58 protein-coding genes, 1 tRNA gene, 1 other RNA gene, 2 pseudogenes and 1 riboswitch (1 of these 63 cut by a window edge) are annotated in these 56,974 nt (G+C 45.3%); of the genes and pseudogenes, 28 read left to right on the plus strand and 34 right to left on the minus strand.

Annotated elements, in window-relative coordinates:
- The first annotated feature begins 58 nt into the window (after window positions 1-58).
- From argH to KIH43_RS01845, 3 genes are read left to right on the plus strand one after another with little or no spacing between them, the layout of a single operon-like run.
- On the plus strand, window positions 59-1,477 hold the full coding sequence (gene argH, locus KIH43_RS01835) for an argininosuccinate lyase (protein ID WP_297717107.1): 1,419 nt from the start codon (window positions 59-61) through the stop codon (window positions 1,475-1,477).
- A 5-nt stretch (window positions 1,478-1,482) separates the two neighbouring features.
- On the plus strand, window positions 1,483-2,034 hold the full coding sequence (locus tag KIH43_RS01840) for a TRAP transporter small permease subunit (protein WP_296968231.1): 552 nt from the start codon (window positions 1,483-1,485) through the stop codon (window positions 2,032-2,034).
- Window positions 2,031-3,560 carry a TRAP transporter large permease subunit gene (locus KIH43_RS01845; protein ID WP_297717110.1) on the plus strand — a complete coding sequence of 510 codons (1,530 nt, stop codon included), beginning with the start codon at window positions 2,031-2,033 and terminating at the stop codon, window positions 3,558-3,560. The genes KIH43_RS01840 and KIH43_RS01845 overlap by 4 nt, the downstream gene beginning before the upstream one ends.
- 45 nt (window positions 3,561-3,605) lie before the next feature.
- Here KIH43_RS01845 and panD read toward each other — a convergent pair whose 3' ends face one another.
- From panD to KIH43_RS01870, 5 genes are read right to left on the minus strand one after another with little or no spacing between them, the layout of a single operon-like run.
- Entirely contained in the window at window positions 3,606-3,971 is a 366-nt protein-coding gene (panD, locus tag KIH43_RS01850; RefSeq protein ID WP_297717113.1) for an aspartate 1-decarboxylase, read from the minus strand.
- 15 nt (window positions 3,972-3,986) lie between these two features.
- Complete coding sequence (locus KIH43_RS01855; RefSeq protein WP_296968226.1) at window positions 3,987-6,254, minus strand: arginine/lysine/ornithine decarboxylase; 2,268 nt, start codon at window positions 6,252-6,254, stop codon at window positions 3,987-3,989.
- On the minus strand, window positions 6,251-7,150 hold the full coding sequence (locus tag KIH43_RS01860) for an ion channel (protein ID WP_297717117.1): 900 nt from the start codon (window positions 7,148-7,150) through the stop codon (window positions 6,251-6,253). Before KIH43_RS01860 ends, KIH43_RS01855 begins: the two co-directional genes overlap by 4 nt.
- A 29-nt stretch (window positions 7,151-7,179) precedes the next feature.
- Complete coding sequence (gene dcd, locus KIH43_RS01865) at window positions 7,180-7,746, minus strand: dCTP deaminase (RefSeq protein WP_068948880.1); 567 nt, start codon at window positions 7,744-7,746, stop codon at window positions 7,180-7,182.
- 39 nt (window positions 7,747-7,785) lie between these two features.
- Complete coding sequence (locus tag KIH43_RS01870) at window positions 7,786-8,628, minus strand: formate dehydrogenase accessory sulfurtransferase FdhD (protein ID WP_297717253.1); 843 nt, start codon at window positions 8,626-8,628, stop codon at window positions 7,786-7,788.
- 152 nt (window positions 8,629-8,780) lie between these two features.
- On the opposite strand from KIH43_RS01870, the gene metG reads away from it, so the two are divergent.
- The 4 genes from metG to panC all read left to right on the plus strand — a co-directional run bounded on the left by metG (window position 8,781) and on the right by panC (window position 12,472).
- Window positions 8,781-10,451, plus strand: coding sequence for a methionine--tRNA ligase (metG, locus tag KIH43_RS01875; RefSeq protein WP_366069213.1), 1,671 nt, complete (start codon window positions 8,781-8,783; stop codon window positions 10,449-10,451).
- 104 nt (window positions 10,452-10,555) lie between these two features.
- Window positions 10,556-10,744 (plus strand): DUF3460 family protein, encoded by a 189-nt coding sequence (locus KIH43_RS01880; protein WP_296968218.1) that lies wholly within the window; start codon window positions 10,556-10,558, stop codon window positions 10,742-10,744.
- 40 nt (window positions 10,745-10,784) lie between these two features.
- On the plus strand, window positions 10,785-11,624 hold the full coding sequence (locus tag KIH43_RS01885) for a ScpA family protein (RefSeq protein ID WP_296968268.1): 840 nt from the start codon (window positions 10,785-10,787) through the stop codon (window positions 11,622-11,624).
- Window positions 11,621-12,472 carry a pantoate--beta-alanine ligase gene (panC, locus tag KIH43_RS01890; RefSeq protein WP_297717121.1) on the plus strand — a complete coding sequence of 284 codons (852 nt, stop codon included), beginning with the start codon at window positions 11,621-11,623 and terminating at the stop codon, window positions 12,470-12,472. The genes KIH43_RS01885 and panC overlap by 4 nt, the downstream gene beginning before the upstream one ends.
- Window positions 12,473-12,484: 12 nt before the next feature.
- Here the strand turns inward: panC and KIH43_RS01895 are convergent, their stop codons facing one another.
- From KIH43_RS01895 to KIH43_RS01940, 10 genes are all read right to left on the minus strand, one after another.
- A complete protein-coding gene (locus KIH43_RS01895) occupies window positions 12,485-12,688 on the minus strand; it encodes a hypothetical protein (protein ID WP_297717124.1) in 204 nt (67 codons plus the stop codon).
- A 31-nt stretch (window positions 12,689-12,719) separates the two neighbouring features.
- Complete coding sequence (locus tag KIH43_RS01900) at window positions 12,720-13,652, minus strand: methionyl-tRNA formyltransferase (protein ID WP_297717126.1); 933 nt, start codon at window positions 13,650-13,652, stop codon at window positions 12,720-12,722.
- A 1-nt stretch (window position 13,653) separates the two neighbouring features.
- Entirely contained in the window at window positions 13,654-14,901 is a 1,248-nt protein-coding gene (gene frc / locus KIH43_RS01905) for a formyl-CoA transferase (protein ID WP_296968210.1), read from the minus strand.
- Window positions 14,902-15,041: 140 nt separating this feature from the next.
- Window positions 15,042-15,470, minus strand: coding sequence for a PAS domain S-box protein (locus tag KIH43_RS01910; protein WP_297717256.1), 429 nt, complete (start codon window positions 15,468-15,470; stop codon window positions 15,042-15,044).
- 70 nt (window positions 15,471-15,540) lie between these two features.
- On the minus strand, window positions 15,541-16,791 hold the full coding sequence (frc, locus tag KIH43_RS01915; protein ID WP_297717130.1) for a formyl-CoA transferase: 1,251 nt from the start codon (window positions 16,789-16,791) through the stop codon (window positions 15,541-15,543).
- A 49-nt stretch (window positions 16,792-16,840) separates the two neighbouring features.
- Window positions 16,841-18,550 (minus strand): oxalyl-CoA decarboxylase, encoded by a 1,710-nt coding sequence (gene oxc / locus KIH43_RS01920; protein WP_297717132.1) that lies wholly within the window; start codon window positions 18,548-18,550, stop codon window positions 16,841-16,843.
- 210 nt (window positions 18,551-18,760) lie between these two features.
- A complete protein-coding gene (locus KIH43_RS01925) occupies window positions 18,761-19,378 on the minus strand; it encodes a Crp/Fnr family transcriptional regulator (RefSeq protein ID WP_296968205.1) in 618 nt (205 codons plus the stop codon).
- A 105-nt stretch (window positions 19,379-19,483) separates the two neighbouring features.
- Window positions 19,484-20,302, minus strand: coding sequence for a DUF5522 domain-containing protein (locus tag KIH43_RS01930; protein ID WP_297717136.1), 819 nt, complete (start codon window positions 20,300-20,302; stop codon window positions 19,484-19,486).
- A 56-nt stretch (window positions 20,303-20,358) separates the two neighbouring features.
- The gene (locus KIH43_RS01935; RefSeq protein ID WP_297717139.1) at window positions 20,359-22,257 is read right to left on the minus strand and encodes a TonB-dependent receptor; all 1,899 of its coding nucleotides are present in this window, start codon (window positions 22,255-22,257) and stop codon (window positions 20,359-20,361) included.
- A 157-nt stretch (window positions 22,258-22,414) separates the two neighbouring features.
- A riboswitch (cobalamin riboswitch) is annotated at window positions 22,415-22,623 on the minus strand.
- 51 nt (window positions 22,624-22,674) lie between these two features.
- On the minus strand, window positions 22,675-23,250 hold the full coding sequence (locus KIH43_RS01940) for a hypothetical protein (RefSeq protein WP_297717142.1): 576 nt from the start codon (window positions 23,248-23,250) through the stop codon (window positions 22,675-22,677).
- Between the two features lie 162 nt (window positions 23,251-23,412).
- Between KIH43_RS01940 and KIH43_RS01945 the strand changes: the two genes are divergently transcribed.
- The 4 genes and pseudogenes from KIH43_RS01945 (at window position 23,413) to KIH43_RS01960 (ending at window position 25,033) form a co-directional block, all read left to right on the plus strand.
- A complete protein-coding gene (locus tag KIH43_RS01945) occupies window positions 23,413-23,700 on the plus strand; it encodes a hypothetical protein (RefSeq protein ID WP_297717145.1) in 288 nt (95 codons plus the stop codon).
- Window positions 23,681-23,911, plus strand: a pseudogene (locus tag KIH43_RS08905) (cell division protein ZapA); the annotation flags it as partial. The gene KIH43_RS01945 and the pseudogene KIH43_RS08905, both read left to right, overlap by 20 nt.
- Before the next feature lie 84 nt (window positions 23,912-23,995).
- Window positions 23,996-24,214: non-coding RNA, 6S RNA (ssrS, locus tag KIH43_RS01955), on the plus strand.
- Complete coding sequence (locus tag KIH43_RS01960; RefSeq protein ID WP_297717151.1) at window positions 24,215-25,033, plus strand: sulfite exporter TauE/SafE family protein; 819 nt, start codon at window positions 24,215-24,217, stop codon at window positions 25,031-25,033.
- 12 nt (window positions 25,034-25,045) lie between these two features.
- On the opposite strand, the gene KIH43_RS01965 is transcribed toward KIH43_RS01960, so the two are convergent.
- The 7 genes from KIH43_RS01965 to KIH43_RS01995 form a co-directional block, all read right to left on the minus strand.
- Window positions 25,046-26,569 (minus strand): malonyl-CoA synthase, encoded by a 1,524-nt coding sequence (locus tag KIH43_RS01965; RefSeq protein WP_297717154.1) that lies wholly within the window; start codon window positions 26,567-26,569, stop codon window positions 25,046-25,048.
- A 46-nt stretch (window positions 26,570-26,615) separates the two neighbouring features.
- Window positions 26,616-27,578 (minus strand): tripartite tricarboxylate transporter substrate binding protein, encoded by a 963-nt coding sequence (locus KIH43_RS01970; RefSeq protein WP_296968264.1) that lies wholly within the window; start codon window positions 27,576-27,578, stop codon window positions 26,616-26,618.
- 180 nt (window positions 27,579-27,758) lie between these two features.
- On the minus strand, window positions 27,759-29,060 hold the full coding sequence (locus KIH43_RS01975; RefSeq protein ID WP_296968190.1) for a malonyl-CoA decarboxylase: 1,302 nt from the start codon (window positions 29,058-29,060) through the stop codon (window positions 27,759-27,761).
- Window positions 29,061-29,180: 120 nt separating this feature from the next.
- Window positions 29,181-30,098 carry a LysR substrate-binding domain-containing protein gene (locus KIH43_RS01980; protein WP_296968188.1) on the minus strand — a complete coding sequence of 306 codons (918 nt, stop codon included), beginning with the start codon at window positions 30,096-30,098 and terminating at the stop codon, window positions 29,181-29,183.
- Window positions 30,099-30,110: 12 nt separating this feature from the next.
- Complete coding sequence (gene lgt / locus KIH43_RS01985) at window positions 30,111-30,902, minus strand: prolipoprotein diacylglyceryl transferase (protein WP_297717158.1); 792 nt, start codon at window positions 30,900-30,902, stop codon at window positions 30,111-30,113.
- Window positions 30,903-30,909: 7 nt separating this feature from the next.
- Window positions 30,910-31,374: a DNA polymerase III subunit chi gene (locus KIH43_RS01990; protein WP_297717161.1), complete on the minus strand. Its 465-nt coding sequence runs from the start codon at window positions 31,372-31,374 to the stop codon at window positions 30,910-30,912.
- Window positions 31,375-31,414: 40 nt separating this feature from the next.
- Entirely contained in the window at window positions 31,415-33,025 is a 1,611-nt protein-coding gene (locus tag KIH43_RS01995; RefSeq protein ID WP_297717164.1) for a leucyl aminopeptidase, read from the minus strand.
- Window positions 33,026-33,191: 166 nt separating this feature from the next.
- On the opposite strand from KIH43_RS01995, the gene lptF reads away from it, so the two are divergent.
- The 3 genes from lptF (at window position 33,192) to KIH43_RS02010 (ending at window position 36,463) form a co-directional block, all read left to right on the plus strand.
- Window positions 33,192-34,307 carry an LPS export ABC transporter permease LptF gene (lptF, locus tag KIH43_RS02000; RefSeq protein ID WP_296968182.1) on the plus strand — a complete coding sequence of 372 codons (1,116 nt, stop codon included), beginning with the start codon at window positions 33,192-33,194 and terminating at the stop codon, window positions 34,305-34,307.
- Window positions 34,304-35,458 carry an LPS export ABC transporter permease LptG gene (lptG, locus tag KIH43_RS02005; protein WP_297717167.1) on the plus strand — a complete coding sequence of 385 codons (1,155 nt, stop codon included), beginning with the start codon at window positions 34,304-34,306 and terminating at the stop codon, window positions 35,456-35,458. The genes lptF and lptG overlap by 4 nt, the downstream gene beginning before the upstream one ends.
- A 63-nt stretch (window positions 35,459-35,521) precedes the next feature.
- Window positions 35,522-36,463: a CysB family HTH-type transcriptional regulator gene (locus tag KIH43_RS02010; protein ID WP_297717170.1), complete on the plus strand. Its 942-nt coding sequence runs from the start codon at window positions 35,522-35,524 to the stop codon at window positions 36,461-36,463.
- A gap of 257 nt (window positions 36,464-36,720) precedes the next feature.
- Here the strand turns inward: KIH43_RS02010 and KIH43_RS02015 are convergent, their stop codons facing one another.
- Genes KIH43_RS02015 through KIH43_RS02025 form a run of 3 tightly spaced genes read right to left on the minus strand, consistent with a single transcriptional unit; the run spans window position 36,721 to window position 39,051 of the window.
- Entirely contained in the window at window positions 36,721-38,082 is a 1,362-nt protein-coding gene (locus KIH43_RS02015; protein ID WP_297717173.1) for an ATP-binding protein, read from the minus strand.
- Window positions 38,072-38,734, minus strand: coding sequence for a response regulator transcription factor (locus KIH43_RS02020; protein ID WP_297717175.1), 663 nt, complete (start codon window positions 38,732-38,734; stop codon window positions 38,072-38,074). The genes KIH43_RS02015 and KIH43_RS02020 overlap by 11 nt, the downstream gene beginning before the upstream one ends.
- A 5-nt stretch (window positions 38,735-38,739) precedes the next feature.
- The gene (locus KIH43_RS02025) at window positions 38,740-39,051 is read right to left on the minus strand and encodes a PepSY domain-containing protein (protein ID WP_297717177.1); all 312 of its coding nucleotides are present in this window, start codon (window positions 39,049-39,051) and stop codon (window positions 38,740-38,742) included.
- A gap of 105 nt (window positions 39,052-39,156) precedes the next feature.
- Here KIH43_RS02025 and KIH43_RS02030 point away from each other — a divergent pair, with 105 nt between their 5' ends.
- The 3 genes from KIH43_RS02030 to KIH43_RS02040 are packed head-to-tail and all read left to right on the plus strand — an operon-like array spanning window position 39,157 to window position 40,605.
- The gene (locus KIH43_RS02030; protein WP_297717180.1) at window positions 39,157-39,558 is read left to right on the plus strand and encodes a DUF1924 domain-containing protein; all 402 of its coding nucleotides are present in this window, start codon (window positions 39,157-39,159) and stop codon (window positions 39,556-39,558) included.
- 10 nt (window positions 39,559-39,568) lie between these two features.
- The gene (locus KIH43_RS02035; RefSeq protein ID WP_297717182.1) at window positions 39,569-40,051 is read left to right on the plus strand and encodes a diheme cytochrome c; all 483 of its coding nucleotides are present in this window, start codon (window positions 39,569-39,571) and stop codon (window positions 40,049-40,051) included.
- 5 nt (window positions 40,052-40,056) lie between these two features.
- Window positions 40,057-40,605 carry a cytochrome b/b6 domain-containing protein gene (locus KIH43_RS02040; protein WP_297717185.1) on the plus strand — a complete coding sequence of 183 codons (549 nt, stop codon included), beginning with the start codon at window positions 40,057-40,059 and terminating at the stop codon, window positions 40,603-40,605.
- A gap of 82 nt (window positions 40,606-40,687) precedes the next feature.
- On the opposite strand, the gene KIH43_RS02045 is transcribed toward KIH43_RS02040, so the two are convergent.
- From KIH43_RS02045 to KIH43_RS02080, 8 genes are all read right to left on the minus strand, one after another.
- On the minus strand, window positions 40,688-41,326 hold the full coding sequence (locus tag KIH43_RS02045) for a hypothetical protein (protein WP_297717188.1): 639 nt from the start codon (window positions 41,324-41,326) through the stop codon (window positions 40,688-40,690).
- Window positions 41,326-41,679: a hypothetical protein gene (locus tag KIH43_RS02050; protein WP_297717192.1), complete on the minus strand. Its 354-nt coding sequence runs from the start codon at window positions 41,677-41,679 to the stop codon at window positions 41,326-41,328. The genes KIH43_RS02045 and KIH43_RS02050 overlap by 1 nt, the downstream gene beginning before the upstream one ends.
- Window positions 41,679-43,400 (minus strand): AAA family ATPase, encoded by a 1,722-nt coding sequence (locus tag KIH43_RS02055; protein WP_297717195.1) that lies wholly within the window; start codon window positions 43,398-43,400, stop codon window positions 41,679-41,681. Before KIH43_RS02055 ends, KIH43_RS02050 begins: the two co-directional genes overlap by 1 nt.
- Before the next feature lie 2 nt (window positions 43,401-43,402).
- Complete coding sequence (locus KIH43_RS02060; RefSeq protein WP_297717198.1) at window positions 43,403-43,672, minus strand: CHC2 zinc finger domain-containing protein; 270 nt, start codon at window positions 43,670-43,672, stop codon at window positions 43,403-43,405.
- A gap of 9 nt (window positions 43,673-43,681) precedes the next feature.
- Entirely contained in the window at window positions 43,682-43,921 is a 240-nt protein-coding gene (locus tag KIH43_RS02065) for a hypothetical protein (protein WP_297717201.1), read from the minus strand.
- A 439-nt stretch (window positions 43,922-44,360) separates the two neighbouring features.
- On the minus strand, window positions 44,361-44,948 hold the full coding sequence (locus KIH43_RS02070; RefSeq protein ID WP_297717203.1) for a hypothetical protein: 588 nt from the start codon (window positions 44,946-44,948) through the stop codon (window positions 44,361-44,363).
- Entirely contained in the window at window positions 44,945-46,186 is a 1,242-nt protein-coding gene (locus KIH43_RS02075; protein WP_297717206.1) for an integrase arm-type DNA-binding domain-containing protein, read from the minus strand. The genes KIH43_RS02070 and KIH43_RS02075 overlap by 4 nt, the downstream gene beginning before the upstream one ends.
- A 186-nt stretch (window positions 46,187-46,372) precedes the next feature.
- Window positions 46,373-46,457: transfer RNA gene (locus tag KIH43_RS02080), tRNA-Leu, on the minus strand.
- 151 nt (window positions 46,458-46,608) lie between these two features.
- Here KIH43_RS02080 and KIH43_RS02085 point away from each other — a divergent pair.
- From KIH43_RS02085 to rng, 8 genes and pseudogenes are all read left to right on the plus strand, one after another.
- The gene (locus KIH43_RS02085) at window positions 46,609-47,328 is read left to right on the plus strand and encodes a YebC/PmpR family DNA-binding transcriptional regulator (RefSeq protein ID WP_296968177.1); all 720 of its coding nucleotides are present in this window, start codon (window positions 46,609-46,611) and stop codon (window positions 47,326-47,328) included.
- A gap of 21 nt (window positions 47,329-47,349) precedes the next feature.
- The gene (gene purD / locus KIH43_RS02090; RefSeq protein ID WP_297717209.1) at window positions 47,350-48,627 is read left to right on the plus strand and encodes a phosphoribosylamine--glycine ligase; all 1,278 of its coding nucleotides are present in this window, start codon (window positions 47,350-47,352) and stop codon (window positions 48,625-48,627) included.
- Between the two features lie 43 nt (window positions 48,628-48,670).
- Entirely contained in the window at window positions 48,671-49,582 is a 912-nt protein-coding gene (gene hemF / locus KIH43_RS02095) for an oxygen-dependent coproporphyrinogen oxidase (protein ID WP_297717259.1), read from the plus strand.
- Between the two features lie 11 nt (window positions 49,583-49,593).
- A complete protein-coding gene (locus KIH43_RS02100) occupies window positions 49,594-50,283 on the plus strand; it encodes an adenylyltransferase/cytidyltransferase family protein (RefSeq protein WP_297717212.1) in 690 nt (229 codons plus the stop codon).
- 46 nt (window positions 50,284-50,329) lie between these two features.
- A pseudogene (gene rsfS, locus KIH43_RS02105) lies at window positions 50,330-50,716 on the plus strand (ribosome silencing factor); the annotation flags it as partial.
- A gap of 28 nt (window positions 50,717-50,744) precedes the next feature.
- Complete coding sequence (rlmH, locus tag KIH43_RS02110) at window positions 50,745-51,188, plus strand: 23S rRNA (pseudouridine(1915)-N(3))-methyltransferase RlmH (protein ID WP_296968171.1); 444 nt, start codon at window positions 50,745-50,747, stop codon at window positions 51,186-51,188.
- A 4-nt stretch (window positions 51,189-51,192) separates the two neighbouring features.
- Window positions 51,193-51,816, plus strand: a complete 624-nt coding sequence (locus tag KIH43_RS02115; protein ID WP_297717215.1) for a Maf family protein — start codon at window positions 51,193-51,195, stop codon at window positions 51,814-51,816.
- The gene (gene rng / locus KIH43_RS02120; protein WP_296968167.1) at window positions 51,813-53,276 is read left to right on the plus strand and encodes a ribonuclease G; all 1,464 of its coding nucleotides are present in this window, start codon (window positions 51,813-51,815) and stop codon (window positions 53,274-53,276) included. The genes KIH43_RS02115 and rng overlap by 4 nt, the downstream gene beginning before the upstream one ends.
- Here the strand turns inward: rng and msbA are convergent.
- A complete protein-coding gene (msbA, locus tag KIH43_RS02125; RefSeq protein ID WP_297717217.1) occupies window positions 53,273-55,036 on the minus strand; it encodes a lipid A export permease/ATP-binding protein MsbA in 1,764 nt (587 codons plus the stop codon). The genes rng and msbA overlap by 4 nt on opposite strands.
- A gap of 10 nt (window positions 55,037-55,046) precedes the next feature.
- Between msbA and KIH43_RS02130 the strand changes: the two genes are divergently transcribed.
- The 3 genes in view from KIH43_RS02130 to KIH43_RS02140 are tightly spaced (at most 11 nt apart) and all read left to right on the plus strand, a layout consistent with a single transcriptional unit that may run on beyond the window.
- Window positions 55,047-55,808: a glycosyltransferase family 2 protein gene (locus KIH43_RS02130; RefSeq protein WP_296968164.1), complete on the plus strand. Its 762-nt coding sequence runs from the start codon at window positions 55,047-55,049 to the stop codon at window positions 55,806-55,808.
- Window positions 55,805-56,584, plus strand: coding sequence for a glycosyltransferase family 2 protein (locus KIH43_RS02135; RefSeq protein WP_297717220.1), 780 nt, complete (start codon window positions 55,805-55,807; stop codon window positions 56,582-56,584). Before KIH43_RS02130 ends, KIH43_RS02135 begins: the two co-directional genes overlap by 4 nt.
- A gap of 11 nt (window positions 56,585-56,595) precedes the next feature.
- On the plus strand, window positions 56,596-56,974 hold the start of the coding sequence (locus tag KIH43_RS02140) for a glycosyltransferase family 9 protein (protein WP_297717223.1). 779 nt of this gene lie beyond the right edge of the window; only the first 379 of its 1,158 coding nucleotides appear in the window; its start codon is at window positions 56,596-56,598; its stop codon lies off the right edge, out of view.

Here is a 56,974-nt window from a genome sequence, read left to right on the forward strand (position 1 = left end):
CAGGGTTTGGGACATAACATTTAAAATAATCAAAGACCTACATCAATATACTGTGTTTATGAGCTCATCCAAAAATTCCTTAGCCAACAAAGCCCAAGCTTGGTCGGCCCGTTTTGCCGAACCTGTTGACGAACTCGTCCAGCGTTATACCGCCTCTATAGGGTTTGATCAACGTTTTGCCCTAGTGGATATCGAGGGCTCTTTAGCCCACGCGCAAATGCTAGCCGCCCAAAAAATCATTAGTGCTCAGGATTTGGCAGATATTCAAAGAGGAATGTCTCAAATTCGTAGTGAAATTGAAGCTGGCCAATTTCAATGGCAACTGGCACTGGAAGACGTTCATCTCAATATAGAAGCGCGTCTTACCGAATTAGTTGGTGATGCAGGCAAGCGTTTGCATACGGGTCGCTCTCGTAACGATCAAGTAGCGACTGACTTACGCCTGTGGTTACGTGGCAGCGTTGATGAGATTGCAGCTACCTTAAACGGATTGCGTTCTGCACTATTAGATCTTGCAGAAAAACATGCTGCGACCATCATGCCTGGTCATACTCATTTGCAGGTTGCACAGCCCATCACCTTTGGTCATCACTTAATGGCCTACTATGAAATGTTTAGTCGTGATGCTAGTCGCTTAGCTGACTTAAGAGCACGCTTTAATCGCCTTCCCCTAGGGGCTGCCGCTCTGGCTGGAACCACCTACCCCATCGATCGCGAACAAGTTGCTAAAACCTTAGGTTTTGATGGCATTTGCAATAACTCACTCGATGCAGTGTCCGATCGCGACTTTGCTATTGAGTTTTGCGCATTCGCTTCCATTCTGATGATGCATATCTCACGCCTGTCTGAAGAGCTCATTCTCTGGCTGAGCCCAAGATTTGGCTTTATTGATTTACCTGATCGCTTTTGCACTGGCAGCTCAATCATGCCGCAAAAGAAGAATCCTGACGTGCCAGAACTTGCTCGTGGCAAAACTGGTCGTGTATATGGGGATCTTATCTCCCTGTTAACACTCATGAAGAGTCAGCCATTGGCATACAACAAAGACAATCAAGAAGATAAAGAGCCTTTGTTTGATGCAGTCGATACGGTGCAAGATACTTTGCGTATTTTTGCTGACATGGTTCCTCACATTGAGGTCAAAGCAGACGTCATGAAAGCAGCTGCTGAAGAGGGTTTTGCTACAGCAACGGATTTGGCTGACTACTTAGTCAAAAAAGGGCTTGCTTTTCGTGATGCCCATGAGGCTGTTGCTCATGCAGTAAAAGCCTGTGTTGGTAGAAACTGCATGCTCACCGACCTCAGTTTGTCCGAATTGCGCTTTGCCTGTGGCTTAGACAATCGCCCCGAAATGATCGGCGAAGATGTCTTCGCATTACTCACCGTGGATGGCTCAGTGCAATCGCGTCAGCACGCTGGTGGCACCGCTCCCTCGCAAGTTCTTGCTGCTATTCAACGGGCTCGCACAGACCTCTAAATCCCATGGGGTTTTGGCTCAAGCTCTCAGGAGGTATTGATTACATCAATCAGCAGCTAGGTAAGGCTGCTAGTCTGATGATTTTGCTTTCCTGCATAGTATCAGCCGTCAATGCATTACTGCGCTATGGATTGGATATTAGCAATAACTGGCCACTGGAATTACAGTGGTATTTGTTCAGCGCAGCAGTCATGCTCGGCGCTTCCTACACACTAAAACGTAATGAGCATGTCCGGGTAGATCTCATCTATTCCCATCTATCCGATCGCGGCAGACTGTGGGTAGATATTTTTGGTCTTGCTTGTTTTTTATTACCAGCATGTTTGCTGTTTACCTGGCTATCTTGGACAACCCTCTTTTATCCCTCATGGTTGGTCATGGAGGGCTCTTTGAACAGCGGTGGATTAGCGCGCTATCCCATTAAATTTGTTGTCCCCTTTGGGTTCTTCATGTTGAGTTTGCAGGGCGTGTCTGAGTTGATTAAACGCATCGGTGCAATCAAAGGACAGATTGCGCTGCCAGCCGAAGACCTTCATTACGAAAAGCCAATGCAATGATTCCATTGGAGTGGATGCCCCCTTTGATGTTTGGCGGCCTAGTTGTCTTCATGCTCATTGGCTTTCCGGTAGCGTTTTCATTAATGGCGGCTGGCCTGTTCTTTGCTCTGATTGCCATAAGCGAAGGCTTTTTTGGAATGGCCTTTTTACAAGCTATTCCACAGCGTATTTTTGGGAGTGTGCTTGCCAACGACTTACTACTAGCCATCCCCTTTTTCACATTTATGGGCGCGATATTAGAGCGCTGTGGTCTTGCTGAAGAAATGCTCGATTCCATGGGTCAGCTTTTTGGGCGCATACGCGGTGGACTAGGTTACTCAGTCATTATTGTGGGTTTTATTTTGGGCGCCATTACAGGCACCGTTGCCGCGCAAGTGATTGCGATGGCGATGATCTCATTACCAGTCATGATGCGCTACGGATACAACATGCGTTATGCCACTGGAGTGCTAGCCGCCTCTGGCACCATTACGCAGTTAGTACCACCATCACTGGTACTCATTGTTCTAGCAGATCAGCTCAAAACACAGAGTGGTAGCGCGGATGTTGGCAGCATGTATTTAGGCGCGTGGGGTCCCTCGCTTTTACAGATTCTGCTGTTTGCCCTGTATACATTTATTCTTTCTCGCCTGCGCCCTGAAGACTTACCTCCAGTCCCCGAGGCGGATTTAACATTGAGAGGATGGGCTCTTTGGAAAAAGTGCCTGATGGGCATCATTCCATCTGCAGTCTTAATCTTTTTAGTGCTGGGCACGATTATGACTGGCATTGCAACACCAACGGAGTCTGGCGCCATGGGAGCTATGGGTGCTTTGTTATTGGCTTGGATTCGACGCGCCAACATCCCTAACCTAAAAGGTTTAGTACAAGAGGCTTATCAAAACACCATGCGCATTACTGCCATGGTGGTATTTATTTTGATTGGCTCAACCTGCTTCTCGGTAGTCTTTCAAGGCGTAGATGGCGGGCATTGGGTTGAAGAATTATTCTCCAACCTACCAGGCGGCTGGATAGGATTTTTAATCGTCGTCAATCTCTTTGTATTCTTTCTGGCATTCTTTTTAGATTTCTTTGAGATTGCATTCATTGTTGTGCCCATGCTTGCGCCTGTTGCCGTCAAACTGCTTTCACCTGTTTTACTCGACTCTATGAATGGCAATCCTCAGGCTGCAGCAAGCGCAGCACTCGTCTGGTTTGGGGTAATGCTTTGCGTGAATATGCAAACCTCATTTATGCATCCCCCGTTTGGGTTTGCATTGTTTTATCTCAGAGGGGTGGCTCCAAAAGAAGTTAAAAGCAGCGACATCTATTGGGGTGCGCTACCTTGGGTGTGCCTCCAACTAGTGATGGTCGCTGTAGTCGTGGCATTTCCTGCGCTAGTAACCACATTCCTTGATAAGCCAGCGGCTGTGATTGATAGTCAAGACTTTAATTTCACGAGCGAAGATCATTCACCGGAATCAGCCAACGGTAAAGTAGATGAAGATGCCCCAGTCACCTTCCAGCTTGATAAGCCGATTAAATAAGATCTGAGAGACTTTTTGAGGCTCTAGTGAAGCCTCAAGGGGGCTTTATTGTATTTTTTTAATTTCTTTTACAGCATTGCCATCACCAACCAAAACAATGGTTGGCACATGCTTTTGTGCTTCGCTATCTGCTACAGATCCGTAAGTACAAATAATTAAATGGTCGCCAACGTGCGCCTTTCGAGCAGCAGCGCCATTTAAGGAAATGATTCCTGAGCCACGAGCCGCTTTAATGATGTAGGTTGAGAATCGCTCGCCATTATTAATGTTGTAGAGTTCAATTTTTTCAAACTCACGCATATTGGCAGCGTCCAAAAGATCTTCATCGATGCCACAGGATCCTTCATAGTGCAAATCCGCTTCAGTCACTGTGGCACGATGAATCTTAGCTAACAACATCACTCTGTTCATAATTTTTCTCTAACCTTATAAAGTGATATCGCGTTCTTGTCTGACGCAATCCACATAATATTCGCTTCTACCATCCACTTCGGTCTTCACAAGACCATGGATGTCCGTCTCAAATCCTGGGAACTTCTCATTAAAGTCTCTTGCAAAGTAGAGGTAATCCACAATCCGCTTATTAAAGCGCTCGCCCGGAATCAACAAGGGAATACCGGGTGGATAAGGTGTTACCAACATCGCTGTAACACGACCATCTAATTGATCGAGTGGTACACGATCAACTTCCTTATGCGCCATCTTCGCCCAAGCTTCGGAAGGCATCATAGCAGGCTCCATATCCGAGGTATACATCTCGGTCGTCATACGAGCAACATCACGGCTCTTATAGAACTCATGAATTTGCTGGCAAATATCCTTAAGACCAACACGTTCATAACGCGGATGCTTTGCAACAAACTCTGGCAACACTTTCCATAACGGGGCATTTTTATCAAAATGATCCTTGAACTGTTGCAACTCCGTTACTAGAGTATTCCAACGACCCTTGGTAATACCAATCGTAAACATAATGAAGAAGGAGTACAGCCCACACTTCTCAACGATCACCCCATGTTCTGCAAGATACTTTGTGACAATACTGGCAGGAATACCCATCGATCCAAAATTACCCTCGATATCTAACCCTGGTGTCACAACCGTTGCCTTAATAGGGTCAAGCATGTTGAATCCTTTGGCAAGCTTGCCAAAATCATGCCAGCTCGCGTTGGGCTCTAATATCCAATCGGAGCGCTCACCAATACCCTCTTCCGCAAGATGATCTGGGCCCCAAACCTTAAACCACCAATCGGCACCGAATTTATCATCCACTTCACGCATCGCGCGACGAAAGTCCATGGCTTCGGCGATCGACTCCTCAACTAAAGTCGTACCGCCTGGAGACTCCATCATTGCTGCAGATACATCACAAGAAGCAATAATCGAGTATTGCGGACTTGTTGAGGTATGCATTAAGTACGCCTCATTAAAACAATCTCGGTCTAGCTTTGTCTCTTCTGCATCTTGTACCAGTACCTGTGATGCTTGGGATAACCCAGCCAATAACTTATGAGTGGACTGGGTAGCAAACATCAAACTCTTCTTGGTGCGCTTGCGATCCGATCCAATGGCATGCATGTCTTTATAAAATGGGTGGAATGCAGCATGTGGTAACCATGCTTCATCAAAGTGCAATGAATCCACTTTGCCATCTAGCATGTCTTTGATCATTTCAACGTTGTACACAATACCGTCATAAGTACTTTGTGTCAGCGTCATGACACGTGGAACAACATTCTTATTTTTAATAAAAGGGTTGGCATCAATTTTCTTCTTGATGTTTTCCCACTCAAACTCTTCTTTTGGAATGGGGCCAATAATGCCAAGGTGATTACGCGTTGGCATGAGGAAAATAGGAATCGCGCCCATCATCGTAATTGAGTGAATAACGGACTTATGGCAGTTGCGATCCACTAAAACCACATCGCCTGGAGCTACTGTGGAGTGCCAGACTATCTTATTAGAGGTAGAGGTGCCATTGGTTACAAAGAACAAGTGATCCGCATTAAAGATGCGGGCTGCATTGCGCTCACTTTGCAGAACAGGTCCCGTATGGTCTAAAAGCTGGCCCAACTCTTCTACCGCATTACAGACGTCTGCACGCAGCATATTTTCACCAAAGAATTGATGAAACATACGACCTACAGGGCTCTTTAAGAATGCTACGCCACCGGAATGTCCAGGACAATGCCAAGAATACGAACCTTCAGAGGCGTAATTGGTGAGCGCCCGGAAAAATGGTGGAGGCAAAGAATCCAAATACACTTTCGCTTCGCGGATGATATGGCGCGCTACAAACTCAGGTGTATCTTCATTCATGTGAATGAAGCCATGCAGTTCACGCAAAATATCATTGGGCATATGGCGCGATGTGCGCGTCTCGCCATATAAGAAAATTGGAATATCTTCGTTGCGCTTACGAACTTCAGTAATAAAGGCCCGCAAATTATTTAATGCAGGCAGGTCATGATCTTCTGAATCTGAAACAAATTCTTCATCATCAATTGACACGATAAAGGTGGAGGCGCGTGAAGCTTGCTGTGCAAAAGAGGTCAGATCGCCATAGCTAGTTAAACCAATAACTTCCATACCCTCATTCTCAATCGCCTCTGCGAGATCGCGAATACCAGAACCCGAAATATTTTCGGAGCGGAAGTCCTCATCAATAATGATGATTGGGAAACGAAATTTCATAAAAACTCCCCTGCTTGCTTATCCGATGCGTTCGGAATCCACTTATCAAAATTGGCCAAATCGATGACTCGACCGCCATTTGGCGCAACTGCGACGATATCGACAAAAGACGCATTTTGCTGCACATCTCTTGGTAAGTAAACATGCCGGGCATAAACCTGGTTTGCCAGGCTTTCGTGGTAACCGGTAAAGGTAATGAGCAAGTGCCATTGTTGCTCTATTGCGGTTTTTCCAAGATATTCGTTCAGGGGGCTAGCCTCATCAACACTGTGCATTGCTGTCCAGGTTAGTGAAAACACTGGGCTTTCTGAGCGATGCAGGGGCAACTCCACTGAGCGACGATAGCGCTCGCCTTCTTTGGTCATACTTTCCGCAATTAACCATAGCCGTAATTGCGCTTCCACAATGTGTGAGCTGCGGTCATTGGCGACCCGAAATTTGAAAGTTTGAACGCCATCATGACTACCCACCACAGCAACCTTGGAAAAGCGAACACCGGCAGTCGGACGCGTAAAGCGTGCAAACGCCAAACCAGTTGTCAAGGCGGAATACACAATGCCAAAGAATGCCTCAAATGTCACGATGGCATTCGCCCAGTGACCCACAGGCGTCATGCGACCATAACCAATAGTGGCCATGGTTTGCACACTAAAGAAGAAAACATCGAGCAAAGAGCCTGGCTGAGCGTGTGTAATTGCACCCTCACCGCAGGCTAAATAAGCTAAAGCAAATAAGAAATTGGTGGCAACGTAAACAAATACCACCAAGAGCAGAAAGCTGGCCCAACTAGTTCCTAACAGCCAGTGATAAAAATTATTCTCTGGACGCGCCATCTCGGTGCGCGAGAGCGTAGCGCGATATTCGTCGAGATTAATCCGTACGGGACGGCGATTCAAAGAAAATTTACGCACTACCGAAAAATGGCTTAGGTTTTAGGCAGGGTTACACCCCGTTGACCCTGATACTTGCCACCACGATCTTTGTATGACGTGCCACACACTTCATCACTTTCAAAAAAGAGTACTTGTGCACAACCTTCGCCAGCGTAGATCTTTGCTGGTAGCGGTGTTGTATTGGAGAACTCTAAAGTGACATAGCCTTCCCACTCTGGCTCAAAAGGCGTGACGTTAACGATGATGCCGCAACGGGCATACGTACTTTTACCAACGCAAACTGTTAAGACACTGCGCGGAATCTTGAAATACTCCACCGTTCTGGCCAAAGCAAATGAGTTTGGCGGAATGATGCAAACATCGCCTTTGAAATCCACAAATGATTGCTCATCGAAATTTTTAGGATCCACAATCGTGCTGTTGATATTCGTAAAGATCTTAAATTCGTCTGCGCAACGAATGTCATAGCCATAACTTGATGTGCCATAACTCACAATTTTGTTGCCGGCGGCGTCTTGGCGAATTTGCCCCGGTTCAAACGGGCTGATCATGCCTTGTTCGCCCATGCGGCGGATCCAGTGGTCAGATTTAATAGTCATGGACGAATTGTAAAACCTTCGCCCCCACTTCCCAGGAATTTATTGGGGTTTTTGGGTAAAAACCACCCGTTCTGGGGCGTTATAGATCTCAAAATGTTTGCCCGAACAGCGGGACAGAATGGTGAGGTTGGTTTTTCGTGCCAACTCCAAACCCATCAAGGTGACTCCGGAGCGGGTCAAGAGGAATGGAATGCCCATCTGCGCCCCCTTGATGACCATTTCAGAGGTAAGGCGCCCCGTCGTGAAAAAGATCAAATCTCTTCCGGATTTATTGGCCAGCCACATCAAGCCTGAGATGGAATCCACCGCGTTATGACGTCCCACATCTTCAATAAAGTGCAGCAAGCGCACCCCGTGATCACCTTCTCGCTCAAATACTGCACAGGCATGCACAGAGCCTGATTTCTTATAAATGGTGTCATGCACTCGGATCGCATCTACCAAACTGATAATGGCGTCTTGTGACAACGTCGGCCCTTCAGGCAAACGTATCTCCGACATTTCTTCCATCAGGCCACCAAACATCGTCCCCTGTCCACAGCCTGTGGTCACAACACGCTTACTTGTGAGCGCATCAATGTCAACGGTACTGCGACGGGTTTTGACGGCGGCGGAATCCGTTTCCCAATCTACTTGGATACTCTCGATATCTTCAGGAGATTGCACGAGACGTTGATTGCGCAGATACCCAAGCACTAAAGCCTCAGGGGCGCTGCCAAGAGTCATCAAGGTCACTACTTCGCGTTTGTCTAGGTAAATCGTCAGGGGGCGCTCACCGGGGATATGGGCCTGCTTAGTCCGACCAGCCTCATCCAGTATGGTTACCTCATGCACCAAGGGCACAGAGGCATTAGACATCTGAATTTTGGGTTTTGTCGTCACAACTGACATCAAGGACCTTTTCAAGGATTTTGTGAAATTTTATCGGGGCTTACAGAGAATTAACTTTAACCGCAGACTAAAATTACTGCTGAAGACCGCATAATTGAGGATTGTGCCTTAATTGACCCCATTTTTAATGAAGACCGCTTTACATGAGTAGCCCACAGCGCCGCCTCCTTGTTACTTCAGCCCTCCCCTATGCCAATGGTCAGATCCATATCGGCCATCTGGTTGAATACATTCAAACAGACATATGGGTGCGCTTTCAACGGATGCGCGGTCATGAAGTGCATTACGTGGGTGCGGATGACACTCATGGCACTCCGATTATGTTGCGCGCTGAAAAAGAGGGGTTAACTCCCAAGGAGTTAATTGCGAATGTATGGAAAGAGCACAAACGCGATTTTGATCACTTTTTGATTTCGTTTGACAACTACTACACTACAGATAGTCCTGAGAATGAACAACTTTCACAAAGTATTTATATCAAACTCCGAGATGCAGGCTTAATTGAAAAACGTGCCATTGAACAAGCTTACGATCCAGTAAAAGAAATGTTCTTGCCAGATCGTTTCATCAAGGGAGAGTGTCCGAAGTGTGGCGCCAAAGATCAATATGGTGATAACTGTGAAAAATGTGGCGCAACATACTCTCCCACCGATCTCAAAAATCCTTTTTCAGTAGTTAGCGGCGCCACCCCCATCAAAAAGATCTCTGATCACTATTTCTTTAAATTGTCAGACCCTCGTTGCGAAGCATTTTTGCGCGAATGGACTCAGGTGAAAACACCTCTCCAGCCTGAAGCGCGCAATAAGATGAAAGAATGGGTTGGCGAGCCTGGCGAAAGCAAACTTGGTGATTGGGATATTTCTCGTGACGCCCCCTACTTTGGCTTTGAAATTCCTGATGCTCCGGGTAAGTACTTCTACGTTTGGTTAGATGCCCCGATTGGCTACTACGCTAGCTTTCTCAATTACTGTCAAGCCAAAGGGCTGGCATTTGATGAATGGGTCAAGCCCGATACCAATACTGAGCAGTACCACTTCATTGGCAAAGATATTTTGTATTTCCATACTTTATTCTGGCCCGCTACCCTGCAGTTTGCAGGTTATCGCACTCCGACAAACGTCTTTGCCCATGGCTTCTTAACGGTTGATGGCGAGAAAATGAGTAAGTCTCGTGGCACATTAATTTCTGCCAACAGCGTCATCGAATGTGGCTTTAACCCAGAATGGTTCCGCTACTATTTCGCCACTAAATTAAATGACAGTATGGAAGATTTAGATTTAAATCTTCAGGATTTCGTTGCACGTGTGAATAGCGATTTATTAGGCAAGTACATCAACATTGCCAGTCGAAGTGCTGGCTTCCTAGTAAAGCGCTTTAATGGCGTAGTTTCGGATGATGCAATGAGCAATACCTTGCTCAAGGACATTGCTTCCAATAGCGAAAAAATTGCCGCACTTTATGAAGGGCGCGAGTACGCTAAAGCATTGCGCTTGATCATGGAACTTGCAGACAAGGTCAATGGGTTTGTTGATGAAAATAAACCATGGGAAATCGCCAAAGATCCTGCCAAAGAGGCTGACCTGCAAAAAGTCTGTAGCGTTACTTTGGAGGCCTTCCGCATGCTCAGCCTGTACCTCAAGCCTGTCATCCCACAAGTGGCTGCTGGTGTGGAAGCGTTTTTATCCCTAGCGCCACTGGGCTGGGAAGATATCCATACCCCACTTTCGAGCAAGAACCCGATTAAGCCTTACAAGCACCTCATGACCAGGGTAGAAGCCCCACAAATTGAGGCTTTGCTAGCGGTCAACTTATAAAAAAAGGGGCTGAAAAGCACCTATAATGGTGGTCGTAGTCCCCAGATAACTTTTGGAATAATTTTTATAAGTTATTGAATTTATTGAGTATTTTAGGAAATACCATGGCAAGATATCAGTCAGAATTCACCCAGTTCTTAAATGAACTCAAAGAAAAGAAGCCACACCTCGAGGCTGACCAACAAGCTGGTCGGGCGCTGTTATGGGACAAAGAGCCTCAAACCGTTGAAGATCAGCGTCGCGCAAAAGCAGCTAAGTTAAAACAACGCGCATACGTTTACTCGAATGACTAACTCAAGCAATTCATCGGGCGTTGAGCCAAGCGCTCAGCCGATGTCGGATTTGCTTGATAGCACTCCATCAGTTACCGATGGGATGTCGGAGGCTTTCGCCAAACTCTATGGCGAACCGCTATTCAAACTCCCAACAGATTTATATATTCCACCAGATGCCTTAGAGGTTTTTCTAGAGGCATTTGAAGGTCCTCTCGATCTTTTGCTGTATTTAATTCGTAAGCAAAACTTCAATGTGCTCGATATTCCGATGGCCCAAGTTACCCAACAGTACTTAAGCTATATCGATCAAATTCGTCACCATAACCTTGAGCTCGCTGCTGAATATCTATTAATGGCGGCCATGTTAATTGAGATTAAATCTCGCATGCTTCTGCCTATGAAGAAGGCTGATAGCGAGGAAGAGGTTGAGGATCCACGTGCAGAATTGGTACGTCGTCTCTTAGAGTACGAGCGCATGAAGTTGGCTGCTCAAGAACTTGATCAAATTCCACAGCAAGGTCGTGATTTCCAAGTAGCACATGGCTTTGTCGATACCACCGTTGCGATTACCTGGCCAGAGGTCAATTTAGAAGATCTCCAAATGGCGTGGCGAGATGTTCTGCATCGCGCCAAATTAAATCAACATCACACCATCACTCGTGAAGAGCTTTCTGTAAGAGACTTTATGACGCGTATTTTGCGGCGCTTACAAAATGCAAAGTTTGTTGAATTTGGTGAATTATTTGAAGATGCCATTAAGTCTGGCAAAGGCATTCCAGTGGTGATTGTGAATTTCATTGCCATGCTCGAGCTCTCGCGTGAAGCTTTAGTAGAAATTACGCAAGCAGAGCCGTACGCACCGATTTACGTACGTCTTGCTTACACCCCTGTCGCATGAAAATCATTAGCGATATTCAAGAGCTGCGCGATCATCTGCGCGGACAAAATCGCGCCTCTTTTGTGCCAACTATGGGCAACCTGCATGAGGGCCATCTCTCACTCATGCGATTGGCAAGACAACACGGTGATCCTGTTGTCGCTAGCATCTTTGTCAATCGTTTGCAGTTTGGACCGAACGAAGACTTCGATAGCTATCCGCGTACCATGCAAGCCGATATAGAAAAGCTAGAGAGAGAAGGCGTCTATATTCTATTTGCACCAACAGAGCGCGACTTATACCCACAACCCCAGGAATATCGTATTGATCCACCCCAGCAACTAGGCGATATTCTGGAGGGCGAATTTCGTCCTGGCTTTTTCAAAGGGGTTTGCACCGTAGTACTCAAACTATTTTCTTGTGTGCAGCCTAAGGTTGCCGTATTTGGCAAAAAGGATTATCAGCAACTGATGATTATTCGCCAGATGGTCAAGCAATTTGCACTCCCAGTAGACATCATTCCTGGTGAAACCATCCGCGCAGAAGATGGTTTAGCCCTATCCTCTCGCAATGGCTACCTCTCTACTGAAGAGCGTGCTGAAGCACCCGAGCTTCAAAAAGCGCTACAAGAAGTGCGCGCTCAAGTACTGCAATTAACTACACGCAGTGCTAGTAGCCTGGCAGAGATCGAAAAATTAGCGATTGCCAAATTAACAGGGCGTGGCTGGAAACCCGATTACATCGCCATTCGGCAGCAAAGTGATTTAGCTCCTGCGACTAATGAAAGTCTTGAGGCTGGCGAACCCCTTGTAATTTTGACTGCAGCAAAGCTAGGCAAAACAAGGTTGATAGATAACCTAGAGATTTAAAACTTCTTGGGATTATTCATCCCAAGGAAACCTCTCTTTAGAGAGTTGCTCCATGATTTCGCGCTTACTCAAGGTGGAATTTTTTCTGCGAGTCTCTTCAGATGGATTGGTTGCGTTAGCTACCGACTCATTTACATCTTTTTGCCCCGCAGCTTCAGAAGGCGAATTAACACTGTTTAAATTACCTGAACTATCCTGGTTAACTTGATTGCTCATCACTATTGAATCAATTAGTCTGGCCAGTGATTTACAGAGCGAAGGACTGCCCTACTTGTAGGTTCAATTCTTTAGCCAACTCGGCACCAGTCACTTTGCCGCTTGCGCCTTTTGCTTTGAGCACTTCAATCTGCCCACCATGACAAGTTACAAAGAATGAATCTAAAGTGATTTGCGTGATTTCACCTGGCTTGCCCTTTACGGCGCCAAATGTACCTGCCACATGCTTATGGCAATCGAAGATTTGCACTTTTTGTTCACCGAATTTGGTCCAGGCACCAGGTGCTGGGTTGCAAGCACGAATCAAGTTATAGATTTGGCTAATATGCGTCGCCCAATGAATCTGCGCAGCATTCGCATCAAACCAACCTTCATAGTTCGCCTGTGACTCATCCTGAATGAGCTCTTGGTGTTTACCCGCCACTACCAGATCTGCTGCCTCTTGTAAGGCTTGAATGCCAATCGGGAAAAGATGATCAAAATAAATTTTTCCTAATGTGTCATTAGGTCCAATCGCTACTTCTTTTTGTAAAATCACTGCACCCTCATCTAAGCCATCAGATGGGCGGAAAATAGTTAAGCCAGTCTTCTCTTCGCCGAGTGCAATCGCCCAGTTAATAGCGCTGGGGCCGCGATACTTAGGCAAAAGTGATGGGTGATATTGAATAGTCCCATGCTTTGGAATTTTGACTAGTTCCTGAGGCACAAATTGCAAAACATAAGCCATGACGCAAATATCGGCTTGGCTATCAATCATCGCTTGTGCCGCCTCTGGGCTTTTTAGAGAAGCAAATTGCAAGGGGGTTAAACCCCTTGCAATAGCCGCTGCTTTCAGCACTTCAGGCTTTGTTGATTTGGGATTATCTGGAGGACAAAACACCGCTACTACTTCATCCCCACGGTCTAAGAATGCTTCTAACGCTGCTTTACCAAAATCAGCGCTCCCTATCAACGCAATCCGCATATTAGATTACCTTGTCGTGACGCAAAGCAATCAATTCGTCAGTGGAATATCCAAGCTCACTGAGAATCTCATCGGTATGCTCACCGAGCAATGGTGAACGCGTCACTTCTGTTGGGCTATCAGACATCTTGATAGGATTGCCAACCGTCAAATATTTGCCACGGATAGGATGATCTACCTCAACCACTGTACCTGTAGCACGCAATGCTGGCTCTTCCGCGATCTCTTTCATGGACAGAATTGGGCCACATGGAATGTCATATTTATTGAGGATATCCATGACTTCGAACTTGGTCTTTGTCATTGTCCATTTTTCGATCTCGCCAAAAATTTCCATGAGATGTGGCAAGCGCGCCATTGGTGATGCGAAACGTACATCCGTAATCCAATCTTCACGGCCAATCACTTTGCAAATCGCTTCCCAAACTGGTGCCTGCACAATCACATACATATAGGCATTAGGATCAGTTTCCCAACCTTTACATTTCACGATCCAGCCTGGCTGACCACCGCCAGAAGCATTGCCTGCGCGGGGTACTGAATCACCAAATTGGCCATTAGGGAACTGCGGATACTCTTGCATTAAGCCGTTCCGCTCAAGACGCTGCTGGTCACGCAACTTCACACGGCACAAGTTCAATACTGCATCTTGCATCGCCGCCAATACTTTCTGACCACGGCCAGAATGGGTGCGCTGATACAGTGCAGTCACAATACCCAATGCCAGGTGCAAACCAGTACCACTATCACCGATTTGTGCACCAGTCACCATGGGAGGGCCATCATCAAAACCAGTAGTTGATGCAGAGCCACCTGCGCATTGCGCTACGTTCTCATACACTTTGCAATCTTCGTATGGGCCAGGGCCAAAACCTTTTACAGAGGCCATGATCATCATGGGATTGAGTTCTTGAATACGCTCCCAAGAAAAACCCATACGATCCAATGCACCAGGTGCAAAGTTTTCTACCAAAACATCGCACTCTTTGATTAAGCGTTCAAGAATTTCTTTACCCTTTTGGGTTTTGGTATTGACAGTAATGGAGCGCTTGTTATGGTTGAGCATCGTGAAATACAAGCTATCGGCATCTGGAATGTCACGTAACTGACCACGTGTTGCATCCCCTTCGCCGGATTTTTCTACCTTGATCACATCCGCTCCAAACCAAGCGAGTAATTGAGTACAAGTTGGTCCCGATTGAACGTGCGTAAAGTCGAGGATTTTAACCCCTTCTAGTGCTTTTGCCATGATTTAAGTCCTAATAAGAATGAAAATTTTGAATTGGTTCGATTTTAACAGCGAGGAATGCTGAAAAATGAGGCATGCCCAATTTTTGGGCACTGGCTTCTGCAAAGCCTTGATTGATCGAGGATAGAAACTAGATGAGGCTAAGTCTGCGGATTTTCAAGGTCAGCCAGTCGCCTTTTTAAGGCCCGCTCTTGCGCAAAACGCTCGGTCTCATCACGAATGACTGCCACCACACCATTGGGTTTTTGGTTGGCATCAAAAAGCATCCCTACCGTAAATGCAATCGACAAAGTACTACCATTCTTATGCTTAGCCGGCACCTTCAGTAAGGAGGTTCCATAGCGGGTCGTTCCGGTTTCCATCGATTTGCTATAACCCTCGCTATGCCGCTGACGTTGCCGCTCGGGAACGATCAGATCCAGAGTGTGGCTTAGCGCCTCTGCTTCAGAATAGCCAAAAATTCGGGTGGCAGCAGGATTCCATAAAACGATTTTTTCTTGCGCATCAGCAACAATGATGGCATCGCCAACACATTCAACAAGTTGCAGCAAATCAACAGAAGTTTTCATAGGATCAGATGATGGAATAAAAAAGGCGCCCACTAGGAGCGCCTTAAAGTCATTACTATAGTTGTCGTTATTAAACTGCTTTGGCAGCGTGTAGCTTGGCAATCTCTTCTTTGCCATAACCAAGATCAGCCAATACTTCATCAGTATGCTCACCCAAAACAGGTGATGGCTTCACTTCAATCTGCAAATCAGAGAACTTGATTGGGCTACCAATTGTTAAGTATTTACCACGCACTTTGTGGTCAACTTCAACAATAGAACCGCTCTTACGCAAGTCTGGTGATTCAGCCAATTCTTTCATTGAGAGAACTGGTGAGCAAGGAATGTCGAACTTACGCAAAATATCTACTGCCTCATACTTAGTCTTATCTTTGAGCCAATCTTCAATTGTGGCGAAGATATCAAAAATCTTGTCTTGACGAGCTTCAGCAGTCATATAAGCTGGATCGGTTGCCCACTCTGGTTTACCCAAAGCCTTGGTAATTGGCTCCCAAGCATGGCCTTGAATTGTGAAATAAATGTAAGCATTTGGATCAGTTTCCCAACCTTTACATTTCAACACCCAACCTGGCTGACCGCCACCACCAGCGTTACCACCACGTGGCACTACATCAGAGAATGAACCGTGAGGATATTGTGGGTACTCTTCCAAGTAACCCACTTTGTCCAAACGTTGTTGGTCGCGCAATTTCACACGGCACAAGTTCAATACAGCGTCTTGCATTGAGCAAGATACTTTTTGGCCTTTGCCGGTTTTTTGACGCTGCATCAATGCAGTCAAGATACCAATTGCTAAATGCATACCAGTATTGGAGTCACCCAACGCAGCAGCAGAAACAGTTGGAGGGCCGTCCCAGAAACCCGTTGTTGAAGCAGCGCCGCCAGCACACTGCGCTACGTTCTCGTATACCTTCAAATCTTCATATGAATGGCCATCGCTAAAGCCTTTTACAGATGCCAAAATCATCTTTGGATTGAGCTCTTGAATACGCTTCCAAGAAAAGCCCATACGATCCAAGGCGCCTGGACCAAAGTTCTCCACCATGACGTCAGAAACCTTGATCATTTTTTCAAGAACTTCTTTTCCTTCTGGAGTCTTAGTATCCAAAGTCAAAGAGCGCTTGTTACCGTTGAGCATAGTGAAGTACAAAGCATCAGCACCAGGAATATCACGCAACTGACTACGTGTTACGTCGCCCGCACCAGGACGCTCAACCTTGATAACGTCTGCGCCATAAAAGCCCAAGAGCTGGGTACATGCAGGGCCTGCTTGTACGTGTGTAAAGTCAATGATACGAATGCCGTCTAGTGGTTTAGTCATATTGGTTTCTCCTTAAGTCTTTCTTTTTTACTTCAAAGTTAATCTTGAATTACTTCTTCGCAGCTGCTGTGGATGGATTTAAGTTTGTTAAACGTCCACTTTCAGTACCTGCAGTCTCATCAATAACAGCATTAATGAGGGCTGGTTTACCGGCAGCAATGGCTTCTGTTAACGCTGCTTCCAATTCTGCTGGAGTAGTCACGTAATAGCCCACTCCACCAAATGCTTCAATCATCTTGTCATAACGTGCGTCTTTTACAAAAACGGTTGGCGCAACATCAGCGCCACCTGTTGGATTGACGTCAGTACCGCGATACACGCCGTTGTTATTAAATATCACAGTAGTAATTGGTAGCTTGTAGCGGCAAACCGTTTCCAGCTCCATGCCACTAAAGCCAAACGCACTATCACCCTCAACCGCTACGGTAGGCAAGCCACTGGTGACAGCAGCACCAATCGCATAGCCCATTCCGATACCCATAATGCCCCAAGTGCCTGAGTCAAAACGCTTGCGTGGCTTATACATATCCACAATAGCGCGGCAGTAATCCAGAGTATTCGCGCCTTCGTTTACTAAATTGACATCTGGATTTTTCTTGATCACATCACGAATCACACGCAATGCGCCATGGAAATTCATAGGGCTTGCTTCTTTGGCCAAAGTCTCGGCCATCTTCGCCATATTCTTTTCTTTTTTCTCATTAACAGCATTAATCCATTCGGCGCTTGGCTTAGGAACAGAAGCAATGCCTTTGAGCAATTCACCTACGCAAGAACCCACATCACCAATCAATGGTGCAGCAATTTGCACGTTGCTATCCACTTCATTGGCCTGAATATCAATTTGAATGAACTTCTTAGGATCTTTGCCCCATGTTTTTCCTTTTCCATGAGCAAGCAACCAGTTCAAACGCGCACCGACCAACATCACTGCATCAGCTTCTGCCAACACAAATGAACGTGCGGCAGATGCAGACTGCGGATGATTATCTGGCAACAAACCTTTTGCCATAGACATAGGCAAGTAAGGAATGCCAGATTTTTCAATCAGATCACGAATTTCTCTATCTGCTTGTGCATAAGCAGCGCCTTTACCCAACAAAATTAATGGGCGCTTAGCATTCTTCAGAACATCTAAGGCACGCGCTACCGCATCAGCGGCAGGGATTTGACGAGGTACAGGATCAATTACCTTAAAGATCGATTTTTTAGCTTCTTCAACAGGCATTGTTTGGCTGAGCAACTGTGCAGGCAAATCGAGATAAACACCGCCTGGGCGACCAGAAACTGCCGCACGAATTGCGCGAGCAAAACCAATCCCAATATCTTCGATGTGATTAATTCTGTATGCCGCTTTGCAATAAGGTTTTGCTGCATTGAGCTGATCCATCTCTTCATAGTCGCCCTGCTGCAAATCCACAATTTCACGTTCGCTTGAACCAGAAATCAAAATCATTGGGAAACAATTCACTGTTGCATTTGCTAACGCAGTCAATCCATTTAAGAAGCCTGGTGCAGATACCGTCATACAGATGCCAGGCTTTTGCGTCATGTAACCCGCGATCGCTGCAGCATTACCTGCATGCTGCTCATGACGAAAGCCAATAAAACGCATGCCCTCGGCTTGAGCAAGACGACACAAGTCGGTAATCGGAATACCAACTAAGCCAAAAATGGTGTTGAGGTCATTTGCTTTTAAAGCATCAATGACCAAATGGAAGCCATCAGTTAATTGAGTGTTTTGGTTTTCTGTTGTCATAAATTTTTATGTGAACTGTTTGTCGCCACCAAATAGGATGGTTATTACAGTTTAGCTTTCGCTAGTGTCTCCATTTGAAGTTATACATTGCTCTACGGGTTTTTGCCCCGCTTAGGCTGAGAAGAATATTAGGCTTGGGGTGGGGGTTCATCATTGACTTCGGTCAATTTCCCCCTAAATTCGCTTACCCCATTAGGCAAGCTGGCTAACTTAGATAAATAGCTCTTTATGCTTAGACTTGAGGCGGCTAAGGGTCTCAGGAGACAGGTTTAGATAGGCAGCGAGCTCCTTCTTGGGAAGCAACTCAAACAAGTCCTCATATTTACGCAAAAACCGCTCCACCCGGCCTGGGGCATCGAGCATATGCAAGGTAATGGTGTGGGCCATGATTTCGCTCATCAGGCGCATCACTTCGAACTCAAAGGCCTCTTTGAGAAGCTTATGCTCATCCAGAAATTCCGCCCACTTCTTCAGAGGCATTCTTGCCACCCTTGCCTTGGTTACTGAGGCAATACTGTAAGGGGCTGCGGTCTTGAGCCGCCAGGCGGCATAGCTGGTTTCGATATCTTTTTCGATAGCAAAGCGCAGAATCATCTCTTTGGCATCTGCACTAGACACGATCCGCTTGAGGATTCCATCAAGGACAAAATACTGCTCCATTTGATGGTCGCCTTGGTGGAGCAGAATTTCTGATTTTTTGAGGTCTGAGATCTCTAAATGCCGCTCTAACTCCGCCATGACTGTTGGATCTAGACTTTGAAGCACACAGTTTTGGCGCAACTGAAGTCGAATCAGGTTTTTTTCGGGGTGCTTATCTAATACGGTCATGAATCCTTCATCCTCAGCCTTATATTGTAGGCTTTTTTGCACCAAAAAAGGGTGCAAAAACGGGCTGACACCAAGGCATTTTTTGCAATGCAACAATGATACTCCTCAGCGGCTTTTTGAGCTGACGAGGGTATGCCCCTCCCCATTTTCAAGCATGCGATCGATGCCAGCCTGATCAAATTTCTCTACTAGCGCTTGGTCATAGGGGGTACCGACTGGCAAAGTGGCATCCCCCAATCTCACCTCTGTCGACAGGGTAATTGAGAGATTGAGTGTTTTTAGATGGGCCCATAGTTTTTGCAAGAGCTCCTCATAAGGCACTCCGAATAGCGGCGTGCTCACTTCATAACCCTGCCAGGTATCTACGCGCCATTGACGAATATCTTGCAAATGCAAATCACCAAAAACCAAACGTGCAATCGGCAAGCCTGTGCTGGAACGAATTTGACTTAAACCCACTTCGATCGCTTGCTTGTAATCCGAGTTTGGGTATAAAGGCACCAGGCACAATGGCACCTTAAAAAGCTCCGCTTGTTTTGCTATGTCCTTAATGTGGATATCCTGAATAGATACCCGATTGGTATAAGCACCAAAGCTCGTGAGCAAAATGACATTTCTTCCCTGCTCTAACAAATGCATTAAGGTCAGAAAACTATCCTTACCTCCAGACCAAAAAAGAACATCTAAAGCGTCTAGTTTTGGCAACCAATTTAGGACAACAGGCTTTTCCATGGGCAAATCCGACCCAGTGTTTCCTGGAACATTAAAACGCCCATAAGGGCAATGTCGACAGGAGTTGCCGCAACATCTTCCCTGTCTTAATAGCGCCTCGCTAGTTAAGACCTGATACCCCGTGGCAGGATCTATATAGGTATCGCGCCCTTGTGTGCAGGCATTACGATGCAGGATTTCAATAGTGGACATTAATCGTATTGAGAAATGAAAAAGCCACCCGTAGGTGGCAGTAGATTCAAACAGAATTACTTCATCGCATAGCGGATGCCAACGAACACATTGGATCCCGGTGGGATGTAGCCGTAATTGAGTTGGTAATTTTTATTAAATATATTGTTCCAGCGTGCAAATAGACTCCAGTCCCTATCAAAGTCATAGCTGCCATAGATATTAGCGATGCCATAACCATTCATCGTGCCGGTATTGCCATAGTCATTGCGCTGCGCCTGGAATGTGCCTTCTACACCAGCAAGCATGGCATTCTTTTTATATTCAACACTCACGTTACCAAATTGTTTGGCTCTTTTGGCAAGAACATAACCTGTTGATTGATCAACAGGATTTTGTTGATCAAATGAACCCTTCAATGTGAAACTACCAATGCGGCTCACGCCACCCAAAGAGGCACCACTAATTTTGGCTGATGCCACATTGCTGGCACAGCCGGTAGAGTACCCAACTGGACAGCCCAAACTTGTGTATTGAATTAAGTTGGTAATGGTGTTGTTGTAGACAACCAAATGAATATCGTAAGGCAGCGTTTCATAGTGAATGCCTGCTTCTGTATTTTGACTCTTCTCTGGCTTCAGGGTTGCCACACCATAATTGGGATAGTACAAATCATAAAAAGACGGCGCCTTAAATCCTGTTCCATAGTTCACATTCACCCTTAACTCTTTGGTGAAAAAGTATCCATAGGATGCGCCACCGGTATTTTGCGATCCATAACCAGTGATGTTGTCATTACGCAAACTGAAATTCGCCAAGTTAGCGCCACGCTTTAATTGATAAGCCGCACCAACTGAATTGGTGTCTTGATCTAAATTGAGCGTATTCGCACCAGTTGCATACATGGACACGGTTCTTCTCTCGGCCAATATTTGCACCAAATCAGGACCGACATTAATGTCGTTTTGCCAGGTATAGATATTTTGCTTGGTATTTGTCAGAGGATTTCCAGCGGGATACCATGCAGCAGGATTCTGACTAGGGTAGATGGCTTGTCCTGAATCATAGGATTGCGCGACCTGTAAATTGCTATTCCAAATATCCGTGATTTGATTTTTTGAATAGAGCGCCAAAGTCGTGACTTCATTAATCTGATTACCAAGTACTTTTCCTGGTCCATACACTGGATATTGATTATTGTTTCTGCTGGCATAAACCTGCGCCCCAACTGACTGACCTTTTGCCCACTCTTGACTAACTTGAGCCGCACCCCCAGTTTTAGTATTGCCAATCGTATTGGTGGTGTTGTAATTACTCTTATAGGGATTATTGGAAGCAATCGTGTTATAGCCTGCGGAATGTTCTGCAGTTGCGCTAACAGAGTAACTAATACTTTGATCGCCCTGGGTTGAGCCAAATAAACTCGCTTGAGAGATGCTGGTGCCATAAGTACCGAAGCCAGTAGAGGCAGTCACTTGGGTAGGTCCGACACCCTTCTTGGTAAATATATTAATCACACCACCAATCGCATCTGAACCATACAAACTACTTTGTGGCCCAAAAATAATTTCTATATGGTCAATCAGTTGGACTGGTATCGCTGACCATGAAGCCCCGCCACTTAATACGGAAGTGGTACGCACCCCATCAATCATCACCAAGGTTTGATTGGAATTAGATCCTCTTAAAAAAACGGTTTGAACACCGCCACCAGATGCCGAGACCTCAACCCCTCTTTGACGTTGCAATAATTGTGTAATCGTCGATTGACCAGCCTCAGCAATTTCTTCTGGGCCAATATAAACATAGTCTGCCAACACATCGTTTGCCAGTGTTGGCGTGCGAGTCGCAGTCACAATGACGGGATCCATTTGCGACCCCTTGCCTGATACTGAAACAGATGAATTACTTTGAGCGTATGTTGCTGTTTGTTGTAACCCAAATCCCAGGCCAACGGCTAACAGCGTTGGGATCATTTTTTTATTGAAAGATTGATGTTGCATTTGGTATACCTAAAGAATGATTCCCTAGCCAAATTCCCTGTTAGCTAGAATCTTTGGAATACGCTCAATGAGTATGCAAATAAAACTTCACCAGATTGTGAAGCACTATCGACATGCAAAGACCCACGTTGCAGATTCCACCTATCAAGGCCGGTATCCGGGCTGAAGAATCTAGGAGCCTGGCCTTCCCATGTCAAAGCGACACAGTGGCGATTCAAACTCTTTGCCCACACTATATGGGCATTCTCTTACCGTTGCGGGGACAGCGCACGTTTGGTTAGTGCTTCCCGTTTAACTCTGATAAAGGCTTATCAGAGCACCTTGATGCCATGATTATAAGGCATCAGGTAGCTGCTACCCGGGCTTGTGCCCAGGGATCGCCAATTTAAATTATTTATTTTTTTGAGAATGCACAGTTTTTTGATAAGCCGCGATCACTACTAGATGGGACACCAAACCAACGATCAAATACGCAAATGTAATCTCGAGTGCAAAGGGGAAATACTGAATCAATCTAGAACCAAATTCAGTAAATGATGCATCTCCGGGAACATTCATTACGTAATAGCTACCACTAGAAATCAATTCACATACAACGATTCCAAAAAACGCTGCCAAAACAAACTTTTTAAATGCTCCAAAGTTCAGAGCGTAGCGCTTAGCAAACCATCTTCCTGCAAACCACATAGAAAGATAAGCTGGTAACAAAAATACATACGCTGCAGTGAAGCACGATTGACCTATTCCCAATCGATTGACGACAAGATAATCAATCAAGAAGGCTTGTGCTAAAAAAAGGATCGCAACAGAAATGCCGGAAAAATAAAAACCCACAGCAAAAAAGATCGCCCAAGAAGCGTCTGGCAAATATGCCAAAGAAGCCATATGATGACCTCGGGTAAGCCACATCATGGCTGACATCGCCAATACAAGATACAAACTATGTTTTTTTGATAATGCAGTCATGAGTCAATGCTCCTGGTTTTTGCCCTAGTTTTCGTAACTAGTCATTTTATCCTGAGTTACCCCCTGCCCAAGCCCAATTGCCCATCCGGGCCAATAGAACCGCCCAATTGACAATATGCTTTGGAGTCGCACAAAGCATTTTCATGGGGCTACAATGGCACTATGAATGAGCTAAACCCTCTTAACTCCGATCATGACGAGGCCTCCTTGGAGGCATTAAATGCTTCGGTCAAACGCATCAGCGAAAAAGTCAATTTGATTCAAGATGCCATTCGCAATTTGCAGCAGAGTCGCTCCCAACTAGAGACCAAGATTGAAGATGCACAAAAACGTGTGCAACGTATTCTTAGTCGCTTACCTGAGCAAGGCGATTCTCGCCAATTAAATCTACTAGGCGAAGCAATTCCACCAACCAATTCAGAGGACGATAGTGAGCCAACAACGCATTGAAGTAACTCTTGCCGGCCAAAAAATCACCTTAGCGACCAGCGCTGAACATGAGCCCCTTTTGCGTGCTGCGTGCGTATTAGTCGATGAACAAATTCAATTGGCTATTGGCGGTGGCAATCGCAGCATAGAGCGTGCAAGCATGATGGCGGCACTCAAGATTGCGGGCGACCTCATCAAACTTCAAAACAATCAAAGTCAACAAAGTTCTGCAGTGAACGTGAATCCAGATCAAGTGGTGCAGCTTCAAGCTGAGATACGCAGACTGGAGGATCAAGTAGATACTTTGATGCAAACCCTTTCCCTGCCTGGTTCGCCAAGGCCAATAGTTCCTTGAACCGATGCGCAAGCATCCGGAACGATCTTTACCTTGTGGGCGTGAGCGTTTCGAAAGTTCACAGTACCAACTCAGACTTGGCTACTCCCTGAACCTCTTAATGCACCCGAAACAAGGTAGCCGTTCCACCTTGAACCTTTGGGTTCAGGATGACGGCCTAGCGGCTAAGGCGGGGAATTCATGTTACTGAGCGATATTTTGATGCTCATGATTTGCGGCAGCATATCAGGATTTCTAGCAGGACTTCTTGGTATTGGCGGCGGCATGATTCTCGTGCCATTCATGATTTTGGTATTTAATCACTTAGGTTTTGATCAAGAAGTGATTGTGCATATGGCTATTGCTACTGGCATGGCCACCATCTTATTTACGACCACTTCAGCAATCTGGGCTCACCACAAACACGGCTCAATCGACTGGAAATTAGTCGCGTCATTAAGTCCTGGTTTAGTTGCAGGCAGCCTCATCGGCGGCAGTGAAATATTTGAGGCTCTCAATACCTCCTGGCTCTCTTTGTTTTTTGCCATCTTTATTGTTTACACCTCCATTCAAATGATCCTCAATAAAAAACCTAGCGCAGGTCGAGAGCTTCCAGGCGCTTTAGGGTTGTTTTCATTTGGCGCCTTTGCAGGCGGCCTCGCCAGCTTAGTAGGGGCAGGAGGCGCCTTTATCACCGTCCCTTTTATGCTCTGGTGTAACGTCAAGCCTCACACAGCAATGGCAACTTCATCAGGCCTTGGTTTTCCTATCGCTGCGGCAGCAACCATCGGCTATATGTATGGCAGCTGGGGCTTGCCAAATCTTCCTGCAGGATCATTGGGATTTGTCTATTTGCCGGCTGTCGCCTGCATTGTTGCGGTTAGCATTTTGACTGCGCCATTAGGAGCGAAGATGGCTCGTAAGCTCAATGTTACTCAACTCAAACGTATTTTTGGTGTGATGCTATTAATGCTTGCGGTCTTCATGTTCAATGAAAGCCGCAAAGCATTTGGTTTTTAATAAGACGTGACTTTAAGCAGCGTACTGCTGACGCAAGATATTTTTTTGCACCTTACCCATAGCATTGCGCGGTAAATCTGCAACGATCTCCACGCGCTTTGGAATCTTAAAGTTAGCAATTTGTGTTTTCAAAGTAGCGATCATGGCATCGGCATTTAGCTTAGCGCCCGCCTTAGGAACCACCACCGCCATCACGGCCTCACCAAAATCAGGATGGGGAATGCCAATCACTGCACTCTCATCAACTCCATCCATATCATCGATAAAACTCTCGATTTCTTTTGGATAAACGTTGTAGCCACCTGAGATGATCAAATCCTTACTACGGCCTACGATACATAGATATTCCTTTGGCGCTTTACCACCATTGGCATCGCCACCCCAACGACCAACATCACCCGTTTTAAACCAGCCATCCTTTGTAAATTCTTCGGCAGTTTTCTCGGGCATACGCCAATATCCCTTAAAGACATTAGGTCCCTTGACTTGTATGTTGCCAATCTCATCAATTCCACATGGCTTATTGCCTTCATTCACCACACGAACCTTTACCCCAGGCAAAGGCAGGCCGACAGATCCACCTATACGTTCACCACGGTAAGGATTGGATACCAGCATTACCGTCTCACTCATACCATAACGCTCTAGGATGGGCTGACCAATTAACTTTTTAAACGAATTAAATGTTTCCGTCAGCAACGGAGCTGATCCAGAAATGAATAGACGCATATTACGCGCCACTTTCTTGTTAAATCCTTTATCTGCCAGTAAACGTACATAGAATGTTGGTACACCCATCATCACAGTGGATTGAGGCATATGCTTAATCAACTGCGCAATATCTAAGCGCGGCAACCAAATCATCTTGCTACCATTGATTAATGCACCATGAGCTGCAACAAATAAACCATGCACATGGAATATGGGTAATGCATGCAAAAGCACATCGCCTTTTACCCAACCCCAGAATTTTTGTAGCACCTGTGCATTGCTGTACAAATTCTTATGCGTCAGCATTGCGCCCTTACTACGTCCAGTAGTACCAGAGGTATACAAAATCGCCGCCAAGTCATCATCTTTGGTAGCAACAGTCTTAAATCGATCACTCAAACCACCCGCTCTTTCGAGCAATGTACCTGTGCGATCCTCATTTAAAGTAAACACATATTTAGTGCCTGCCTTAGAAGCCACTTTTGATACCCACGGCAAATTTTTACCACTACACACCACAACCGCTGGCTCAGCATTTTCAATAAAGTATTGCATTTCGGCTGCTTGATAGGCGGTATTGAGCGGCAAATACACATAACCCGCACGAATCGTAGCTAAATACAGAAACAAGGCCTCGGGAGATTTTTCGACCTGCACAGCAACGCGAGAACCCGCCGGCAATTTGAGGCTTTGCAAAAGATTGGCAATCTTTGCTGTGGCGCGCTCTAAATCCTCCCAGGAATAGTAAAGACCGTCATGCGTCTCTAGAGCGCAGGCTTTTTTATCTTTTGGAAAGCCTTTTTCCAATACTGAATATAGATTCATCAGAAACCCAAATTAAACAATCGATGTGGAAAATAAGATTGGAGTCTTAATCCAATTTTGCGCCCGAGGCTTTTGCTACTGCTGCCCAACGTTTGATGTCAGCAGAAACAAATTTTCCGAAAGCCTCTCCAGAAAGATTGGGGGTGTCCGAACCATTATTAGTCCAAATAGCTTTGAGCTCTGGAGTATTAATTGCCTTTTGCACTTCCACAATCATTTTCTCAACAATTGGCGCAGGGGTGCCCTTAGGCGCAAATAGTCCATACCATGTGGAAACCTCATAACCAACCAAACCCGCTTCTGCTGCAGTTGGGACGTTAGGAAATCCTGGCGCACGTTTTTGAGAAGCAACTGCCAACGCAACAATGGAGCCATTCTTAATTTGCGCAGCAGAAGATCCTAGGCCATCAAACTCAATATCGACCTGTCCCGCAATAAGATCCTGCATGGCAGGGCCTGCACCGCGATAAGGGATATGAGTAATAAATGTCTTGGTCAGCATTTTGAATTGCTCACCAGCTAAATGGTGTGAAGAGCCATTGCCTGCACTGGCGTAATTAAATTTGCCAGGATTCTTCTTAAGTAGCTCGATAAATTCTTTGAGGTCTTTTACTTGTACATTTTTGGGATTTACCACAATCACTTGTGGTGGATTCGCAATCATGGCTACAGGTACGAAACTCTTTTCAATGTCGTAATCTAAATTAGGGTACATAGCAGGAGCGATGGCGTGATGCGCAGCGCCTACAAAAAAGTTGTAGCCATCAGGTGCAGCTTTTGCAGCAATAGAGGCGCCCAATGTTCCGCCAGCACCACCACGGTTATCAATCACAATTTGTTTACCCAACTGTTTAGTCAGCTGTGTCGCCAATGGGCGTGCAAAGGCATCTGTTCCGCCCCCAGCAGGGAAAGGCACCAAAAATGTAATCGGCTTATTTGGCCACTCTTGGGCAATGGCAGCCAAAGGCGCAAAGCAAGCAATTACCAGGGCTTTTTTCAATAAACCCATTGCATCATTAGAAAACTTAATCATGTTGTCTCCTCCACCAGTGTTTTGACTATTGTCAATTTAATTTCATTTTTCATTCTAAATACTTCTCCGGATCTTAGTGCCCAGTTTTTCAGTCATTCTAAAGCGAATACTCTATGAATTCTGCTTTAGACTCTCTCCTCCAAAATTCTGTATTGCTTACTGCATCAATCGACCGACCGACCGTGAATAATCGACTTCCCCACGGGTAAAGCGCTCGTGATTCTCTTCTACCGTGGAAAGATCGTATAAATAGTTCACCATCAACCCCGCAGACTGACGCAGGCCTTTACGCGATAAATCACCAGCCCAATTAATCTGATACAACTTGGCGCCATTGCCAAGATGAAACTTCGCAACGGGATTACCATTTCTTCCAGCTGAACCGAGCGCCAAGTACATACTTGCTAGGCATAGTAAGGCCGATTTTTCTTTTTCTGTTGCAGTATCGGGATGCCAGCCTTCAGCAAGTCGCTCTGCCCATGAACGATTTCCAAGGTTGAGAACGTCCAGCGCTTGTTCACGTGCAGCACGCAACGCGGGTTTTAATTGGATACTCGATTGATCATCGCCAATAACGGCACCAGCAGCAACCCACTCAATAAATCCTGGTATTGGTGAAAGCGTTACAAAAGTTTTGATACTGGGGAATTCGGCATGCAGTTGCTCTGCAACTCGCTTAATTAAAAAGTTCCCCATTGAAACGCCACGCAAACCAGGCTCACAGTTGCTGATCGAATAAAAAGCGGCAACTTTATATTGAGAGGCCTGATGCACCGTCTCCGCTTTCTTATCCACCAGGGGGGCAATCACAGCAGGTATTTCAGGCAGCAGCGCAACCTCTACAAAGATTAGCGGTTCATTAGGAAGCTGTGGGTGGAAAAAGGCAAAGCAGCGGCGATCGGGCTGCAAACGTCTGCGTAAGTCATCCCAGCCATCAATCTCATGCACCGCTTCATGTTGAATTAATTTTTCCAAAACTTCAGCAGGCGATTTCCAATCTACCCGATGCATTTTTAAAAAGCCTGGGTTAAACCAAGAAGACAACAAATGGCGCAAATCAAAATCCACCGCCGTTAATTCCGGCTGCTTTTCAAGTAATTGCAATAAATCACGCCGCATCCCAACTAAGGCAGCGGTGCCATTACTTGCTCGATTTAGGCGACGAAACAATTCTTGTCTTGGTGGCTCAGCAACTCGCTGTAGTTTGATGTAATTGCGAGCACTCGCTTCTGCTGAAAAATTTTGCGCTGCCGTCATGACTGCTGCCGGATCGGGATTGAGCTTTTCAAATAGAAATGTAAAGAACTTGGCGTGTTGATCTTTGCTTAATTTCCGATAGTTATTTGTCACGTCATCGGCCATGCTGACGGCATTGGATTCACCTCTTTCTGATATGAGGCGATTGACCGCACCGGTCACTCGGGAGAAATAACGCGCCTTGGCTAACTTTTCAAGCATCTGGACTTATGGAAACAGTGGGCATAAAAAACATGCTTCAATGTATTACCGACAAATCGCAGAATCAATTAATCTATTGCTATTTTCATTAACTTAAAGTTAATGTTTAAGGGAATATGCTTAGGGTTTTGCGAGGATGGTGCGTTGCAACATGCGGGCTTCAGCCGCTAAGGCCAAGATATTGGGATTGGATTCATTAGCCTGGAGATAGATGAGGCCGATTTTCTGGGTAACCTGGTACTTGGCTTGCAAAGGGGTAAATTCAATTGCATTTCCCATTAATGCCCTCACTCTACCCGGCAATAAAGTCCTGCCCATATCACCCGAGATCATATTCATCAACGAGAAAATATCTCCTACTCGCATCACCACATTCGGGGTAAATCCGGCTAGCTTGAAAGCATCATAAAAACCAGAAGTGGTTGCAAACCCATCTTGCAACGTTAAAAACTTTTCATGTTCATACTCTGATAAATCAATTTCAGCAGCCTTTGGTTTGTTGCCTTTTGAGGAAGCCAAAAATAAATCATCCTCAAATAAAGGCACAATTTCTAATCCATCAATTGAGCTAGTCGCTGGAACAGCAATCACGACTGCATCCACATTTCCCTCGTGAAGCTTTTGCAACAAATCCTCATTTGAACCAAGGTATAAATCAATATCCAAGTTAGGTCTGCGAATCTTAGTGCCCATAATCATTCTTGGAATAATGTTGGCTGTTAAGGAGTACATTGAACCTAAACGAACCTGACCGCTCTCAACACCTGCCTTGGCGCGCGTCTTTTTTAGCAGGCGCTCAACCTCTCCGAGTAAATCAACACATTCCTCAGCTAGGTAGTGCGCTGCTGGGAGCGCTCTTAGCTGGCGGCCATCCTTAATAAAGAGTGGGCACCCTATGCCTGCTTCTAGCGAATGCAATGCTTTGTGAATGCTGACTGAACTTAACTGCAATTCTTCTGCGGTTTTAACCAAACTGCCTGTTCTCACAAAAGAGCAGAGAATTTCCAATTTTTTCAGTGTGACTTCGTGATTAAGCATAGTCGGGCATCTTTATGAATGCGCTTCACCCGTATGGCGACGCATAAGATAGACACCAAATACCAACATGGGAACGCACAGCCATTGCCCCATCGATAAGCCCAATCCTAACAAACCTAAGAATGCATCTGGTTCGCGTGCATACTCGGCCATGAAGCGACATACACCGTATCCAAACAAAAATAATCCAGATACTTGCCCCACCCTGCGCGGCTTGCTCGCATAGATCCATAGAACCATTCCCAAGAGAATGCCTTCACCAAGCAATTGATAAATTTGAGATGGATGACGTGGAATGGTGTCCACTAAGGGAAAGACCATAGCCCATGGAAGATCAGTGGGCCTACCCCACAGCTCGCCATTAATAAAGTTACCTAAACGTCCAAAAGCCAGACCAAAGGGAACTAATGGTGCCACTAGGTCGCTCACTACAAAAAAGGAAGTTTTCTTTTTTTGAGCAAACCACCACAAGGCAACCAATACGCCTAGTAATCCACCATGAAAGGACATCCCGCCCTCCCATATTTTTAAAATACTAAGGGGATGGGCAAGATAGAAGCCTGGCATATAAAACAAGGTGTAGCCTAACCTGCCGCCCAGCACCACACCCAACACTCCGGCAAATAACAAATCCTCAAGATCCTTATAAGTCCAACCCATAGCCTGGTATCGAGGATTGCGAATTCGTAAGCGTCCTAGCAATAAAAATTGCGCAAAGGCCATGAGATACATCAACCCATACCAATGAATCGCGAAAGACCCAATACGTATTGCAGCTGGATCAAACTGGGGATGGATCAACATAAAAAAATTAGCGTTGAGATTGATCAAAGTTATGTAACTCGTGGCCTAAGGCGCGATAGGCTTTATAGCGCTCGCGCCCAGCCAAGCGCTCAGCTTCATTGACGGTAACTACCTCAACAATTCTTGGAAAACGCTCCACCAATCCAGAGACATCCTCGGGCATCTGCATTCCTAAATGAATCATGACATCAGCATGTGGAATAGCATTTAAAGAACTTATGGCAAAGTTTTCTGAGAGTACAACAGGCGTATCTGGAGCAACCTCATCTGTAATAAAGCAATGTGGCAAGAAATCAGTGCTACTAAAAGTCCAAAGCAATTCGTCCAACTTTTTGAGATCCGCTCGATCACCCACAATCACAATATTGCGAACTGGCTGACCCTCAGGAGTGGCGCTCCATATTTTTCGCGTCAGCCGACAGACATACTCGAGTTTGTCGCTTACGTTGCTATGAAAATCAATTCTCGCCATTCAATTCAATACACTTTATTCATTTATTCGATGTACTGACTTACTTTTGCTCAAGCAAGAAGTTCACCAACAACGGCACAGGTCGACCTGTGGCACCTTTAGCTGCACCGCTCTTCCAGGCTGTACCGGCAATATCTAAGTGGGCCCATTTGTACTTTTCAGTAAAGCGTGACAAAAAGCATGCTGCTGTCACGCTACCTGCAGGGCGCCCGCCAATATTGGCAACATCGGCAAAGTTTGATTTCAATTGCTCATGATAAGCAGCATCGAGAGGTAAGCGCCAGACGGTATCCAGTGAATCATGCCCTGCTTTAGTTAAGGCTGTGACAAGATTATCGTCGTCCGAAAACAAGCCACTGTGAACATGACCTAATGCAATGACACATGCACCAGTAAGCGTAGCAATATCAATGACCACCTTAGGTTTGAAGCGCTCAACATACGTGAGCGCATCACACAAAATTAACCGACCTTCCGCATCGGTATTCAGAATCTCAATAGTCTGGCCTGACATGCTCTTGACGATATCGCCAGGGCGAGTTGCTTTGCCAGAAGGCATATTCTCGCAAGTAGGAACAACGCCAATCACATTTTTCTTCAGCTTCATTAATGCTGTTGCATACATTGTGCCGATCACTGAAGCGGCGCCGCACATGTCATATTTCATTTCATCCATAGCCTCACCGGGCTTTAAAGAAATACCGCCCGTATCAAAGGTGATACCCTTGCCAACCAATACAATCGGCGCTTCACCCGCTTTGCCACCTTGATGGCGCATCACAATAAATTGCGGCGGGGTCTCAGAGCCTTTGGCAACTGAAAGAAAAGAGCCCATACCCAATGCTTCTATTTGCTTTAGCCCCAACACCTCAACCTTGAGTTGGGTTTTTTTAGAAAGCCCCTGTGCAGTCTTACCAAGATAAGTCGGCGTACAAACATTAGGCGGCAAATTACCAAGGTCTTTTGCTAAATTCATGCCCTCAACTAGAGCGGCGCCCTCTTCTACAGCTAGCTTGATTTCTTTTGCGCTTGCATCGTTACTTGCAATGATGAGATGCTTAAACGCATCGGCCTTATCTTTCGCCTTAAATTTCATTGATGGTTGACGAACGCCAAAACGATAAGCCTGATCACCGGCATACTGAATCGTTAAACGCACTTCATTTGCAATGCTTTGTGCTGACTTGGTGCCACTAAGACTTGGAGCAAACCAAATCGCATTTTCAATGACGCCTCCACTCAATGTTTTCAAACCACCACGCGCAACCTTTGCGAAGGCGGGCAATCCCTTATCAGAGGAATCATGCTGATCACCCACGTTTAGCAATAACACGCGCTTCGCTTTTATTGCTGTAGCTGACCATGTTGGACCGCTTTTTAAGAGACAAGTGCTTCCTTGTACGCCCTCAAGCTCGCCCAACAACTTGGCGTGAGTAAGCGAGCCACCCAACAGAGCATCTAACTCATGAAGCACGCCCGACTTTGCTTTGGCATTTTTGTTCCCTGCAAAGCTCTCAAAATCCTGTTTTGAGTAGCCCAAAACGAGACAATCTGTACTTTGAGCTAGAAGGCTTTTAAGGCCAGACTTGATGTGCTTGGCGCTCTGCAGGTCGGCTTGAGGGAAGTTCTTGGTGCTAAATTGAATGGTCATAATCTAAAGAGGTGTTTATTAGCGTATTTTTGAGTCGATTCTAGGGTTAAAGATGAAAATTCATGGGTTTTATCCATTATCCTCCGACATGAGATTAACCTATTTTGCGGCACCCAAAGTCCTTCAGACTCCCAGTACACCCTTTATTTGATCAAAATAAGCATCCATGATTTACCAACAAGCTCTGCGCCGTGAACTCAGCTTTACTACAGGCGGAGTGTTCCTGGTCCTAGTGACCATCATGGTGACAACGCTAGTTATTCGCATTTTGGGATACGCCGCTAATGGCGCAGTCAATCCTGAGGACGCTATCGTTCTTATCGCCCTAGCCACACTTGGCTACCTCGCGGTGTTATTAACCGTTTCTTTATTTGTGGCGACCTTGATTGTTTTGGTGCGTTGGTACAAAGACTCTGAAATGATTGTTTGGTTTGCAAGTGGTTTAAGTATTAGTAATTTGATTCGCCCCATCATGCAATTTGCGATACCCCTCATCATCATCATCGCCTTGCTTGCATTATTTGTTTGGCCCTGGGCTAATCGCGAAACAACCTTGATAAGCCAACGCTTTCAACAGCGTGATGATGTCTCTATGGTGAGCGCGGGTCAATTTAAAGAATCTGCGAGAGCGGAGCGCGTCTTCTTTATCGAAGAATTGGACGTTGACAACAGCGAGGTCAAAAATATTTTTGTGGCCGACAATAAGAATGGTCGCTTAAGTATTGCGGTTGCCTCTACTGGATTTATTCAAAACGCTGAGGGTGGCGAGAAATCGATTGTTCTGAATAATGGACGTCGCTACGAAGGGCAGCCAACTCAACCCGATTTCAGAATCTTAGAGTTTGACGAGTACATCACCAAAATTCGTAGCAAGGAGACTTTGGCTCCCGCCCCGCGTGATAGAGAAAAAACCATCACGGAATTGCTAGATGAAAGCAACCCTAAGGCGATGAATCAGAATCGCGCTGAACTTTTATGGCGGGTGGGTTTGCCATTGATGGCTCTAGGTCTGGTATTAATTGCGATCCCGCTGGCCTATGTCAATCCACGTCTAGGAAATTACACCGCCATGTTCTATGCGGTGCTGGTCTACCTCATTTACAGCAACTTACTCAACCTGACGCAGAACTTTGTTTCTCAAGGCAGGCTCAATGTATTTATCGGCGTGTGGCCCATTCACCTTATGGCGCTCCTCATCGCTGCGGTTCTGATTCGGAACCGTATCAACCCATCCATTAAATGGTGGCGTCGGCAATTACCCAGCACGCTCGCTAAAAAATGAAACTGCTCTTTCCATTTATCTATGAGCGGTATTTAGCAAAGCAGATTTATTCCGCCTTTGGATTTATTTTGTTTGCATTAGTGGCGCTCTTTTTATTCTTTGATATTTTGAGCGAGCTAGGCTCAGTTCAGGGGGCTTACACTCTTCCACTCGCTCTTTTACACGTTCTACTCAAAGCACCAAGTCGCATGTCAGAAATTATTCCGATCGCGGCGTTGATCGGCAGTATTTATGTTTTTGCAATGCTCGCTAGTCAATCTGAATTTACGATTTTGCGAATCGCTGGGGTTGATGTAAAACGCGGCCTCTTTGCCCTCACCAAAATATCCCTGCCTTTAGTCGTCCTGACGCTCATCATGAGTGAATGGGCAGGGCCTTATGCTGAAGATAAATCTGAGCAAGTACGCATGAAGGCTTTGGGCTCCACCTACGCCTCTCAATTTAAGACTGGCGTGTGGGTCAAAGATCGCCTAAGAGATGAGGATGGCAAAGGACCTGTTCGTCCTGGCGTACGCTACGTCAACGTGGGTAAGGTGGATAAATCTAATGAAATTCGCAATATCCGCATGTACGAATTTAATGACACATTCAACCTTTTATCCATTCGAACAGCACCTTCAGGACAATTTGATGAAACTGGCATTTGGGTATTAAAAGATGTGACAGAGACTCGCTTCAAAGTCACTCCACAAAAAGATCCACTGAACCCTGTTTTTTCTGCCCAAACCATCACCATTCCCACCTTAACTCTCAAATCGGAAGTGACGCCACAAATTCTGAGCGTGTTATTGATTAGCCCAGAGAAAATGTCGATTGTGAGCTTGGGTCGCTTCATTAATCACTTGCGTGAAAACAAACAAAATGTGCAGCGTCACTCCATCGCTTTTTGGAAAAAGGTGGTGTACCCATTCACCATCTTTGTGATGTTGGCACTAGCCCTACCATTTGCTTATTTAAAAGTTCGCGCAGGTAGCGTAGGTATCAAAGTGTTTGGCGGAATCATGCTTGGTATGAGCTTCCAATTATTCAACTCACTTTTTTCTAATGTTGGGTTACTCAGTGCATGGCCAACCTTGCTTACTGCCCTGATTCCACCACTCCTGTATTTCCTGTTGGCTTTGGCGGCCTTAAGGTGGGTTTCTAAAGCTTAATACCCAAAATTCATATAGAATTTCATTCCTATATCTTTGTAGATATAAAGACTGGAGTTATTCATGAATCTGCATCAGTTTCGCTTTGTGCGAGAAGCCGTCAGACAAGATTTCAACCTCACAACGGCTGCTAAAGCGCTCTTCACTTCTCAACCAGGCGTTTCCAAAGCCATTATTGAGCTTGAGGACGAACTAGGGGTCGAAATCTTTCGACGTCATGGCAAGCGCATACGTTCATTAACCGAGCCCGGGAAACGCATCCTCAGCTCAATTGAGCGCATCTTGGATGAAGTCGAAACGTTAAAGCGAGTAGGCAAGGATTTCGCCAGTCAGGACCAAGGAAATTTTGTCATTGCAACAACCCATACACAAGCACGCTATGCGCTTCCGAAAGTGCTCACTGAATTTACAAAACGTTTTCCCAAGGTGAGGGTCAGCATTCAGCAAGGAAGTCCAGGTCAAATTGCAGAACTACTGAGTCACGATCGCGCTGATATCGCCATTGCTACTGAAGGCATCGCAAATACTCCAGGCGTGCTGGCGCTACCGGGGTATCAGTGGCAGCACGTCATAATGGTTCCACTGAGTCACCCGCTATTAAATCAAGCGACAGTGACACTTGAGGAGATTGCTAAATATCCCATCATTACTTACGACAAAGCATTTGCGGGTCGCAGCAAAATTGATGCAGCCTTTGCCCAGAGAAACATTTCTCCAGACATCATCCTAGAAGCCATTGATGCCGACGTGATCAAGACTTATGTAGAAACCGGTATGGGTATTGGTATTGTTGCTGGGCATGCTTATGATCCCGATCGAGATCGCAATCTCAAAGTGATTCCAGTGGGCCACTTATTTGGTAACAATGTGACACATATTGGCATAAAACAAGGCGCCTATCTAAGATCGTTTGTTTACACTTTTATTGAAATTTTCTCACCAACGCTCACCAAGAAAATTGTTGAACAGGCAATGAGTGAGAAAGCCGAGTCTTACGAGATCTAGATTTTGGAAAGGTTGACTAGATACATATCTAGTCGATGGTGCCTCGGGTCGGACTCACATTAATAATATAAGTCATTGATTTATATGATTATTATTTAAGTAAACAGTATTTATACTCACATATTTATACACAAACTAGACTTCTACCCCATAATTGGGGATACCCCCCCTTTGCCAACTTACTACGCAGAAAATTGGTATCCGAGTTGCTTTAAAACAGGCAACAATTACTTTAAGTCTTTAATCAAAGGGGGCATTCAGACCGATTGAGGTGCTGGCAAGCGAATTGATACCTTCAAACCACCCATGCTTGATTCACTTAATTGCATGTCGCCCTCGTAAATGGCTATCAAGTCATCAACTATTGCCAAACCAAGACCAGACCCTTGGGTCATTTCATCAGCCCTAAACCCACGCTTTAGCACCTTGCTGTAGTCATCAGGAAGAATTCCTTTCCCATCGTCCTCCACGGCAATCCAAATATCTCCGCCAACCACTTTGATTGAAATCAACACACTTGATTTTGCCCACTTACAAGCATTATCAATAAGGTTGCCAACTATCTCCTGCAAGTCTTGTTGGTCACCATTAAAAACTGGAGAAGCATGTTTTTCGGAATAAACATTCAAGGTCAACTTCCTGCCTGCATAAACCTTTTCCATTACACGAACAATTGAGTCCACCACAGGTAAAACTAGGGTTCTGAGTCTTGGATTCTTTGAAGCAGTAGCCGCCCTTGCCTTAGCCAAATTCCAATCAATTTGTTCTTTTGCCTTACAAATCTGCTCATCAACCAAATCTTTAAAAGATTCGCAGGAGATGCTCTTGTCGACTAAAGCATTGGAAATAACAGCAATAGGAGTTTTCATTGCATGAGCCAAATTACCAGCCTGAGTCCTTGCCCTAGAGATAATTTTTTGATTCCTATCTAAGACTGCATTAAATTCATTCACCAATGGATTAAATTCAATTGGAAATTCGCCCTCGATTCTCTCTGCATCCCCGCTATCCAACCTATTCAAGGAATTTTTTAATGAAGTCAAAGGGGAGAGACCCAAAGTAATCTGCAAAAATAGAATGGCTAGTAATACAAAAGCCAAAATCAACAAATACCCTTGGATACTTGTTTGAAATGTGAGAATAGACCGCTTCAACTCATCAGTATCTGTTGCAACTGTAAGTAAAAACTTCTTACTATCGCCCTCAATAGATAGCATTTTGGTTAATGCCAACAGATGCTGGTTATTAAAATCTTCTATGTAATAAAAAGTGTCCGACCTAGAATTAGGGGAGGGATTTACTGTGAGTGTTGAATCCCACAGCGACCGAGACCTAAGCAGTTGCCCATCAGGGTAGTTAATTTGCCAATAGAAGCCGGAGAATGGAGTAGACCATCTCGGCTCATTAGCAGGAGCAGTTAAAGATAACTTGCCTGACTTTGAATCCTCCTTAATAAGGCTGGCAAGTTGATTTAATTGTGATTGAAGAGTGACCTCAAATTGCCTAGTTGCATGCTCTTTGAATAAATTTGATATTAGGATATTTGCAGCAAATAAAGCAGCAGCAATAGCCATTAAGGAGGCTGCACTAATTCTTAGTCGAATGGAATTAAGAATCATGATTCAGTCGATACCCTAGACCCCTTACAGTCTCGATAATCCCATCAGGAATCTTTTTTCTCAATCGCCCAATAAATACTTCAATAGTATTGGAATCAGGGTCTTCATTATATGGATAAATATGCTCCGCCAAAGTTGCCTTATCAACAACTTCGTTTGGATGGTGCATTAAATATGAAAGCAGCCTGAACTCATGACTGGTTAGGCTGACATGGGTGCCATTGATTGTGACCTTGCTGCTTCGAGTATCAAGAACAAGTCCATCAACAGACAACACAGAGGATGAATGTCCAGTAGACCGCCTAATGACACTCCGTAGCCTTGCGAGCAACTCTTCCATATGAAAAGGTTTAGTTAGGTAATCATCAGCACCAGCATCAATTCCAGACACCTTATCACCCCAATTATCCCTAGCGGTAAGAATAATCACAGGCAATTTCTTACCAGCAGTCCGCCACTCTTTCAATACAGATGTTCCATCTAACTTTGGCAATCCCAAATCTAAAATGGCAGCATCAAAAGTCTCCTCTAAGCCCATATGCAAGGCATCTTCTCCATTCTTTGCAATATCAACGGCATAACCCTGCTCACGAAGTGCAGCACTCAATTGCTCGCAAAGTGTTGGCTCATCTTCGACAACTAATATCCGCATAGATGTTAATTCTGAAAGTTTTTTGATTTTTGTTTAAGGACTATTCCAGTCTTTGCATCTACTTCCAACTTAGAAAGAGTTCCATCAGAACCTAACTGCTTAATTTCGTAAATCCAACCGCCTTTCTTTCTCTCTAAATCAACCTCAATAACCTGAGCAGGATATTCCTTGGATATTTTTTGAAGGATTTGCTGGAGTGGCAGCACTTGACCGCTTTCTAAAGCCTTCTTAGCCCTGTCATGGTCGCCCTCAGCAATCGCAGGGGTAGCCAACAAAGTGCACAAAATTAGAACTAAAGACCGATTAATTGAACTCATGTGCCTATTTTAGGACTGCAATTCTGAACGGCAGATGAATATGTCCTTCAGATTCCATAAAGCAGGTTTATTTAATACTCAACCCAAGAACTTTGAAGGGTTTAAATGAAATCAATATATTACCTATTCACCACTACATTTCTAATGGCTATGCTTGGTGAGGCATATGGGGCGGATTCAAATGCTCCAAAGCAATTGCAGTATTGGTCAGATAAGGCTGGTGCCTCAGGCAATATCGAAAGAGGAAAGACATTCTTCACATCAAGCCATGGAAAAGAATGGTCTTGCTCTTCATGCCATGGAAATCCGCCAACCGTACAGGGAAAGCATGCCTCTACTAATAAAGCAATTGACTCACTTGCCCCCTCAGTAAATCCTGATGCATTTACAGACCAAGCAAAGAGCGATAAGTGGTTTAGGAGAAATTGCAACGATGTTTTAGGTCGTGAGTGCCAACCCCAAGAAAAGGCGGATGTCTTGGCTTACCTAATTAACCTAAAGAAGTAACGAAATCCAAATGAAAGACTTAATTACGCCATTCCTACTGACTGTACTCGCCTATCTAGTGATTGGGATTATCAGTCAAACAGCAAATGCTGGAACCAAGAATTTGATGCCCAGCAATTTGCCACCAATCTATAAGCAAGAATGTGGCAGTTGCCATATGTCATACCCCCCTGCATTGCTTCCAAAGGAATCTTGGGCAGAAATGATGAATGGACTCCATAAGCACTATGGCACGGATGCCTCACTCGACAAGCAGGAACTAAATCAAATTAGTTCATGGCTAAACAGTAATGCTGGAACTTACAAGAGAGTTAAAGAAGCCCCGCCAGATAACAGAATCACCAAATCTAGTTGGTTTGAAAAGAAACACCGCAAGGTTAATGCTAGAGAATTCTCAAAGCCATCGGTAAAAAGTGCATCAAACTGCAACTCCTGCCACCGCAATGCAGAGCAAGGCAATTTTGATGATGACGAAGTTTTTATTCCAAAGTGAAGAATATGATGAAATCAAAAAATTTAGTAGGAAAATTTTTAAAACAAATTCTGCATGGAGCCGGAGCAATTTCCTTTGCCGTTGCCTACCTGACTGCTGATAGCGAATCTTTTAGGGTCTTACATGTCTACTGTGGATATGGATTTGGCATTATTTTCATTATTAGGATTCTTGTGGGATTATTTCCTAGTAGTGGAATTTCACTACATACAATATGGAGAAGGGCTACCCTAGCAAAATCTATCTACACAGACATTAAGAACCTAGAAATTAATAGGTTACTAAATTGGCAGAGGTGGTATGGGGCAACTATGGGGCTAATAATTTTCTCAATGTATGCACTTGTTCCCCCCATGATTCTCGCTGGAATTGGCTCTTATGAAGAGTTAGGCGGAAAATTGGCAAGAAAGATTATGGAAAATTCCCACGAGACAGTTGGTGAGATGTATTTGCTCATGGTGACAACTCATCTTTTACTGATTGCAATCCGTTATTTTCTTGGAAAATATAAAGAATTAAGCATTTCAACCACAAAGAAACCTCTAGCCAATTAATCTCTTTTGCCGTCTCAGCAGTCGATTTATCTCAACCATTAGGTCTCGCATCTGACGACTGGTGCCAGATTTAATTGCATTTTTAGATACCCTTGCTTTGCCTTCTGCTGTTTTTGCACCGGTAGACCTTTCCCACGGCTTCCATTTCCGAATCAATCTTCTTTGCTTTGCCTTGCGGTCCGCTGTCCATGTCATAGGCTTGACCTTCCAATAGTTTGTTTTGTGAAATTTGATTTTTTTCTGCCAAGTTATTTACCTGTTGATGCCCTTGTGAAATATTGGCTTGCTTGACGAATGTAGCCTGTCTTGGCTGCTTTAAATCAACTAATGCCTGCAGGGTTGCCCTGCTCTGATTTTGGGCTTTAAAAGCCAAACTCATCAATGCTTGGGTAGGTGGCATATATTCCTGCCTATTAGCCCTTGTCATTAAGGTTGCAAACATCACATTCAGGGCATAAGCCTGTGAATAAAGCATTGCCTCAACATCAGCCAAATTACCCTGCTTCACCTCACCTATAGACCTTTCAAGCATCGCTTGGGTGTATTGCAAGTCAATGAAATCTTTGGATAGTTGTCTTTTATCTGAATCAATGACTTTGGCAGCCAAGAGTGAAGGCTTCAAAAGAAACTCGGTGCTTGCTTCTAGTCTTGTTTGCTCTTGCTTGGCAGAAATCTCAACGGGTCTATTCACATCTTCTTTTATCTTTGATTTATCAGTCATTAGTGAACCCAATCACTAGTTATCATTGCCCCAAACCTGCCCTCTGCCCATGACTTCTTTAGGGCTTTCAGACAATCAAGAGTTTCATTTGGCATTTCAATGAGGTCTTGTTGCCATGCTTGGTAATCCATAGCAGTCCATTTGCACAATGGGGCAAGATACTCATACAAGGCATTGAATTCCCTGTTTTCAAGTTCCAACACCTTGATGATTTGTTCTTTATGTTCAGCAATTGTGAAAGCCCATTTGTTATAGATTTCTTGGGTGCCAACTAATTTGATTTTTCTATTAGGAAGCAGTTTTAAAGTCAAACCTTCTTTTTCTGCCATTGCGATTATTTTTCTAGGGTTCATCAAATTTCCCCCTCAATAATCGGCAATTCACCACAAAGGTTCTCAACTTCTCCAAAGGTTCTCATGTTTTTAGGTTGAGAATCTTTGTAATCATTGAATACCTTTGGCATTTCCCAAACCCAGTAACTGCCCCTGCCAATACCAATCTTTTTGGCTTCAATGCCTAACTTCTTTTTAGCCCTATTCATTGTTGAAATGGAATGACCTGCACCGATACAGTCTTTTTTGACCTCTTGTGCTGGCATTTCACCATCGGACAAAATACTGCTCAAAAATTGCATGCATTCAGCCATGCTTCCGCCATCAGAATCATCTTCAGCATCAACCAGCAGTTCTCTTGCCGAACCCTCTATGGCTTCGCCCCAAAGCACTCTAGATGTTTCAATGCCACCTTCAGTTGTTGCCTGTTCTAGAGAATACTCAAAACCGCCATTGTCAGCACCGATATTGGATTTGGCTCGAAGAAAGATGCGAACATCTTCACCATCATCGCTTTTGCTTTTTGATGCAACCAAAACAACCCTTGCAACAGCACCAAATGCCAGACTTCCTGTAATCCTCTCAATCGGCTCCCTGCCTGATGTGCCTTTTGAAAAATGGGTTATTCCAATGATTGCAAAGCCCATACTTTCCGCCATCTGAATTAATGGGGCTAAATCTTTACGAACTTCTGCATTTTTGTGTGAATCGCCCTTAACTACCGAAACGATTGGGTCAATGATTAAAAGTTTTACATCGCCAACTTTGGATATTGCCTGCTGAAGAATTGGCATGTCGGTGCTGGGATTAAATGGCTGTTCACCATCTTCACCAATAACACCCTGAACAAAATGAACCTTATCAAGATTTGCACCCATAGCCATAAGTCTTGGAGTAAGCGTGTCCGAAATGTCGTCTTCACCAGTCCAAACAACCACATTGCCACTTGGTGACCTTGTGCCGTCAGGAAACCTTCCACCATTGCTAATGCTGCTGGCAAGTGCAAGACTGATTGTTGTTTTACCTGTTCCAGCGACACCGCCAAGCAAGTGAAACTTGCCCCCAGCAACCCAGCCATTCCAAATCCAGTTAATAGGCTGCGGACTCAAATCTGAGGCTTTGAGCAAAACAACTCCATGCTCCACTTTTGGTTCTTTAGGCAACTTAGGTAATGCCAATACATCCTCTTTTGTTGCGGATGGATTCAACTCAATCCAATCCACCACATCGCCCTTAGGAGGTAATTTGAGACCTTCAACATCTATGAGTGCCACATCACAATCAATGCCCTCTAGAATCGTTTTAACCGCCTTTGCATGGACTTTTCCAGCCTCATCGAAGTCAGCCCATATCACTACTGATTTACCCCTTAAAGGCTCAAAATCAGCCCCCTCATGCGATGTTGCCCCTCCGCTTGTAGTTGCTACTAAACCCAATTCAACTAAGGCTTCAACTTTCTTCTCGCCCTCCACCCAAAAGATGATTTCTGCATCTTTAATCAAGGGCAACTGATAAAGCGGTTTCTTGCCATCAAACTTTGGTTCGCCCAAGACGAAATTGCCATCCCTCTCATAAAAAGGTCGAATCAATTTAGATTTATCAGGATGACTTAATCTCATCCTCGAATAGAGCCATTCCCCCTGCACATCGGTGTAATGGTGCAATCCCTGTGGCTTGTAGCCTTGATTAATAAACTGCGAAGCCAATACCCTAGCCTGCTGCTTAATGGTTTCAATGTTCATGACTATCCCCACACACCAAGGGCAATGCAGGCATCCTTAAAACTCATACCAAATCGCTTTTGATGAAATGCAAGAAGGTCACCACCCTTCTCGCCACATGCCAAACATCGAAATGCACCAGTCTCAATCCGTACCCTTAGGCTTGGCTTGGTGTCCCCATGGAATGGACAAATTGCCGACCGCCATTCACCTTGCCCAACGAGCGGAAAACCATTCTGCTCAAAGTATTCAAGAGGATTAGGCAATCTATCTTTATGAAATTTCGTATTCATAATGCCTCCTCAGAATGGACAGTCATTGGAGTCATAGGGCATGCCATCACGCATCCTCGACTGGGCAATGGAATTGGAAATCTCCCCCTCAATTACCTGATGTGCATAAAGCAGTTTTCCAAAAGCACTACATAAACCATCGAATCGCTCTTGGTCACTTTGGATGGATTGCAGCACTTTAAAGAAATTGATTTCTTCCTCAGTTAGGCTGCCATACTTCATTTCTAAGTCTTCCATCAGGTCGGACATAAGGCATAGAGCCTGTCGCCTAAAGTCGTTGATTAGGTCTAGAGGCATCGCTCTGATAATTTCATTTGAGAAATTTTTCATAACCCCTCCGACTTATATTCAAGTGGATTGGCTAGAAATTTATGCAGTTCCTTGTTTTGATAGAAGGTGCAGCGAATCCCCATGCGAATGGGTTTTGGTGCTTTTCCTTCAAGACTTAATCTGCGGAATGTTTCTCGACATACAGGTGAGAATTCTGCAAATTGTGACCATCGGCTACATCCATCATGGGGTAGCACTTTTCGCTTAGGTAATTCAGTTTTGGTAGGCATCGTAAGTTCTCCATTTGTGTTGCTGCACCACAATTGGTGCATGGAGTAACTTTAAAAATGATGCCGTTTAAATACACCCTAACAGGGGTTTTTGACAAACTTCACCACCCTAATTGGGGTGGCATCCGCTACTTTGAACCTTGAAACAAATCATTTGCCTCGGCAAATTTTTTCTCTAAATGAGATTTTGAAAATCCACCAAGTTCTTTAAATTCGGCTTCTAAGAATGCAATGACCTTAGCCTGAGAATCTAAGCCACTCTTATCTATCAAGGTCTCCAATAAGGCACCAATTAACTTCAACTCATTGGACGATTCTCTTGCAGATTTAGCCTTGTCTTCGCCTACTTCGCTGACCCTTTGGTTCATCGCCTTATCAGCAAACTCCTCTAGCCTTTTGGGTAGTTTCCAACCTGTCTTAAGTTTTGCCCATACTGCAAAACCCCTCAAATCAACCTTATCAAAATGCAAATTAAAACCTTCCCCCTCAGAATTTTCATCAATCAGAGTAAATTTCTGCCTAAATTCCTTTTCCTTTCCATCCCAATCAAAAGGATGAAAATGCCATTCCCTGCCGCTATATTCCGTACCCAACATTTCAGGGTCCATATTGCAAACTAAAGCGGCAGCCTCAAAAGAATAAATTTTTGGTCTTAGCAGCCAAAAATCCCAATCGCTATCGCTCAGAGCCATCAAAAAACCATCGCTACTGCTCATGCTGCACCTCTTTTGCTATTGATATTTATTACCTTGGCACCTGCCTTGATTCCATCCAAATAATCTGCCCACTCTTGCATCATCTTGGCTCTTTGGGGAATGTATTCGGCATGGTTGTAGGCACCACTTACCTTATCCCTCTCTAGGTGAGATAGTTGGACTTCAATATGGGCATGTGGGTAGCCAGTCTCATGCAGGATTGTTGAAGCCACACCTCTAAAGCCATGCCCAGTCATTCGCCCTTTGTAGCCCATCCGATATAAAGCAAAAAGAATGGTGTTGTTGCTCATGCTCTTTTTAGGGTTACTTTCATGAGGGAAAACAAAATCTCCACCCCCAGTCAATTTATGCAACTCTTGTAGGATGGCTTTGGATTGTTTTGACAGGGCAACGATATGTGGAGCGGAAGGTCTGCCTTTGACCTTTTTCATCCTCTCGGCAGGGACAATCCAAACATTGCCCTTTAAATCAAACTCATCCCACTTTGCTTCAATTAATTCACTAGTTCTTACGAATGTATAAGACATCAATTTCATTGCTAATTTTGTAATGGCACTTCCATTGTTGGCAACATCGTAAGCATCAATCTTTTTCAGCAATTCAGGCACATCTTTAGGGGCAACCGAACTGCGGTGCTTAACAGGAGGGCTTTCTATGTGGGCATCTGACAGGCTAATGTCATTGGCAGGGTTTCTATCGCACAATCCCTCAACAATCGCATAGCGAAATACCTGCCCTGATGTTGAATAGGCTCTCTTGGCAATATCAATAGCACCTCGCTTAGCCACCTTCTGTGCCATCTTAATTAGCAGAGGTGCGGTAATGGTATGAATTGGCATTGAACCAATTTCAGGGAAGACATTCTGCTCAAGTCTTCTTAGAACCTTGGTTGCATGTTTTTCATCTTTACCAACTGACCATGCTTTGTGCCACCTCAAAGCCACCGACTTGAAGTCATTCCTATTTTGGGTGCTTTCTTGCTTGCGAACAGTAGATGGGTCTTTGCCTTCGTCTAACTGCTTTCTAGCCGTAGCCAACTTTTCTCTAGCCCTTTTCAGAGTAACCTCAGGGTAGGTGCCAAATGACAGCATGTTTGGTTTGCCGCCAAATCTGTAGCGGTATCTCCAACCCAATGAACCTTGTGGATTGCATTGCAACACTAGCCCATGACCATCAGGATAATTTTTGGTCTTTGCTTGGGGCTTTATCCCCTTGATAAATGCATCGGTAAGTTTCAAATTCACCCCAAGTTAAGTGCCTGTGAGTAAAGAATCTTATAGATTGACTGCTACTCACAGTATTACTCACATATTGGGGATGTTACTCACATTTTCAAGGGATGGCTACAGATGCCTAAATCGGCTTTAGAGCCTTTTGTTTTATGTGTCTTTTTGGGAAATAGTTGGCATTGAACAAACCAACTGTGGTGCCTCGGGGCGGACTCGAACCGCCACGCCTTGCGGCACCGGATTTTGAGTCCGGCACGTCTACCAATTCCATCACCGAGGCAGGTGTTTGCAGTGGAAATTCTGCACAAAACAGAGGTTTGCTACAACTAAGACATGAGAGTGTAACAAAATTTCCTTGGCTGCCCCAAGCGCGGGTCTAGAACCCCTTAAAATACTGTCTCATAGCCAAATTATTAAAAGGACTTACCCGTATGGCCGGCCACTCGAAATGGGCCAATATTCAGCACCGCAAAGGTCGTCAAGACGAAAAACGCGGCAAGATTTGGACCAAACTCATTAAAGAAATTACTGTTGCTGCCAAATTAGGCGGTGGCGATTTATCTGCAAATCCACGTCTACGCTTGGCAGTCGATAAGGCTAAAGATGCCAATATGCCCAATGACAACGTACAAAGAGCGATTGCGAGGGGTACAGGTTCGCTTGAAGGAGTCAACTACGAAGAAATTCGTTACGAAGGTTATGGCGTTAATGGTGCTGCCGTGATCGTAGATTGCTTGACCGACAATCGCACCCGCACGGTTGCAGAGGTGCGTCATGCGTTTAATAAAAATGGCGGCAATATGGGAACCGAAGGTTCAGTAGCATTCTTGTTTAAGCATTGCGGTCAGATGCTATTTGCCCCTGGCACTAGCGAAGATCAGCTCATGGAGGTAGCATTAGATGCAGGCGCTGAGGATGTCATCACTCATGATGATGGCTCACTAGAAGTGCTCACACCTGTTCCTGATTTTCCGAAGGTTCAAGATGCCATCGTTAAAGCTGGCCTCAAAGCAGAACTGGCTACAGTGGCGATGCGCCCTGAAACTGAGATTGCCCTAGAGGGTGAGCAAGCAGAGAGCATGCAAAAATTACTCGACGCCCTTGAAAACCTCGATGACGTACAAGAAGTCTATACAAACGCTGCCCTTTAAACCTTTACTCTCTCATTACCTATGAAAATTCTTCTGATTGGATCCGGTGGTCGTGAACATGCCTTAGCTTGGAAGCTAGCGCAATCCCCGCAGGTACAAACTGTCTACGTTGCTCCTGGCAATGGTGGCACTGCTAGCGCAAAACACAGCGGAGCCAGAATTGAAAACTTGCCTATTACAGGACTTCAAGAACTCGCCGACTTTGCAAAAAGAGAAAAGATTCATCTCACCGTAGTGGGCCCTGAGGCGCCACTTGCAGCAGGTATTGTGGATGTGTTCCGTAATAATGGCTTGCGTATTTTTGGACCAACACAATTAGCAGCGCAGCTTGAGTCCTCCAAAGACTTTTCCAAAGCGTTTATGAAACGCCATGGCATCCCTACTGCCGACTATCAAACATTTTCAAATGCACTGCAAGCACACGCCTATATTGATGCCAAGGGTGCGCCGATTGTGATCAAGGCTGATGGCTTAGCAGCAGGCAAAGGTGTAGTGGTCGCAATGAGTCTAGAAGAAGCGCATGCTGCTGTTGACATGATGTTGGCTGACAACAAATTAGGTAATGCTGGTGCTCGGGTTGTCATCGAAGAATTCCTCACAGGTGAAGAAGCCAGTTTTATTGTCCTAGTGGACGGTAAAAATGTATTGGCTTTAGCAACAAGCCAAGATCACAAACGCTTATTAGATGCAGACCAAGGGCCCAACACTGGCGGTATGGGTGCTTACTCACCAGCACCAGTGGTGACCCCTGAAATCCATGCACGTGCATTACGCGAAGTGATTCTTCCTACAGTCAAAGGCATGGAGGCAGATGGCATCCCCTACACCGGTTTCCTCTATGCAGGCCTCATGATTGCTCCAGACGGAAAAATCAAAACCCTCGAATTTAATTGCCGTATGGGAGATCCTGAAACGCAACCTATCATGGCTCGTTTACGCAGCGACCTCGTCAACGCCCTGGATCATGCCGTGGACGGCAAACTCAATGAAGTCGAGCTTGAGTGGGATCGTCGTACTGCACTAGGCGTCGTCTTAGCGGCTCATAACTACCCAGACACCCCGCGCAATGGCGATGTGATCAATGGCATCCCCGCGGATACAGAGAGTCAGATCACTTTCCACGCTGGCACTAAATTGCAAGATGGTAAGGTGGTCACCTCTGGTGGACGTGTACTCTGTGTAGTAGGTCTTGCAGATACTGTGCGCGGCGCTCAACAAAAAGCCTACGATGCGATTAGCAAAATTCATTTTGATGGCATGCAATACCGTCAAGATATTGGATATCGCGCTATCAAATAAATCTCATTATTCATTTACGATCTTGTCCGCACAACCTACTCAAATCAATATCGCCGCTCTCAAAGAGTATTTTTTGGGCTTGCAAGATCGCATTACGAATGCAATGGGCGCCTTAGATGGCAAAGCCTTTATTGCTGATGAATGGCATAAACCGGAAGATAGCAAATTAAAAGGTTATGGTCGCACTTGCATCATCGATGGCGGCAACATATTAGAGAAAGGCGGTGTAGGCTTTTCTCATGTACGCGGTGATCAGATGCCCCCATCCGCCTCGCACCATCGCCCTGAGGTGGCTGGTCGTAGCTTTGAGGCCATGGGCGTCTCTTTAGTTTTTCATCCAAACAATCCCAAAGTTCCTACCACCCATATGAATGTGCGCTGCTTTATCGCACAAGCACCCGACAAAGAGCCAGTATGGTGGTTTGGAGGTGGATTTGACTTAACTCCCTATTATGGAGTTGATGAGGACTGCAAGCACTTTCATCAAACCGCTAAAAATGCTTTAGACCCTTTTGGTAATGAACTCTATCCCCGCTTCAAAAAGTGGTGTGATGAATATTTCTACTTAAAGCATCGCGAAGAACCTAGAGGCATTGGCGGTATTTTCTTTGATGACTTTAATGAGCTCGGATTTGAAAAGAGCTTTGCGATTACTCGTGCAGTCGGCGATGCATTTATACAAGACTACTTGCCCATAGTTGAGCGACGCTATCAAGATACCTTTACCCCTGCTGAAAAATCTTTTCAAGAGTATCGGCGTGGACGTTATGTTGAATACAACCTCATATTCGATCGTGGCACCATTTTTGGCTTGCACTCAGGAGGACGTACAGAGTCTATCCTCATGTCTATGCCACCCGTTGTGCAATGGCGTTACAACTGGCATCCAGAGCCTGGCACACCTGAAGCAAAACTCTATGATCACTACCTCAAGCCACGCGATTGGCTAGCCTGAGTCAAACAGCTTTGAACACACCCCAAAAAATTGGCATTCTGGGCGGAACGTTTGATCCGCCACATATCGGGCATCTCAAATTAGCAACCCACTTTGCCAAAACGCTGAACTTGGATACCTTATTACTCATTCCAAGTGGAGAGCCCTGGCAGAAGGGGGCGCATATTACCTCTGCCAACATTCGCTATCAATTAACTGAAGCTGCTGGCATCGATTTGGCGCGAGCCTTTCTGTATCTCAAAATACCTACCCAGGTTGGTATTGATCGCATCGAGGTAGACCGCGCTGGCCCAAGTTACGCCGTTGATACCGCACAAGCACTACGGGAGCGGTTTGGACCCACTGCCAATTTAATTTGGCTGATGGGGGTCGATTCCTTACTCACTCTACCCAGCTGGCATCGTTGGCAAGAGTTCACTCAATTGATCAATATTGCTGTTGCTAGTCGGCCCAATTACCAGCTCACTGCGCAATTGGATACAGCATTGAGCGCTTATATCACTGGGCACCAGGTACTTGAGGCTAAAGATCTTGAAAAATATCCTTCTGGCCATATATGGATTGATGAACATCTGGCTATCAATTTATCTTCAACCGATCTAAGAAAACACCTGCATTCCTCGGCTAGAGGTTCTATTGACGCAGAGCAAATACCGTCTCATACCCTTGAAATCATCAATAAATTAGGCTTGTACCAATAAGCAAGCTAAGATTAACTCCACACTTATAGAAAATCGTACATACGCCATGGACTTACGTAAATTACAACGCGTCATCATTGATGCCCTAGAGGATGTCAAAGCACAGGACATTCGTGTTTATGACACCTCCAAGCTTAGTGAATTGTTTGATCGCGTCATCATCGCCACAGGTTCTAGCAATCGGCAAACCCGCTCGCTCGCCATGTCGGTAAAAGAAGAGGTCAACGCTAAAGGCGGCGAAGTCATCTCGATCGAAGGATTAGAAACCGGTGAATGGGTGTTAGTGGATTGCGGTGACATTGTGGTGCATATTCTGCAGCCCATGCTTCGCTCCTACTATCAACTCGAGGGTATGTGGGGAGCAAAACCTGTTCGCGTAAAACTGGCGGGCGCCAAAGGCCTAGTCAAGGCCAGTGAATCTGATGAAGATGAGTGACGATTAATTTCATCTTGAAGTACGTATGCGTTTAACCATTGTCTCTGTTGGCCACAAAATGCCAGAATGGGTAGCTACAGCAACCCATGATTACGTCAAGCGCATGCCGGCAGATTGCAGTATCGACATTAAAGAAATTAAACCGGATCTCACGCCTGCCAAAGAGGCAAGCAAAATTTTGGCAGCAATACCCAAAGGCTCACGAGTCATTGCACTTGATGAGCGCGGTAAAGATCAAACCACTCAAAACCTGGCAAACCAATTAGCCCGCTGGCGACAAGAAGGCGATGACATCACTTTCTTGATAGGCGGGGCTGATGGCTTAGACAGTAGCCTTAAAACGGGAGCTCAAGAAATGTGGCGCCTATCTAGTCTCACATTGCCGCATGCTATGGCCAGAGTGTTGCTGGTTGAGCAGCTTTATCGTGCTTGGACGATTTTGCAAGGTCACCCCTACCATCGCGAGTAACACCTTGAGTCCATTCATCTATCTTGCATCACAAAGCCCGCGCCGCCAAGAACTGCTAAAGCAAATTGGGGTTCGCTATGAGATGTTATTACCAGCAGCAAATGAAGATACCGAGAGTATTGAAATCCCCCACTCAAATGAGTCTGCACATACCTATGTTGAGCGTGTCACGAAGGCTAAATGCCAAGTAGCCCTCAAGCGTTGGAAAGAAAATGAGTTGCCTTGGGCTCCCATTCTCTGTGCAGACACTACTGTTAGTCTTCCCGGTCATAGTGAAGGGGAAATTCTGGGCAAACCTACAAATGCAGAAGATGCCGCACGCATTCTGAGCATGCTCAGCGGGAAAGTGCATGAAGTAATTACCGGAGTTGCCGTGATTAGCAAGCCCGAAGAGCCCCCTCTTTTTGCATTACAAGTTTCTGAAGTCAAATTTGCCGCCCTCACCAATGAACAAATTAACACCTACATTGCCAGTGGTGAACCCTTTGGCAAGGCTGGAGCATACGGCATTCAAGGGCTTGCCAGTGCCTTTATTTGCTCCATTAAGGGTAGCTATAGCGGTATCATGGGACTTCCTCTTTATGAAACCGCTCAATTATTAGCTCGTGCTCAATTTCACTGCATATGAATGAAGAAATTTTAATTAACATTACCCCGCAAGAAACACGGGTTGCACTGATTCAGCAAGGGGCTGTTCAAGAGCTACAAATTGAGAGAACTCGTCAACGCGGTATTGTTGGCAATATTTATTTAGCTAAAGTTGTACGTGTTTTGCCGGGCATGCAATCTGCTTTTATTGATGTTGGTCTTGAGCGCACTGCTTTTATGCATGTTGCTGATATCACCCAGAATAATCCGCAAGCGCAAATAGAAAAGCTGCTCTTTGAAGGACAAACTTTACTGGTACAAGTTTTAAAGGACCCATTGGGAACCAAAGGAGCTAGATTAACCACTCAGCTCAGTATTGCCGGTCGCAATTTAGTGTATCTACCGCCGGCTGGCACAGATGCAGCCACTGAGAAATACATTGGCGTCTCACAACGCATTGACCAACCTGAAGAGCGTGAGGCGATTAAATCTCGCCTCGCTGGTTTAATGGCGGATGATGAAAAAGGCGGCATCATCGTACGTACCAGCGCCCAAGACGCATCGGACATTGAACTCATGAACGATATGCGTTATTTGCGGATGACCTGGGAAAGCCTTCGGGAAGCCATGAAACATAAAGCGGCTCCAAGCTTGCTCTACCAGGATTTAAGTCTTGCTGAACGCGTATTACGGGATGTTGCGAGTGAAGACACTACGCAAATCCGAGTTGATTCGGCTGAAAACTTTGAAAAACTCAAAAACTTTGCCAATTTGTATATGCCCAATCTGCTGGGTAAGCTATCACTGCATCGTGGCGAACGCGCCCTCTTTGATTTATTCGATGTGGATGCGGAAATTAACAAAGCCTTGGGGCGCCGCGTTGACTTAAAGTCTGGCGGATATTTAATGATCGACCAGACAGAGTCGATGACCACCATTGATGTTAATACCGGTAGCTATGTTGGTGCACGCAATTTAGATGACACGGTTTTTAAAACAAATCTTGAGGCAGCGCAAGCCATTGCCCGTCAGTTACGCTTACGCAATCTTGGTGGCATCATCATCATTGATTTTATTGACATGATCAGCAAGGATCATCAAGAATCCGTATTAAATGAGCTACGCCGCAACTTAGAGCGCGATCATGCTCGTACTTCAGTGAGTGATTTTTCTTCCCTAGGTTTGGTAGAAATGACTCGTAAACGCACACGCGAGTCTCTTGCCCATATTACCTGCGAGCCTTGCTCTACCTGCCTTGGCAAGGGTGAAATCAAAACTGCACAAACGATTTGCTATGAAATTTTGCGAGAAATTGTGCGCGAACATCGTCAATTTAACCCACGCGAATTTCGTATTGTGGCCGCGCCAGATGTGATTGACCTCTTTCTTGAAGAAGAGAATCAATTCTTGGCGCAGTTGGGTGACTTTATTAGTAAACCTATTACCCTACAAGCAGAGGGAAGTTTTCGCCAAGAGCAATACGATATTGTTCTGAGTTAAGCGTTTGAAAACTGTATGCGGTGCAAGTTAGCATACAGACCATCCAGCTTGAGAAGCTCTTCGTGAGTGCCGTTCTCCACAATCTTGCCATGCTCCAACACCACAATACGATCAGCATGCTCAATCGTTGATAAGCGATGCGCAATAACTAAGGTGGTGCGACCAGCCATCAATCGCTCTAGTGCATCCTGGACTTGGCGCTCTGACTCAGAATCGAGCGCCGAAGTAGCTTCATCCAATATCAATATTGGGGCATTTTTGTATATAGCGCGGGCTATGGCCAGGCGCTGACGTTGGCCGCCCGATAAGCGATTACCGTTATCACCCACAATCGAATCGATTCCATCTGGAAGTTCTCGGAGCAAGCCACCGAGATTAGCTGCTTCTAGGGCCTCGATGACGCGTCCGCGATCAATGCCCTCTTGACCTACCGCACCATAGGCAATGTTTGCAGCAATCGTGTCATTAAACAATATGAGATCCTGACTCACAAAGGCAATTTGTTTGCGCACGTCGGCCAGCACAATATCTTCTAGTGGAAGATCGTCTAAATAAATATGACCACTGGTCGGTTTAAAAAAGCGGGGCAACAAATTGACGAGCGTCGATTTTCCGCCACCAGACGGCCCGACAAATGCAATCACGTCACCAGGTTGAATAGTCAAATTGATATTGCTTAATGCTTCTTGACGCCCTTCCTCTTGCTCGTAAGAGAACCCTACATTTTCAAAACGAATTGCACCCTTAGCCTTATCTAAAGACCTCATATTTTGGCGGCGGTCTTCATCCTCTTCAAAAGGTTGATCCATCAAACCAAAAATCATCTCAGCCGCAGTCAAGCCCCGCTGTAATGGTTGGTTGATATCGGCGAGGTGTTTTAAAGGTGAGATCACCAACATCATGGCAGTGATAAAGGAGGCAAATCCACCAACCGTTGTTCCTTCTGTAGCAGACTGCATCAAGGCAATCACCAACACCACCGACAAGGCCATGGAGGCTATTAACTGGGTGATTGGCTGATTGAGACCGCCAGCAACGGCAGACTTTAAGGCAAATTGGCGTAAACGCTCTGCCTTTTGCGCAAAGCGATGCATCTCATATTCTTGGGCGCCATGCACTTTGACAATCTTGTAACCCGCGGTAGATTCTTCGACGATATAAGCTAAATCACTGGTTAAAGTTTGTTGCTCACGATTTAATACTCGCAGACGCTTATTGATTTTTTTCATAATCAAAGCGATGACTGGAAAAATAATTAGCACTACTAAAGTCAATTTCCAGTTGAGATAAATTAAATATCCAATGAGTCCGATGACGGTCAAAGAGTCACGCACTAAGCTAATGAGTACGCCACCCATAATGGAAAGCACATTGTTGACTTCAAATACAACCGCATTAATTAAATGGGATGCAGAATTCTTTTGGAAAAAAGTAGTACGTGCATGCAACAACGATTGGAACATTTGCTCACGAAGTTTGAGAAGAACTTCGTTAATCACCTTCGTCAACAAATAATTTGACAAAAATTGCGCCAGACTGCGGACAATTGCTAACCCCACCAGAAAAACAGGAACTTGCCAAAGCTTGCTATTGAGCTGTCCAGTGAACCCCCGATCCAATAAAGGCTTCATTAAGGCGGGAATGGATGTTTCGGCAGCAGCGACAAAAGCCATGGCTACTAGGGAGCCAATAATGAGCCCAATATGGGGCTTTAGATACGAAATTAAGCGATTTAGAGCAGTACGGTCTTGAGCATTCATATAATGAATTATGCCCACCTTATCAGTCATACTCATCACCCGTAATGAAGAGGCCAATTTAGAGGACTGTTTAGCCTCCTTGGACGGTATTGCCCAGCAATTGGTAATAGTGGATGCCAACAGCACCGACCGCACGGTAGAAATAGCCCAAAACTATGGGGCAACCATTGCCAGGCCCTCTGATTGGCCGGGTTTTGGACCCCAAAAGAATCGGGCTTTAGATTTAGCTACGGGAGATTGGGTTCTCTCCTTAGATGCAGATGAACGGCTAACCCCGGCCCTCAAATCTGAAATTCTGACGGCTATCCACCACAACGCCCATGTTGATTGCTTCGCTATTCCAAGGCTCTCCTGGTATTGTGGCCGCTTTATTCGCCATTCGGGGTGGAGTCCAGATTACGTGGACCGCCTATTTAAAAGAGGTACCGCCCGCTTCTCAGACGATTTAGTACATGAGCGACTCATCCCTAGCGGCTCGGTAGCAAAACTCGAAAATCCGCTCTTACACTACAGCTTCATGAATTACTCCCAGGTTTTGCAAAAGCTCGATCGCTATTCAACTGCATCAGCAGAGCAAGCTTTTGCTAAAGGCAAAACTGCCAGTCCTCTAAAGGCTGTACTACATGGCGCCTGGGCATTTATCCGCACCTACATTATTCGCGCAGGATTTTTAGATGGCGCGCAAGGATTTACCTTGGCTATTTCCAATGCTCAGGGAACCTACTATCGCTACATCAAGCTTTGGCATCTCCACCAGGAAGCGCGTAAATGATTTCTATTTTGCTGGCTACCTATAACTGGCCGCAAGCATTAAAGCTTTGCCTAGAATCATTAGCCACTCAAACAGAGCAAGATTTTGAAGTCATCATTGCCGACGATGGATCCACTGAAAGCACAAAACAGATGATTGATGCTTTCAAAGCAACGAGCCCCTATCCCATTACGCACCTCTGGCAAGAAGACCTGGGGTTTCGTAAAACCCAAATCCTCAATCGAGCAATCGATGCCGCTCAAGGGGATTACCTCATCTTTTTAGATGGTGATTGTCTAGTGCAACCGGATTTTGTTGAACGTCATCGCCTATTAGCTCAACCTGGATATCTTGTCACCGGCAGTAGAGTCTTGTTAGATGAAAAACTGACTCAAGACCTATTAGTCTGGCCAAAGTGGGACTTTGCACGCTTGAGCTCGATGCTGCCAAGTGAGCGTCTGCGCGGTGGCATTAATAAATACCTGCCCTTAATCATTAAATTTGGTAATAGTACATTGCGTGTTTACAAAAAATTTGTATGGCGACGCATCAAGGGATGCAATATGGCTTGCTGGAAAAAGGATGCCTTAGCAATTCAGGGTTTTGATGAATCAATGACGGGCTGGGGTCATGAAGATGCTGACTTTGTGTTTCGCTTACAGCGCCACCATATCAAACGTAAGTCAGGATCTTGGGCAACTGAGGTATTTCATCTCTATCATCCTATACATGATCAAAGTAATGCTGCAGAAAATGCCCGCCGCGTCCGCGAAAAGATTCTGGCAAAAGCAATTTAAAAGATTGAGTAATGAGTCACCTTTCCACCTTTACGCCTAAAAGAGTCTTATTTATTGCTACTCGGCAAATTGGTGATGTTTTGGTCACTACGCCACTTATTGATCAGGCACGTCAACTTTGGCCCAATGCCGAGTTTCATTTTTTGGGCTACCAAGGCAAGCTCGATATGATCAAAGGCAATCCCCATATTGATCAGATCATTGAAACTTCAGATCGGCCGCGTTTGCAGGAATATCTATCTTTACTCAAAAGACTTTTTTTGCGCTATGACCTTGCAGTTGTGACGCAACCAAGCGACAGAGCATATTTCTATGGCTTACTCTTCGCGTTTCACCGAGTAGGTGTTTTGGGTGGACACCCACAAGGAGAAAAGAGCAAGGCTGCAGAAA

Origin of the sequence: Polynucleobacter sp., from assembly GCF_018500155.2 — a bacterium.
Lineage (GTDB): Bacteria > Pseudomonadota > Gammaproteobacteria > Burkholderiales > Burkholderiaceae > Polynucleobacter.

What these genes read in the sequence shown, in the direction of transcription:
- KIH43_RS01970 (WP_296968264.1), bottom strand. Translation starts at nt 27,578, where the DNA reads ATGGGTTTATTGAAAAAAGCCCTGGTAATTGCTTGCTTTGCGCCTTTG.
- KIH43_RS01855 (WP_296968226.1), bottom strand. Translation starts at nt 6,254, where the DNA reads ATGAAATTTCGTTTCCCAATCATCATTATTGATGAGGACTTCCGCTCC.
- rlmH (WP_296968171.1), top strand. Translation starts at nt 50,745, where the DNA reads ATGCGTTTAACCATTGTCTCTGTTGGCCACAAAATGCCAGAATGGGTA.
- KIH43_RS02065 (WP_297717201.1), bottom strand. Translation starts at nt 43,921, where the DNA reads ATGTCCGACCTGATGGAAGACTTAGAAATGAAGTATGGCAGCCTAACT.
- KIH43_RS01945 (WP_297717145.1), top strand. Translation starts at nt 23,413, where the DNA reads ATGAATGAGCTAAACCCTCTTAACTCCGATCATGACGAGGCCTCCTTG.
- KIH43_RS01940 (WP_297717142.1), bottom strand. Translation starts at nt 23,250, where the DNA reads ATGACTGCATTATCAAAAAAACATAGTTTGTATCTTGTATTGGCGATG.
- KIH43_RS01845 (WP_297717110.1), top strand. Translation starts at nt 2,031, where the DNA reads ATGATTCCATTGGAGTGGATGCCCCCTTTGATGTTTGGCGGCCTAGTT.
- panD (WP_297717113.1), bottom strand. Translation starts at nt 3,971, where the DNA reads ATGAACAGAGTGATGTTGTTAGCTAAGATTCATCGTGCCACAGTGACT.
- KIH43_RS01925 (WP_296968205.1), bottom strand. Translation starts at nt 19,378, where the DNA reads ATGACCGTATTAGATAAGCACCCCGAAAAAAACCTGATTCGACTTCAG.
- KIH43_RS01990 (WP_297717161.1), bottom strand. Translation starts at nt 31,374, where the DNA reads ATGGCGAGAATTGATTTTCATAGCAACGTAAGCGACAAACTCGAGTAT.
- KIH43_RS02130 (WP_296968164.1), top strand. Translation starts at nt 55,047, where the DNA reads ATGCCCACCTTATCAGTCATACTCATCACCCGTAATGAAGAGGCCAAT.
- KIH43_RS02025 (WP_297717177.1), bottom strand. Translation starts at nt 39,051, where the DNA reads ATGAGTTCAATTAATCGGTCTTTAGTTCTAATTTTGTGCACTTTGTTG.
- KIH43_RS01975 (WP_296968190.1), bottom strand. Translation starts at nt 29,060, where the DNA reads ATGCTTGAAAAGTTAGCCAAGGCGCGTTATTTCTCCCGAGTGACCGGT.
- KIH43_RS01900 (WP_297717126.1), bottom strand. Translation starts at nt 13,652, where the DNA reads ATGCGGATTGCGTTGATAGGGAGCGCTGATTTTGGTAAAGCAGCGTTA.
- KIH43_RS02070 (WP_297717203.1), bottom strand. Translation starts at nt 44,948, where the DNA reads ATGAGCAGTAGCGATGGTTTTTTGATGGCTCTGAGCGATAGCGATTGG.
- purD (WP_297717209.1), top strand. Translation starts at nt 47,350, where the DNA reads ATGAAAATTCTTCTGATTGGATCCGGTGGTCGTGAACATGCCTTAGCT.
- KIH43_RS01980 (WP_296968188.1), bottom strand. Translation starts at nt 30,098, where the DNA reads ATGCTTAATCACGAAGTCACACTGAAAAAATTGGAAATTCTCTGCTCT.
- frc (WP_296968210.1), bottom strand. Translation starts at nt 14,901, where the DNA reads ATGGCAAAAGCACTAGAAGGGGTTAAAATCCTCGACTTTACGCACGTT.
- KIH43_RS01840 (WP_296968231.1), top strand. Translation starts at nt 1,483, where the DNA reads ATGGGGTTTTGGCTCAAGCTCTCAGGAGGTATTGATTACATCAATCAG.
- KIH43_RS02020 (WP_297717175.1), bottom strand. Translation starts at nt 38,734, where the DNA reads ATGCGGATATTAGTTGTCGAAGATGAGCCAACACTTTGCGAGCAATTG.
- KIH43_RS01965 (WP_297717154.1), bottom strand. Translation starts at nt 26,569, where the DNA reads ATGAATCTATATTCAGTATTGGAAAAAGGCTTTCCAAAAGATAAAAAA.
- lgt (WP_297717158.1), bottom strand. Translation starts at nt 30,902, where the DNA reads ATGTTGATCCATCCCCAGTTTGATCCAGCTGCAATACGTATTGGGTCT.
- oxc (WP_297717132.1), bottom strand. Translation starts at nt 18,550, where the DNA reads ATGACAACAGAAAACCAAAACACTCAATTAACTGATGGCTTCCATTTG.
- KIH43_RS02010 (WP_297717170.1), top strand. Translation starts at nt 35,522, where the DNA reads ATGAATCTGCATCAGTTTCGCTTTGTGCGAGAAGCCGTCAGACAAGAT.
- KIH43_RS01995 (WP_297717164.1), bottom strand. Translation starts at nt 33,025, where the DNA reads ATGACCATTCAATTTAGCACCAAGAACTTCCCTCAAGCCGACCTGCAG.
- KIH43_RS02045 (WP_297717188.1), bottom strand. Translation starts at nt 41,326, where the DNA reads ATGACTGATAAATCAAAGATAAAAGAAGATGTGAATAGACCCGTTGAG.
- lptF (WP_296968182.1), top strand. Translation starts at nt 33,192, where the DNA reads ATGATTTACCAACAAGCTCTGCGCCGTGAACTCAGCTTTACTACAGGC.
- KIH43_RS02040 (WP_297717185.1), top strand. Translation starts at nt 40,057, where the DNA reads ATGATGAAATCAAAAAATTTAGTAGGAAAATTTTTAAAACAAATTCTG.
- KIH43_RS02015 (WP_297717173.1), bottom strand. Translation starts at nt 38,082, where the DNA reads ATGATTCTTAATTCCATTCGACTAAGAATTAGTGCAGCCTCCTTAATG.
- KIH43_RS01935 (WP_297717139.1), bottom strand. Translation starts at nt 22,257, where the DNA reads ATGATCCCAACGCTGTTAGCCGTTGGCCTGGGATTTGGGTTACAACAA.
- KIH43_RS02135 (WP_297717220.1), top strand. Translation starts at nt 55,805, where the DNA reads ATGATTTCTATTTTGCTGGCTACCTATAACTGGCCGCAAGCATTAAAG.
- KIH43_RS02060 (WP_297717198.1), bottom strand. Translation starts at nt 43,672, where the DNA reads ATGAATACGAAATTTCATAAAGATAGATTGCCTAATCCTCTTGAATAC.
- KIH43_RS01895 (WP_297717124.1), bottom strand. Translation starts at nt 12,688, where the DNA reads ATGAGCAATCAAGTTAACCAGGATAGTTCAGGTAATTTAAACAGTGTT.
- KIH43_RS02055 (WP_297717195.1), bottom strand. Translation starts at nt 43,400, where the DNA reads ATGAACATTGAAACCATTAAGCAGCAGGCTAGGGTATTGGCTTCGCAG.
- KIH43_RS01885 (WP_296968268.1), top strand. Translation starts at nt 10,785, where the DNA reads ATGTCGGATTTGCTTGATAGCACTCCATCAGTTACCGATGGGATGTCG.
- argH (WP_297717107.1), top strand. Translation starts at nt 59, where the DNA reads ATGAGCTCATCCAAAAATTCCTTAGCCAACAAAGCCCAAGCTTGGTCG.
- KIH43_RS01880 (WP_296968218.1), top strand. Translation starts at nt 10,556, where the DNA reads ATGGCAAGATATCAGTCAGAATTCACCCAGTTCTTAAATGAACTCAAA.
- KIH43_RS02030 (WP_297717180.1), top strand. Translation starts at nt 39,157, where the DNA reads ATGAAATCAATATATTACCTATTCACCACTACATTTCTAATGGCTATG.
- panC (WP_297717121.1), top strand. Translation starts at nt 11,621, where the DNA reads ATGAAAATCATTAGCGATATTCAAGAGCTGCGCGATCATCTGCGCGGA.
- KIH43_RS02050 (WP_297717192.1), bottom strand. Translation starts at nt 41,679, where the DNA reads ATGAACCCTAGAAAAATAATCGCAATGGCAGAAAAAGAAGGTTTGACT.
- frc (WP_297717130.1), bottom strand. Translation starts at nt 16,791, where the DNA reads ATGACTAAACCACTAGACGGCATTCGTATCATTGACTTTACACACGTA.
- dcd (WP_068948880.1), bottom strand. Translation starts at nt 7,746, where the DNA reads ATGACTATTAAATCTGACCACTGGATCCGCCGCATGGGCGAACAAGGC.
- KIH43_RS01910 (WP_297717256.1), bottom strand. Translation starts at nt 15,470, where the DNA reads ATGAAAACTTCTGTTGATTTGCTGCAACTTGTTGAATGTGTTGGCGAT.
- lptG (WP_297717167.1), top strand. Translation starts at nt 34,304, where the DNA reads ATGAAACTGCTCTTTCCATTTATCTATGAGCGGTATTTAGCAAAGCAG.
- metG (WP_366069213.1), top strand. Translation starts at nt 8,781, where the DNA reads ATGAGTAGCCCACAGCGCCGCCTCCTTGTTACTTCAGCCCTCCCCTAT.
- rng (WP_296968167.1), top strand. Translation starts at nt 51,813, where the DNA reads ATGAATGAAGAAATTTTAATTAACATTACCCCGCAAGAAACACGGGTT.
- KIH43_RS01960 (WP_297717151.1), top strand. Translation starts at nt 24,215, where the DNA reads ATGTTACTGAGCGATATTTTGATGCTCATGATTTGCGGCAGCATATCA.
- msbA (WP_297717217.1), bottom strand. Translation starts at nt 55,036, where the DNA reads ATGAATGCTCAAGACCGTACTGCTCTAAATCGCTTAATTTCGTATCTA.
- KIH43_RS02035 (WP_297717182.1), top strand. Translation starts at nt 39,569, where the DNA reads ATGAAAGACTTAATTACGCCATTCCTACTGACTGTACTCGCCTATCTA.
- KIH43_RS01930 (WP_297717136.1), bottom strand. Translation starts at nt 20,302, where the DNA reads ATGTCCACTATTGAAATCCTGCATCGTAATGCCTGCACACAAGGGCGC.
- KIH43_RS02085 (WP_296968177.1), top strand. Translation starts at nt 46,609, where the DNA reads ATGGCCGGCCACTCGAAATGGGCCAATATTCAGCACCGCAAAGGTCGT.